Raw genomic sequence first — 57,671 nt, 5'->3', positions numbered from 1 at the left:
ATAATATCACGATGATAATTCGGCACACCAATTATGCTCATTAGTAACTTAGATAGTTCAGCGACTTAAATATCGCAATTTCCTAAATATCATGTCGACTTTGATATCATAGTCAGTTATGAGTCGTATTTACGTGATTGTTTTATGTGGTTATGTTCTCGCTATCTAAGCCGTTTTAAAACCAACTAAAATAACTTTTCACTTACTGAGAGAATTAATTTTTTATAACGAGTTTAATTTGGATCTATTAATAATAAGTCGAAAAAAAAAGGCTGGTTGTACCCAGGTACAACCAGCCAGGGACGAAAGCACGACTATATCCAATTACAAACACCGCCAAATGACAGCGTTGTCATTTAACGGTAAGAGAAACATAACCGATTCAAATATGAATTGCAAGCAATTTATACTATTTTGTGAATATTCAAGAATTTGTAGTCTTACGCTGCAACTTGATGAATACGATATTTGGGGAAGCAGGCAATAAATACTGAACCAACACTTAGCTCACTCTGAATGTCCAGGTGACCACCGTGATTTTCAATAATATGCTTAACAATCGATAAGCCAAGTCCCGTTCCACCGATTTGTCGAGAGCGATTAACGTTCGCTCTATAGAATCTTTCTGTGAGTCTGGAAAGATGCTCCGGCGCGATCCCTTCGCCATTGTCAGCAACAGAAAGGCAAGCACTGCCGGCGGGGTCTAACTGCCAACATACTTTTATTGTTGAGCCTTGAGGAGAATACTTAACCGCGTTACTCAACAGGTTTTGGCACAGGCTATAAAATTCACTTTCAACAACTTTAATTTTTAAAGCTCTGTCGATATTAATCTCAATCTTATGGGTTCCCTTCGCTCGAGTCTTTTCAAAATCAATAACCAATCGATTTAACATATCAGGTACATCTAAAACTTCTCCGGACTCCCTGATATGGCCTTTTTCTTCCAATTTAGAAAGGGTCAGCAAATCATCGAGTATTTTTTGCATCCGATTGGCCTGCTGAGAGGCGTTACCAAGCTGCTCTCGAAGTTGTTGCGGTATTTGATTGTCTGATTCAGCCAATTCAAGATAACCGGCAATTACGGTCAAAGGTGTCCGCAATTCATGAGACGCATTGGCAATAAAAGCCTTACGAAGCTTTTGTACAGCAACTCTCTGGCTTATGTCTCTCGCAGTCAAAAGCTTCTGTTGGTCACCAAAATCAACACAGGTTAATACCAGTGTTTTTAATTGATCGACCGGAGACTCAATTTCCATTTGCTGAGGAGATAGTTTGCCCTCTAGAAGAAATACTAACTGAGGTATCCGGATTAAGTTATCTAACCGTTGACCCAAGTCTTTTTTTCTATCGATACCCAGTAGACTTCTTGCTGTATCATTAACCCACTCAATTTCAAGATGGGAGTTAAGAACAATAGTCGCTTCCGGCAAAGCAGAAATCGTCGCGGCAAAACGTCGTGCCATTTCACTCAAGCGACGCTTACGTTCTTTATCTCTTTTTTGAGTTCGATGAATATGTTGAACAATAAGCTGCCAAATACCGCTAGAATCAGGAGCAGCGTTAGTTTTTGCTCCACATCGAATCCAACGCTCAAAAGTCCTTATTTGCACTAGCGTCCAGACAATATAAATTCCCGTTGGCAATACCAGCGCAACTAACCAATACCCGGTAGAAATCCCGAGTAATATTGCTGTAACGAGCGCCGCTAATATGCGCGAGAACTCGACAGTCCATGCATTATTCATCAAATAATTCTCTTAACTAAGCAGCCTTGTTATGGGTGAACATGTACCCCATACCACGTACAGTTTTTATTAACTTGTCTTTATGATGAGGCTTGAGGATTTTTCTCAGCCTTAAGATGTGTACATCAACAGTGCGCTCTTCGATGTAAACTGCCTGACCCCAGACAAAATCCAACAACTGAGTTCGCGAATATACTCGATTTTTGTGTTCTATGAAAAACTGTAATAAATTAAATTCAGTTTGGCCGATATGGACATTTTCACCTTCAATGGTAAGTTGGTTTGTCGCTAAATTCAGCTCCATGCCATCAGCATTTAACTTATCTTCCTCATCTGCTTGAGATGTTCGGCGTAGTAACGCTTTGATTCTAGCAATAAACTCTTTGATACCAACAGGCTTGGTTAAATAATCATCTGCACCACAATCAAGCCCTTTTACTTTGTCTTTTTCTTCGACTCTCGCTGTCAACATAATAACGGGTAAATCAGCGAGAATTTCATCCTTACGCAAACGGCGAATAAACTCTACACCACTCTCTCCAGGCATCATCCAGTCAACAACAATCAAATCAGGGCGTTTGCGAGCCAACATTTCTCGCGCCTTTTCTGCACAATCAGCTTCCTCAACCATATAGTCCTCTCGTTCAAGTGCGTAACGCAACATTTCACGAATTGGCTGCTCATCTTCAACTAATAAGATTTTCTTTGCCATAAAATACTCTCAACTCACAAGATTCGTTCATCTTATCGAAATCTAATGATTAGCCCTCGTTAACATCAAAAGACTACTCATTAGGCGGATTCACGTATTTTGTTAACAAATAATGACAATATTATGACATTGGAGCGCAATTTCCTAACACCTGTCATTTTTCATCAATGCTATCTCTATAAAAATCTGCCTTTATTACAATATAGAGATATTGATCATATCTACAATATTTAGCACATTTCTCTCTATTATCGATGAAATAAGATGTCTTTTTTCGCTAAAAAGCGTTTTTCTAACAGTTCATAGCTCAGGCTTGCGACCAGAATACTAATGAAGAAAATAAGCCCCAGATTGACCATGCCAGGTATAGATTGGAGCTCATGTTTAAGAAAATACATAATCGGAAAATGGTAAACGTATAGTCCGTAAGAAATTGAACCGAGATAAACTAGAACTTTATGTTCTAATATTTGTGGTAATACCTCTCGATTCTTAATTTTAACTAGTAAACAAGCAAACAGAATCGAAAATAGGCTAAATCCCCAGATATATTTATATGAGTCGCTCATAAAGGGCTTAAAACCTAAGGCTGTCACTTTAATACCTTCTCCCATCAAATACTCACTACCAATTCCAATCATGAAGGTCACCACAGCCAATGCGATAATCCAGCGCCACTCAATTTGTTGAATATAAACTGCAAACAGCCCGCCAATAGCAAAGGCATCAAAATTAGAGAAAGTAAAGGTATAGGCTGTCATGTCATATTTATTAAATATGTCGGGCCATTGTACAGCGACCACAGCCGCAATGCCCCTGATAACAGGCCCTAACGCGATGATCGCTAATAGCACTGTCTTCACTTTCTCTTTCGGGACAACCATCAGCAGCAATGGCCAGATAAGATAAAATTGCTCCTCTACCGCCAAAGACCAGAAATGAGTGAGCGTTTGAGTCTGTTCATAGGCGCTTGATATGGTGAAAAAGTTATAGGTATAGGTAGCCGCATAAACAAGTTGTTCAAGCGTTCTGCCTAGTCGATCGTTCAGGTCATAATCAAAAATATTAATCGCAACATAAGCCACTATCGAAATAAGCGCTAGATACGAAAAATATAGCGGGAATATTCTCAGCGCCCTTCTACCATAAAAATTAATGTAGTACCGCCTGGTTGATAGATTACTTTTCATTTCAAGTAATATGGGCGTCAACAAAAAGCCGGACAAGACAAAAAACGCGTGCACGCCCATATATCCAAATTCAAACACACCATAGTGAAAGAGGAAGACAGCGAAAAAAGCAAAAAAACGATAGGAGGTTAACCCAGGATTCATACTAACTCTTTATTTTAATTTTTTATCGGGTCAAATATATCTGAAATGACAGCAATAATTAATGATTAATAAAAACAGAAATCCATATCTGAGTCGCTAAAACTAATCTCCCAATTAGCAACGTCTTTCATCGCATCCTGCAATTCTGGTCGATTATTATAAATAATAAAACGATCACCATAAGGTCTGATGAAGAAAGCGCGTTTAAGTAGTGCTTTTTCAACTAATGGCTCAATGCCTTGAAATAAAACAACATCCACTTTTTTCTGCTTGGCCTTTTTGATCAATTGATGTACAAATGCATCGAGATTATCTTCTCGTGTATGCAGTTCAACAATGACCAGAGCTTCCCTATCTTTCCATGGTGTTTTCTTTACCACGGCGAAGCCGCTAAGTTCTCCATTCTTATCAAAAGATTGAAATGCTTCGTACTGGTACTTTCCTGGAAATGAGAAAAAGCGCCAATTTAGATATTCTTTATTCTTTCTGACCCAGTTCTTGCTTTCATTAGTAGTCAACTCGCAAAGCTTTTCATGTGAATCATTAAACTGGGTGAACGGAGCAAGCTCCAAAGAAGGAGAGACAATTGAACAAATCAAATCATTCATTTTGGAATAAACGAGCGCTAAGTAATTACGCAAGCGAATTGCGGGTGTCATCGGCGCATCTTTAGAAAATAGCCCCTTGATAGTGAGCGGCTTCAAATAAAAATTCGTTTTCCCTAAATCAATCCAACCCTGGCGCTTAAACATTTTGTATGCTTCGTCAGATACACCGAGGCTAATCACCACATCATAATCATTAATCAACTTTCCCATCAAGGCTACACCAAGTCCTTTCATTTTCCACTCAGGACGAACTCGTAAGTCAGTTGCATAAGCCGCCTTAACAACTTTGTCACCCACTTTCAAATCAACTTTCATCGCGCTTTGATGACCGACAACTTGATCATCAACGTAGCAATAAATTCGTTGATTATTTTGGTTTTGTTGATACATCCATTGATTAAAACAATCCTTTTCCTGAAGCGATTTTTCACCAAACTCAGCTTTCCTGAAATCGCTTAATGCGTCAGGATGTTTAACAGGAACATCATGATAAAAAGAGTCCTTGAAGTTCTGATAGAACCTATCAATAATCATTCGCTGCTTATTCATCTTTTATTATCTGCTCTTAACCCATTTTGCTTTTGACTAAAAACTACACCATTTAACACAATTAGTGAAATGTACTTTTTAAGTGTTTTTCAACAGTTGATTATCTTCTAAGAAGTTAATAAATCACGGCGTTTATCAGTATCAAATATTTCGATATTTAACCCTCCCCCCAGATAAGTAAAAGCGATTTGCTCATCGTCAAACGCTTCACCTGGTTCAGGTTGTGTGTTGATTATTGCACCAAGATCAGACAACTCATTTAGCGCTTTATCAACCTTATCGACCTTCATCCCTAAGTGATGAAGGCCTTCTCCTTTTTTCAAAAAAGGAATTAACGGAGAGTCTTTACTGCTGGGCTCTATCAACTTGATATCGATTGAACCTGGCTTTTGATAGAACTGAACCACCACTTTTTGGCGAGTGTTGGTAACTTTTCTGGTTTTTGCAGAATAACCAAGAAACCGACTTAAATGTTCACCTGTCTTATCAATATTGCGCACTGCAATGCATACGTGGTCTATATCCATCAGCCAACTCTCCTTAGTGATTGAATACTTACTTAAGCTTAGCTTATATACTCAAATCAACATCTTCTATCAATACAGCTTTTTTGTGTAAGTAATCAGTGGTTCTTCGCTTTGACACTATGTCATGATAAACAAATTTAGCTTGCTCTGGTGTACAGCCGATTTTTTCAGCAAGCTCTGCTTCGCTTTTGCCATTATTCAGGCACCAAACAGCAATATCCATTTTTTGATACGGCAGCGCGAAATAGAACTCATCTTGGCCTTGTTCAAGACTATAAGTGTCTGTGGTTGGTGTAGAGTTACAAATAGGATCTGGCAGACCGAGATGCTTAGCCATTGCATAAACCTGCGACTTATACAAATGCGCAATAGGTTTAATATCTGCAGAACCATCACCATTCTTAACAAAAAAGCCTTGATCGTATTCCAATCGATTAGGCGTTCCGATAACAGCATAATTCAATCGATCAGCATGGAAATACTCTAATGTTTTACGAATTCTCTGTTTATGGTTAGTTGCTGCAACTACAGTTAGATAAGCTTTAAGTGGCAAGACTTCTTCAAATCTTTCTCCGTCAGGGTTTTCAACAACTATCTTGTAGTGGTTAATCTGCCCATCAAGGCCGCCGGCAATAACAATTTTATTTTTCCATTCATCGGTATATTCTGGGAACACTTGTCGAATCGCGTCGTCCCGCCATTGATAGCAGCCAATCGCATCTAATGTTGGTGCGATGTTGTCTACGGTATATTCAATACCTAAGTGCTCAGCGAGTAAGGCGCCCAGGTTTTCACTATTTGCTGAGGAGTCTTGCTCTGGCATTAACAAACCAAATACTTTTTTCACACCCAATGCCTTTACAGCCAAAGCTGCACAGACAGAGCTATCAATCCCGCCCGACATTGCGATAACAAAACCACGACGATGCAGATCACGACTTAAAATGTGACGCATTTGTTGAGTTATTTTTTCTACTTCCTGATCAAAATCGATTGCCAAAACCGGGTCTAGCCCATAGCTGTTAGTTGTCATTTTGTTATCTCCGTTCAACTTTTTAATAAATATCTTTTTATTTTCCCACTTGCCGTTTTAGGTAACTGTTCAGCCCATTGAATTTCTCGCGGAATTTTATGGGTCGGCAAATATTCATTACAATGTTTCTTTAATGCCAATAAGTTTTCTCTGGATTCTTCACCAACAATAAAAGCGCGTAGTTTTTGACCCAGAATTTCATCTTCAATGCCGATAACAGCACTTTCTTGTACGAACCCAAGCTTATTGATAACTTCTTCAAGCTCCAGCGGGTTAATCCGGTGAGCACCAACCTTTATCATGTCGCTATTGCGCCCAACCAGATACAAATATCCTTCATCATCTAGATAGCCCAGATCGCCGGTTTTCAACCAGCCATTTAGTAACACCTGCTCACTGGCTTCGGCATTGTTCCAGTAGCCTTGCATAATACTTGGACCTTTTACGTAAACCTCTCCTTTTTGGCCGTTGGGTAACGCCTGTGCATTTTCATCACGAATTTCCAAATCCACATGAGTAAGCGAAATACCGGCAGAACCAAGCTTTTCATCAAGCTTATGAGGTGGTAACCAACTAATTCTTGCACAAGCTTCCGTTTGCCCATACATCACATACAATTTCGTATCCGGCTGGCTGGACTGTAATAATTTCTGAGTCAGCTCTTTTCCCATCGGCCCACCGGCCTGTGTCATATAGCGTAATGGTGGTGGATCTTGTGGCCAATCTGACCGCGCCAGGAACAAGCTAAAAGTTGAAGGAACACCAGAAAAACCAGTGGCTTTATATTCCCTCATGGTATTAACAATTTCCTGAGGAAATGCCATCGACCCCGCCAGAATAACCTTGCCGCCAACACTAAAGTGAGTATGCAATACTGAATTACCATAACAATAATGAAACGGTAATACGTTCAACACACTATCTTCACGAGTTAACTCAAGATATTCGATGATGTCCTTAACATTACACATCAAATTGCCATGGCTGAGTAATACACCTTTCGGATTCCCAGTAGTTCCAGAGGTGTAAATGATTTGAGCCAGTGTATCTTCGGTGGCAGAGTACCAATTATTGTCGGCTTCGCATTCCAACGCAGTCGACCAATTAGCAACACCATTAATATCGCATTGATTGAGCGTAATCATATTAATGGATAATTGGTTTAACTGCTCAGTATTCGCATGGTTTAACTTATCGATGAGCAGACACTTGGCTTCACATTGTTGAATTAACTTTTCAATTTCGTGAAACTTTGCTTGAGGATTTAGAGAAACAACAATTCCACCAACCTTCCAGATTGCATAAAAAGCTGTCACATAATCCACCGAGTTATCGATCACCAGCGCAACTCGATCACCCGGTTCAATACCAATCTGCTTGAAATAGCTACCGACCTTATCTACCCGCCGCTTCAGATCGCCATAACTGACTTGCTCAGCATTGCTTTGCAATGCAATTGAGTCAGCCTGACTTTCGCTAATTGATAGAAACTGGCCGGGTAAGGTACTTTGATACATAGTGATGAATGTCCGAATAATTGATTGCGAGGTTTTACACAAACCTCCTATATCAACAACTAAGCTTGCTTTTTCTCGATAAATGCGAGCAAATTATTGATAGAATCAAGATTTGTCGGGATCATTTCATTAGGTTCAACTTTAATCGACAATTCTTCATCGAGAAAATAAATTAACTCCAAAATACCCATTGAATCTAGAATACCGGTATCAAGAAAAGAGTCTGCATTATTTAATTTACTCTGATCGTCAGTAAACAGGTAATTTTCAAGAATAAAATCTCTTAATAGTTGTTCATTATTGGTTGCTACATTTGTCATTGGTTTAACTTCCTTGAGCTACTTTATCGTTTAGTAAAAATTAGTTTATATAAATTGATCAATTATAACCTGTGTGGACAGAATACCAACCAGCGCCTGTGACTCAGGTATCGACAGTGCTTTGCCGGAATCTGCCTTTTTCATTAAAAACTTTACTTTGGAGCCATCAAAAAGACCATTTTTTTCAATTTCTGACACAGACAAATGATGACGTAGTTCTTCTCCCAAATAATCACCGGTCATCGCTTTCATATCGGGGGCGCGATAGGGCTGCTTATGTCTATCAATGATTTCTGCGGGTAAATACTTGGCCATGGCCTTTTTTAACAAGTTCTTTTCGTTTAAGCCCTTCATTTTATACTTCGGTGGAATCTTATTCGCAAACTCAATAACGCGGTGATCTAAAAATGGAAATCGACCTTCAACAGAGTTTTTAGCCAACATACGATCTCCCTGCGACGTGAGCAGGTATCCAGCCATTAATGATTTAGACTCAATATACTGAGCTCGATTAAACGGGTGCATTTGCTTAAGTGCTTCTGGCAATGAGCGCAACATAACGTCCTTCGACTTGCCACTTAGTTCAGCAGACAGCTCTTGAGAGTAAAAGCGTTTTGCCTTTGCTGTTGTCGTCCATCGAGGTAAATGCGAAAAACAGATATCATCGGGTTGTTCTAACGCCTCACCGAAAAAGCGTTTTAAATAAGTACCTTGGCCACTATCAGGCAAAGTCAAATAAGGATATAGCTTTTTAAGGAGCAAAGGTCTGAAAGATGAGTTTGCATTAACCGCCCAGAATTGGCGCACCTTTGCTTCTTTGAAAATATCATAGCCACCCAAGACTTCATCGGCACCTTCTCCAGTTAAAACCACTTTAAAGTCGTTTTGCCTGACTAACGAAGATAACATCCCCATCGGCACCGGTGCGGTTCTCAAAATCGGCGTTTCAGTCTGGTATATGGTTTGTTTAAAGTTTTGTGCGATATCTTCTGTTTTTACCATCAAATGACTGTGATCAGCCTGCAAATGCTGGATTAGCGAAGATTGATAAGATTTTTCATCAAACCCAGCTTCGCTAAAATTGAGCGAAAAGGTTCTGAGAGGCACGCCGCCATAGTGATGAATCATCGCAACTAAGACAGATGAGTCAAGTCCACCGGAAAGATAAGCGCCTACAGGAACATCTGCACGCAGTCGAATTTTGGTGGCATCTATTAAGAGATCATGAAGCTCCTCAGCCTGCTGTGATTCTGAGGACTGTAGGTAATCATCTTGGGAAAATTGCCAATCCCAGTATTTATGCGAATTGAGTTGACCATTTTCGATCACAAGCATTTGACCAGGTGAAACCTCAAATACGTTTTCAAATATAGTATTAGGACTCACCGGCGCCCAAAAAGTAAAAATCTGGTCTAATGTTTCTTTGCAAAGCGTTAAACCATTTGCTAATGCAGGCTTTAATGCTTTGATTTCACTAGCGAAAATCAGTTGTCCATTTTCATTCGTATAATAAAGAGGACAAATTCCAACACGGTCTCTGACCAAGACAAAACGCTTTTGACGACTGTCCCATAACGCTATGGCGAATTGACCATTAAGATACTGTACGAAATCAAGCCCATATTCCTGATACAAGTGGATGATAACTTCAGTATCAGATTGGGTGATAAATTGATGACCCTTTTTAATTAAATCATCACGTAACTCGATGTAATTAAAGATTTCACCATTAAATACCAGGGAAATATCACGCGAAGGGCTAAACATCGGTTGTTGGCCCGATGAAAGATCAATGATACTAAGTCTACGATGCGAAAACCCGACAATCTCATCGCAATAAATGCCGCTTTCATCCGGCCCGCGATGGATGATTTGGTCCGCCATTTCACCCAGAATGGACTTAGCTATCGAATTTGTAGAGTTGGGAGATGTTCTTATAATCCCTGCGATACCGCACATTACTTATAAATCCTTAACAATACAAAACAACTAACCAGTAACCGACCTACCCTAAAATGACTTCCCAATAAATTAGAAATCAGTTACTGCATAAAATTACAAAGACTACTTACCAACCGCCTAGTAAATCAAAGCCCGCAATTTTACCTCGAAATATCCCAATTCAGCAATGCTAAATTGATTAATACAATATTAGGTTCAAGATCTAAAAATTCTAATTTTAACTAAATCTAAAAAATTGAGGGGTCTTCCACAAGACCCATTTATTCATCAGCATTTACTAATTCTTTACACTATTCAACCCGCTTTACTCATTTACCTCATATCGCTATTCATTTAGAATTCAAACTGCAAATTCATAGGGATAACGTCGATAAACTGATAGTAAGTCGCTTATGAGCTTTGTGGATCTCAAAGATCTGAATCTAAGAGAATACCAGGCCATTTCAATATCAGGATTAAGCCGTAACTGTTTACATACTTTTATTGTTCACTGCCTCCGCAATAATTTTGATATAATTGTTAGCGTTATAAAAATTAAATTCAGCTACGAATAAAAAAAACTTGGCGAATAGATATGATAATTCTAGGGTTAAATTTTCACTTTCACGACTCTACAGCCTGTCTTGTAAAAGACGGCGAGCTTATTGTCGCAATAGAAGAAGAACGATTAATTCGCCAGAAACATACGGCTGAATTTCCAGTGCGGGCTATCAAAAAATGTCTTGAAATCGCCAAACTGTCAGTCAATGATATTGATCACATTTCAATTTCCGCCGATTTCAGCCGCCATAATTTTAAAAAATTAAGTTACCTGCTTAAAATTCCGAAAAGCGCCCCCATTTTTGCCAAGCAAGAGTTTCTACGACCATTTAACAGGGCTCGCACCTTTAATCGTTGGTACAAATCAACTTTCAAATCGTCGAAACCACAGGTCCACCACGTTGATCATCATTTATCCCATATCGCCGGCAGCTTTTATGTTTCGCCTTATAAAGAGGCGGCGCTACTTTCACTCGATGGCTCTGGAGAATGGTCAACATCGTGGACCGGCGTCGGCCGAGACAGAGAACTCACACCTTTTTCAGAAAACTTTTTTCCACACTCAGTCGGCTCTTTTTATGAGGCAGTAACAGAGTTTTGCGGTTTTAGACCTAACTACGATGAAGGAAAAACCATGGGGCTAGCTCCATTTGGTAATCCAGAAAAATTTTACGACACCGTAAAGCAAATCATCCAGCTAGATGAAGATGGCAAAATAAGTCTGGATTTGAGCTACTTCAAGTTTCAAAATACCGGCAGTAAACGCTGCTCTGAAAAGTTCTACCAGGTTTTTGGCCAACCCAGAGAAAGAAGTCCGTCAGCTAAATTCGAACAACATCATTACGATACAGCCGCAGCCTTCCAACGGGTTCTGGAGGATGTAGCGATCAAAATAGCCAATAATTTATATCAAAAGACCAAAACCGACTACCTGGTCATCGCCGGTGGCGTTTCACTCAATAGCGTAATGAATGGCAGAATTGTCAGAGAAACTCCCTTTAAAGATGTTTTTGTGATGCCTGCAGCCGGCGATAACGGAACAGCCATCGGCTCAGCCTATTACGTTTACAACAAAGTGCTCAATCAACCGAGAAACTATGTTCATAGCAACCCATTTATCGGCACAGAGTATAGTGACGATGAAATAGAAGTCTTGTTAAAAAAATATAAATTGAGTTACACCAAAAGTAACGACATCTGCGAGGACACCGCAAAACTCCTTGCTGACGGTAATATTATTGGCTGGTTTCAAGGAAAAATGGAAATCGGTCCCAGAGCGCTCGGTGCAAGATCGATACTGGCAAACCCGGTTTATGGTGACATGAAAGCCAAAATCAACGCGGAAGTAAAGTACCGCGAACCCTACAGACCATTTGCCCCATCTGTCATTAACGAACGAAAAAATGAATTTTTTGATTTAACCGTCGATGCACCATTTATGCTTAAGGTTTGTAATGTGTTGGAGGATAAAAAAGAAGTTATTCCTGCGGTGACACATGTCGATGGCACCGCCAGAGTGCAAACTGTCCATAAAGAAACCAACCCCAGATATTATTCTTTAATCGAAAAGTTAGGAGCGATCACGGGTGTGCCGATTGTGCTTAATACCAGTTTTAATATCATGGGTGAACCAGTTGTAGAAAATCCAAATGATGCAATCAAGTGCTTCTTTACAACTGGCCTGGATACCTTGGTAATCGGCAGTTTCATCATTAAAAAACAAAACTGATAAATACAGACGATGATGGAATCCCAACCGGTAAACACAGTAAAGTTGCGCTGGCAATTTTACTCGAAACAACTTCCAAATCCGATTATTGATTTATGGAACAACAACATCTGCAATGCTCAAAATGCCGTTGCAAGTAGTTATTTCTGTTTTAACAATAATACACAAATGTTGATGCAATCAACGACACCGACCTACGCTGTCGCGTTTATTGATGATGCAACCGTTCAATCTGATATTGAGCAAATCGAGCAAATTGAATCGCAAGAAGCCACGCCTCAACCCACACTAAGCGATGATAGTCTGGTCGCAGTCATCCCATTTCGAAAATCCCAGCGCTCACTTTTTGGAATGACATTCAATCTACTTGAAAACATGCACCATAAACATCTGGACGTATGGTATCCGTTTATCGCAGAAAGGTTTAACGCTGATGACATTTTTGTCGACTTTTTTAGCGCTTTGCGATCTGAAGTAAAAAACTGGGATTATTTTTTCGCTGAAAAAGTCATGTTGAGAAATAAGACTAATCTTCTTTGTATTGATGACACCTATCAACGGTTCGCCGCCTATTTTTGCCTAAAGACCGTTAATGATATTTCTCAGCTGGTCTCAAAAAAACTACTCAAAAATATTAATCGTCTGGAAAGAAGACTATGCAAAGAACTCGACGGTAAATCCCTGCAGTTGAAAATATTTAACCAACCCGATGCGATTAACGAGGCGCTGGGAATATTTATGCAGCTTGAATCTTCCGGCTGGAAAGGAAATGTTGGTTCGGCCATTGGTCAATCTTCACAATTAACGCAATTTTATCAGGCCAACTGGAATGAGTTTTCAAAAAATGACAGCGCCGAAATTATCCTACTAATGAGCGATGAAGAACCCGTTGGCGCCTCTATCGCATTCAGACAGGCTAACAAACGCTATTTGCACAAAGTCGCCTACGATGATAAACACGCAAGTAATGGTGCTGGTGCGATTTTAATCAGGCATATTCTGGAAGACTCTATTCGAAATCCTGATATCACAGAAATCTGCTTTAATACCAACCCGAACTGGCTTGATAGGTGGCATCCTGAAAAACATTCTCTATTCGCCATTCGCGAATTTAATGGATCACTAAAAGGCAATTTGCTAAAGCGCTATTTTCAAGTTATCCGCCTGTTAAAATTAATCAAGCGGCGATTAGTTAAGCTGAAATCAACTAAGAAAAAATAGGCGCTGGCGCAAAGTTTTAATTTACCCGAATCTAAACTAACAGGCTTAATGGGCGCTAAGCCAATCGGTAACCTGTTTAAAAAGTTTTTGTCGCTCTTCTAACAGAATGTAGGTATGGTCGCTGGAGCGATTAACAATAACATCAATGTTATCGGTTTTTACGTGCTTTCCGATACTATCTTTGAGTTGATTTTGATAATTATATAAATGATTATCACCGCCCGTATAAATATAAAGCAACTTAGCATTTCTGTTATAAAGGCTATTCAGATCAGCGATAAAGTCTTCTTTCGGCGGCAAGTCCCATACATAATCCGCATCATCCTCAACAGCTTGGGCAGGGTTAATTGGGAGCAATCTTCGAATAAGTTTTTTAATAATTCTAAAAAACAGTTTGATGGTACGAATAGGGCTGGAAAATACTTCTAGTACTCTATTCAGATAAAAGCGTAGTGTTCTATAACTATATCCGTCGAGAAAGACAGCCCCATCAATCCGTGGAAATTCTTTGATCGCTTTATGCGCGAGATCGGCGCCCGTACACAGCCCTAGCACCACAATTTCATGATTGGAAAACTTATTTGACAAATAATCGACCGCCGCTTCGATATCTTTCAAAAAGCGTTCGTTTGCATTGCTGTCGCTATTTTGGGGTAGCCGACTATCTCCTATACCGGACAAATCAAATCGAAACGAAGAAATCTGATGTTTTGCTAAATAATTAGCAAGCTCGGCGTTCATTCTGAATGGGCCAGCCTTATTGACTAACCCAGCATTTAACATCAGCACCATCTTGGGTGATTTATCTTTCGAAGCTCCCTCAGCCGTTTGCAAAATTCCAACAAGATTTCGCTCCGGCCCAAACTCAACAACTTTTAACGTCACTATTTATTTGCCTCGAGTACAAATTTTCCAATGTTACTGCCAGGATGAACCATTTTTTCAATGCCTGTCGTGTCTTCCCAATTAACAATCGACGTACAACTTTGCAGATTGACAGCGATAGACTGATTTTGCTTGCACTGCACAATAAAATCTTCAACTTTCTGGTCATTAGCAGAACAGAAAATAGAAATTGAATTCGCCTTAATAGAGCTTATATTTGATAAGTGAATATCATCAATTTGCTGTCTCAATTGAGTTGAAAAAGGCAGTCCCACAACTTGCTCAGGGAACCTTTCTTTCTCGAGATAAGTTTCCAGAAAACGATTACTATCAGAAATGACTTCGGCATGAATAGTCATTAGCGACTCAGTATACTCACGACCACTGATGATTGGATCCCAAAAAATTAACTTATCGTATTGAACATCTTGTGCTGACAATGCGGCTAAAGTAGCCCCCATCCTCATCCCAAATACCGAACAAACATCGATACCAGACAATTCTTTTAATTCTGCTTGTGCGATCTTAATATCGTGAAGGGCTTGCTCTATATCAAATTGATGACTGTCGCCGGATGAGTCTCCTGTTCCCTTATAACAAAAGCGAAGTACATGGTGACCCTGCAGCGCTAATTCGTCCGCTAACATCCGCATTCCACTATAGTTTTTATAATATTCGTGACCAAGTGGCATGCAGATCAAAAATGCCCGTTCATTTGCCTGATAATTCAGTGGGGAGTGATAAACTCCGTAAAGTGGTGATTCGGATTCCCCAAACATGAAAGCGCTCAAATGTTACCCCTTCTACTCAAGCCTACCAGGAAACTTCAAGTATAAAATGTAGGTTTACCACAAGTATTAACTACAGGTACTAACTGCCGCTAATAACAACTATTGGATATTAACTCTTAATAATCCGTTGATGTTTAACTTTTAAATAACTTACTGAAAAAACCAACCAATCCATTTGATTTCGTAGCCTGTTGTTCAGGTAAATAATGAGCGTCACTTTCGCTTTCGGAGAAACCACATTCTCGAGCGACTTGCTCTAAATTATTCAAAATCAGTGAACTTGGATTCAACTGTACATTGGTCTGCTTTTTTATCAATGCAATAACTCGAATAGAAAGTAATGAATGACCGCCAATTTCATAAAAATTATCTTCAACGCAAATGTTATCAACTTCAATATTGAGCACGTCGCCCCAAATTTTCGCCAAACTACGCTCAGCGTGATCTCTAGGAGATAACTTGACTGTCTTTTGAGAAATACTTCCAAATGCAGAAGGTAAACCTTTTTTATCAATTTTTCCATTCGGCGTTAACGGCATTTCATCTAATTCGATAAAGTGCTGCGGGACCATATATTCTGGCAGAAGCTTTTTGAGCCATTTTCGCAACCAGGTTGGTAACACCTGTTTATCTTGCGCCGCAACGAAATAAGCAACAATTCTATGATCGTCAGGCCGTGGAGAATCAATCATAACAGCAACAGAAACAAGATCAGAATGTGCTTCCATGATCTTTTCAATTTCTCCTAATTCAATGCGATATCCTCGCACCTTAACCTGATTATCTCGTCGATTACAGTATATCAGTCCGCCATCTGACGTAAGCCTGACGATATCGCCGGTTTTATAAAGCTTTCCGCTTATTTCTTTTATCGGGCTTTGAACAAAATTCTTTATGGTTAATTCCTGTTGATGCAAATACCCCTTAGACAGCCCGCTACCACCGATGTACAGCTCGCCGGCTACGCCGACGGGAACCATTCGTCGCTCGCTATCTAATATTGCAAATTGTGTGTTATGAATGGGAGTACCAATTGAAATGCTTTCATTCCCAGTGATTTTTTCGCAACTTGACCAGACGGTTGTTTCAGTAGGCCCGTACATATTCCATAGCGCTGCAACTTTTTCATTTAATTGGCTCGCTAATGATGCGGAAATCTGTTCACCACCGGTTAGCGCTTTCATCTGGGGATCGCCACTCCAACCACTCGCTAAAAGCATTTTCCATGTCGCCGGAGTCGCTTGTAATATTGTTATCCGTTCTTGTGCCAAAACCTCTGTTAATTTAGCACCATCAGCACCGATATCCCGAGTGGCTAATACCACCGTCGCACCATTAATAAGCGGTAAAAAAACTTCCAGCACGGAAATATCAAACGACATGGTAGTCACAGCCAATAATCGGTCAGTCGATTCTATCCCCGGACGGACAGTCATACTTTTCAGTAAATTGATTACCGAGCGGTGGGTGATCTCAACACCTTTAGGATTACCTGTAGAACCAGAGGTGTATATAACATAGGCGGTTGAGTCCAGCGTTGTATTAATAGCAGGCGTTTGAGTTGAGCTTTCATTAATGACTGCGTTGTCTTGCTCAAGATTTAGCAAGTGAACATCATCACCAATATTGCACAAATCAGCGGTCGAATTTTGCACCATGACATGTTTCGCCCTGGAGTTGTGCAACATATAGCTAACCCGCTCTCTCGGCAACCTTGGATCGACAGGAACATAACCGGCACCAACGGTCAAAATCGCCAATATGCTGATCAGATAATCTGGCGAGCGTTCCAAACAAACACAAACAAGAGAACCCGGCTCAATACCTTTACTGATTAGATAATTGGCCATTTGCGCAATACTTTTCTGTAACTGCGCATAATTAATTGACTGTTCCTGAAATCGAATGGCAGTGCTGGCGCTATGTTCATTCGAGACTTGTTGAACAAGTTGGTGAACACCACAATAACTCTCCAAATCTAATTCATCGGTATTGATAAGGGGCTGTAATAGTAAATTATCGGCGCTAGAAATAAATTTGATGTCACCGCATTTAACTTCACTCAATTCGATGAGGTGCGCAATGTAATAACTTAAATAGTCGCACATACGTTCAACACTAGAATGGTCAAACGAATTTTTATCGAACTCGAACGCGCCTTTTAGCTTTTCACCATCATCAAGGAAGGAGACCATCAAATCGAGGTTGGCTCCGCCATTATGGCATTTCAGTGGAACTGTCTTGCAATCGCCGAAGCGAATTTGTGAGGTATCTTGGTTAAGCGCGACGCCAGTTTGAAAAATAGGATTAGCGTTCAACTCTCGATGTGGGTTTAATGCCTCAACAATATGTTCAAAAGGAACACTGCTTCTCTGATTAGCGAAGAGCAAGCTTTCATTAATTTTTTGCAGAAGTGAATGAATTGTCTGATCAGCATTAACCTCTGTTAATATCGGTAATACATTTTCAAAACAGCCGATCGTGTTCTTATAGTCATCCATCCCGGACTTATTGGAAAAAGGCGTTCCGATGGCAAAATCAGTTTGTCCTGAAAAACGATTCAAGACCAATGAAAATGCGCCCATTAGTAACGTAAGCATGGAAAAGTCTTGCTGCTTAGCGTACTGACTTAGTCGTTTATAGATTGATGGCTCAACTTCAAAGTCAAAATAAGCGCCTTTACGCTCAGCTAAGGAATTTTGATTTAAGTTAGACGCAAGACTTAACCCTTCAGAAAAACCACTTAGATATTGCTTCCAGTCTTCCAGTTTTTCTAACATACGCTTCCTGGCACTCTCATCCTTCTGAAACTTTGCAAATTCAATATACTGATTATTAGTAATATTGCTGTAATTTAGTGACTCATCGTTGGTCGCTTTGTTACAGTCGGTCATCATTTCAAATAGTCGAAGTGCCCCCGAATAGTCAACAATGATATTGTGAAAACAAAAAAACAGGACATGTTTAGACGATGAAACTTTCAATACCTGGCATTTAAAATAGGGGCCGCTTAACAAATCAAAAGGCAACTGGCTTTCGCCATTAACTAAAGTGGAAATATCTTCATCGGTAAGTGATTTATCTGAGTGGTCATGATAGGAAATTTTGAGTGGACTTTCAGCAATAATCACCTGCTCAATTCCATTTTCCGTTTCTTCAAATCGAGTTCTTAGTATGCTTTCCTGCGCAACGATGTCATAAACAGTTTGCTCAAATTGAGAAAAACAAAATTCACCGTCGAGCATAAAAGCAAACGGTAAGTTGAAATTTCCTGATGACGGAAAGAGTCGACCTAAAAACCAAAACTGCTCTTGACTGTATGATGCGGGAAATCTTTGTTGGGTTAAGTTAGTTGATATATCCATTTACCACTTATCACTTATCATTTAACTATTTTTTTCGAAGGCTAGAGTATAACATTATATTAAATGCAAAAAACACTAGCGCAGATCATGCTTATTACTAGCGTCATGGATGAAAACCCAAGATATAAAAATTCCTTTGTCTCAGTTGTGCCGCACGCTGAATAAATTTGATAAACTACCCAGTCTTTTTATCAATCACCACGGATGAACTGGGCTGTGTCAAATAATATTACGACAGATTTACAAGACAAAATAAAAGAAGCTATCTCGCAAGACTTACAACTTGAAGAGATGCCCGCCATAGGCGCACGCCTGATTTATAGCGATGATCGAAAAATATACAGAATATCTGTTGAGGGTGAGGATCAATTCTATATTCTCAAGCTCAGAGATCTATCAGCGGTAAAAGAAGGTGATTTGGATGAGGAGAATATTTCAGGTGAGCATGAAAAACTGGTGAATGCCTGGAAAAACGCCAAACATTTGCCAGTCAATTATTCTATGTCAAAGCCGGTGGCTATCTGGCTTGATCACAAAGCGATTTTAATGAGCGGATGTGTCGGAGATAATCTGAACAATTTTTTTAACCAACACATACTCAAATGGACATTTAACAATAGCCAGCTGAAACAAAGGCTGTCTATTTCAGGCGATTGGTTGGGTCAATATCATCAGCTAGCAGGCAAGCCGCAAGCAACCGCCGATCTGGCCAATCATAGACTCTCCCACGTAAAACGAATGCTAGCAATTGTTGAAGAAAATTCAAATACAGGTTTGTCATCAGCCGAACTACAAGATGTCTGTGACAAGATCTCGCTCAGGTTTAGTCAATCTACTGAAGATTTGTCCGGCCATATTCATGGAAATTTTGCTTACCGCAATATTCTTTGTAATGACGACGTTATCAACCTGGTGGACTTTGAAGACGCTCGTCACGATCTACTGGCCTATGACACCGGACAGTTTATTGCGGAAATCTGGTTTAAGTCTTATCTTCCCTGGATTAGGCATACGACTCACTCTCTCACCAACAGCTTTATCAAAAACTATCAAAAGCACGTTAGTCTCAACCAAAATACAATTGATGCATTCACCGCTTATCATATTTTAGTGCATCTGTATGAACACAGCACCAGAAACCCGCGAGGATTTGCAGCGGTGAAATTGATTAAATTTCGAATGAATTATTTGAAAAAAATACTCAAGCGGTGGACATCAAATCCCGACCAGTTCCTGGTCTAATAGCCTCATTAGATAACCTGAATTCGGGATAAGAACTCAGGTTAGATCAAGTGCAAGCTAATCTCGTGTATCTAACAAACGTCCTAGCCGAAGCTTGAATTTACTGTCGCTGAAAGATGTGGATCCAATTGGCTTCACTTACAAATACCAGCTCACCATTTGGTCCGATAGTGACACCTTCGTACTGTGGTGCACCGGTGAGGGAAAGTTCATCTAATACCTCTCCAGTTGTTCGATTGACCTGAATGACCTTAGCACTTTCCTGACTGACTATAAGCAGATGGCCAGTGCGCGGATCGTAGACCATACCGGCACAATCGGTAATCACTCCCGAAAATGCAGCTTCAGCATCAAAGGGCTCAACCACAACCAGATCATCGTCGTATCGCATCAAATCGTCTGGGTCTGGACTTGGTACATCAAAATAGACAACTCGCATGTGCGCCTGGCTATCTGAACGAGTACCTTCCTGACAAGCGTATACTCTTGCTGGAATATTGCCGCTCGCCGGTCTCGTCGCAACGCCTTCGAAGCCTTTGTTACTCCTCGGGCTGCCCAGTAGTCGATAGCCCGGCGTTACATCATAACTGCCATTAACGTTGGTGGTATTACTATCAATTACTGCTTTGTGTGCGTAATTGGCTTCGGTCACTATCATTACCTGATTTCCGGCCAGATGCGCCAAACCTTCAGTATCACTATTAATATTACCGCTCTTGGTAATTTCTCCCAGATAAAGAAAATCAGTGTTAAACCGATAAATCCTGGCAGCATTGTTTTGTACAACCAGGTATTGCTGAATTCCCGCATGCCAGGTGATCCCTGATGCATTATTGCTAATCTGGCCAACCTGAAACGCGTCGTTGGTTTGGCTGTAATCTGAAACCATTACATTTTCGCTACCGCCAAGACCATCATCAACAACGGCAGTGAAAGAACCCCCAATTTCCATCGTCCGTGACACGGTAAAGGTGCAGCTCGGTGTAAATCCGCAGTCAGCGCCGGTCCAGGCAGAAAGTTGATGGCCAACATCCGAAGTTGCGATTAATTTTAGTTGGGTACCAGCATCAAATTCTAATTCACATACTGACCCGCAATTAATACTCTCGTCTTCAGAAACAATGGTTCCATTTCCAGTTTTTGTGACTGTTACCGTGTAGGAAGCAAGCGCCTCAGCAAAAAAAGCTGTGGCGTTTTTATCTGAGTCCATGGTAAGACTGCATGTTTCATCCTGACCTGCGCAGTCACCTTCCCAGTTCTGAAAAATAAACCCACTGTCAGGTGTTGCGGTCAACACTATCTGCTGTTCCGCCGAATAATCATTGGTGCAATCAGAACCACAATTAATACCATCGATGTTAGAGGCAATACTACCTGGACCATTGACAGTAGTGGTTAAAGTGTAGGTCGCTACGACAAAAACAGCGGTCGCATTTTTATCTGAGTCGATAGTGAGCGAGCAACTAGCCCCCTGCCCCGCACAATCTCCCTGCCAGGCTTGAAACTCGAATCCTGACGCGGGTGTAGCAGTCAAAGTTAATTGCTGACCATCACTATAATCCTCAGTGCAGTCAGAACCGCAATCAATTCCTGCAACGCTTGAGGTAATTGTCCCAGAGCCAGTCGCTGTGGTAGTAAGGGTATAAGTAGTGTTGGGATTAGGGCTGGGTGAAATGCTTGCGGTTTCATTATCTTCACCACCACAACCAACAATCAGAATTCCAAAACATGCTAATAGAGAAATATTTTTTACAAAACAAAAAGCGGACTTAAGTATGTTTAACATTCGTTCAACTCACGTAATGGTACAGATGCTGGACCCAATTTTTCGCTCCTGCGAACACTTTTATTACCTCTCTTAGAAATCACAACCGTTCCTGAAAACATACCGAAACCTCAACAAAGTTAAAAACCTTGCCGGTTTCAAAGGTATATTCCCAAAAATAAATAGCTTATTCAGTCAGATAATAAGTAGTGGAAATTTGGCTCAACTCCTAGTTTCCCTGGATCAGACTCCATAGTAATTTATAAATTAGTTATCTTGTTGAAAGTTAAGCCTGAATATCAGGCGATAGCAATATGCATATTCCTATCAACAGCAATATCATAACCTATTTATAGTTGCAGAGCGCCTGAAAATCAACTCAAAATTTTTGATGGGGGCAGGGCATAACCCAATAATTATTTTAATAAGAAACGAAAAAAGCCAGATAGTTCCCTTATCTGGCGTCCAGTGTAAACGAGACTAATTGAGGAGTTTATGTATTCGATTAAGGGCGTTGGAAAATATGAATCCAGTTTGATTCACTCACAAAAGCCAGTTCGCCATTAGGTCCGATAGTGACACCTTCGTACTGAGGTGCACCAACAAGGTCCAGCTGATCAATCACTTCACCTGTTGCAGGGTTAACCTGAATGGCCTTAGAACTCTCCTGACTAACGATATACAAATGGCCTGTTCTGGGGTCATAAGTCATGCCAGCACAATCGGTAATAACACCGGCGAAAGCCGTTTCAGCGTCAAATGGTTCAACGACTGTTAAATCATCGTTATAGGACATTAATGTAGTTGGGTCAGTTTCAGGTACATCAAAGTAAACAACTTTCATGTGTGCAGAGCTATTAGAAGCGGTTCCTTCCTGACAAGCGTAAACACGCGCAGGTGTATCACCATCAGCCGGTCTTACAGCAACCCCTTCAAGACCCTTGTTGCTTGCAGGGCTAGGTAGTAATCGGAAACCCGGTGTTACGTTGTAATTACCATTAATATTTGTAGTGTTTTCATCAATAACAGCTTTGTGCGCATAATTAGCTTCAGTCACCACCATCACGCGGTTACCACCAACAAATGCCAAACCTTCGGTGTCACTATTGATATTACCACTTTTGGTGATAACGCCCATGTAGTTAAAGTCTTCATTGAACCGATAAATTTCCGCAGCGCCATTTCGCACAACCAGGTATTGTTGGATGTCTTCCTGCCAGGTAATGCCCGATGCATTATTGCTGACTTCACCAATCTGGAATGCATCGCCTGTAGGGGCATACTCAGAAATCTTGATATCTGCGCCGTTGTTTCCACCGTCATCGACTTCAGTGAATAATGCAACAACTTCAGTATTTTCAGTCACACTAAAAGTACAACTAGGCGTTGTTCCACAACCGGCACCAGTCCACTCTTTAAATTCATAACCAGCATGTGCTGTCGCAATTAATTTAACCGAGGTGTTTTCTTCGTAGTTTTCAGAACAATTAGAACCACAATCAATATTGCTGTCTTCTGAAACCACTCGGCCGTTGCCAGTCAAAGTAACACTCACTTCATACATAGTCGGCTCAGCGACAAAGACTGCAGTGGTATTTTTATCTGAGTTAATGGTTAAATTACAACTTGCGTCCTGGCCGGCACAATCGCCCTGCCAACTATCAAACGAATAACCTTCGTCAGCAGTAGCAGTTAAGGTAATCGATTCATTTTCTTCGTATTCGTTGTTACAGTCTGCACCACAATTGATGCCACCGTCAGTGGAAACAACCTGACCGTCACCGGACTTATTGACTGTCACCTGGTAAACCGTTGGCTCTACTACTACAGCTTCAAATCTAGCTTGTGTATTTTTAGCTGAATTCATCGTTAACTGACAACGCTCAGCCTGACCACCACAATCACCTTCCCAGCGATCAAATCGGAAACCAGCGTCAGGCGCAGCAGTTAGAGTAATTTGTTGATTTTGCGGATAATCGTTCTGACAATCGTTACCACAGTCAATTCCACCGTCCTCTGAAGTCACTCGACCACTACCAGACAAACTCACTGTCGCTCTCACCATGGTTGGCTCTATGACAATGACTTCAAACTTAGCCATTGCACTTTTATCAGTATTCATTGTTAATTGGCAACGCTCAGCCTGACCGCTACAGTCACCTTCCCAACTTTCGAATCGATAGCCGCTGCTTGCCGCTGCAGTCAAGGTAACTTGCTGATTTTGCTCATATTCGTTATTACAATCTGTTCCACAATTGATACCACTGTCTTCAGAGGTCACAGAACCTTCACCTGACAAGCTCACCGTTGCCTGGAACATTGTCGGCTCGACGACTTCTTCAACAAATACTGCAGTCGCGCTTTTGTTACCGTTCATAATAAGTTCGCAACTTGAACTGCCCGAACAGTCTCCCTGCCAGCCCTGAAATACGTAACCAGAAGCGGCATCAGCAGTTAGAATTACTTGTTGACCGTCAGCATAGCTATTGCTGCAATCGTCACCACAATCGATACCTTCAACATTCGATGAAACGCTTCCAGAACCATTAACGCTAATACTTAAGGTATGATCGACGGGTTGAATAACAACCGGGGGAGTTACGGTCTTTTCGCCAGAATCTCCACTACCACCACAACCAGAGATAAACAGGCCTAATCCTGCAAGAATCAAGACTTGATTGAGTGATGAAAACGCGGCTTTTAAAATGTTTGGCATTAGTTTTACTCTCAAAATAGGGACGGTACACTGGATAAAATTAACGTCCCATTTATCGGTAAGACTAAACTTTTCTAAACCCAAATAAAGGACATTTCATGATGAGAATGTAGACCTGTGAACCAAGTCTCACTTGAGTTGGGCATGAAGCACTAACAGGTCTTTAAATATCTCAACATGTTATTTTTATTATTCAATCTCAATTGCTTTTGATGTTCAAATCAGGAAAAAAAGAAAGGCAGGAAACACCAACCAACAAAAAAATCACCAATTTCAAGAGTTATCGAAAAACCAGACTTAAAGCCGATGCAAGATAAAACTGCAAAGCCAAGTTATGACTAATTGAAAAAGCCTGTCGACAAGCTCGATTTTTTGCTGATTTCAGTGGCATAAGATGGTATCTTACGCATACTCGAAAGGAACTGAAAACAAAAATCAATTAATTATATAACTGGTTGATTTTTATTATAATTTTATGCTTTTATCATATATCATTATGTTGTATAGAAATCTCAAAAAACTATCTTTTTTAATTTCAGCAATAGTCATATCATGGAGTAGTCCGAATTTCGCTCAATCAGTGGGATTTTCTGGACTGAATGACTACTCAAACATCAGCGAGCCATTTCAACTCACTGAGATCCCCTCTAATGCTTCAGGCATTACCTGGAACGAAAAGTTACAAGAGTTCCTGGTTGTAAGGAATAATGCAGCAACCATTTATCGTTACACGCCTGAATGGGACTTTATTGGTAGCATCACTAAATCCGGTAACATGAGCAATGACACCGAAGGGTTGTCGACTCTTGATAACGAAGATTTACTGGTGGTGACAGAACATGGCTTTGCCCATCGATTTGAACTCACAGAAAAGACCAGTAAGCTCAATGCCAATTATGATTCCGCACAAGCCTATCAGATTACCGAGTTGCCTAAGGTTAATAATAAGGGATTTGAAGCAATCGGATTTCGGCCTGGCAATTCACGCAGACCTGCACGTATTTATGTTGGACAGGAAGGCAGTAAAGATAACGAAAAAGCAAAAATGCGAATTTTTTACTTCAATATTCCGCTCAGTAATCTTTACGCTAACCGCCCCAAAAGTTTTAAAGACGGCTCCCTTACTGTCATAGAACCTTTTAAAGCCGAAGAGATGTTCAAACCAACTATAACTGACATTTCTGGTATGACTTTTGATGAGAGTGGCGAGCACTTACTGATTATTAGTCAGGAAAGTAGTAAGATCATTCAGGTTAATCCCGACAGCGGTGAAATTATCTGCGAATTAGCATTAGCAGGTGCACCCGCCTACGAAGGATTAACCTTTGGACCCGAAGGAGAGTTAGTCGCTGTGAGTGAAGGAAACTGGCTTCAGGTAATTAAAAAAAATCTAAAAAAGAACACAGCCGTTCATAAGGAAAATTAATGAAAGACCAGAGTATTATCCTTTTTTCATCTGATGATTGGGGATGGAAGACCAGCAAGTATCAGCTTTCAACACGATTTGCGAAAAACAACAAAGTCCTCTTTGTTTCATCGATAGGCTTTAGAGCGCCAAAAGCAACCGCCGGTGATATGAAGCGAATCTGGAACAAATTGGCCAGCTTTTTCAAAGGCGTCAAAAAGGTTGAAGAAAACCTTTATGTATTAACGCCCATTGTCATTCCTTTCGCACGCTTTCCATTTAAAAATGGCATTAATAAATTACTGTTGAAAATGCAGCTGGGCTGGGCCAAATTTAAACTCAAGTTCGATACGCCCTATGTTTTTGCTTTTTCTGAAAACTGGCTTGAATATGTCAGAAACATCAAGCGTAAAAAACTCATTTATTACTGTGTTGATGAGCAAGCAGGATTTGAAGGTCTGGATGCTGAAAGATTTATTTCCATGGATCGACAAATGAATCAACTTGCCGATGTCATTTTTTGCTCAGCAAGATCCCTTTATGAGAAAAATAAACAGAACAACAGCAATACGCATTACATGCCCCATGGCGTGAATTACAAACTGTTTGCATCAACGCTGGATCAAAGCGTACAAATCGCTGATGACATGGCAACAATGAGCAAACCTGTATTCCTGTTCTTTGGTCATATCTCTTATGATTGGGTAGACAAAGATCTGGTTAAATTTCTAGCCAAAGAAAGACCTGAATATTCTTGGGTTTATGTCGGTCGATATTCAATGGATGCTGATGAGTTTGCCGGTTATAACAACGTTCATGTTATGGGTGAGCGGGATTTCGAACAGCTACCAAGTTATTGTAAAGGCGCTGATGTCGGTACAATACCTTTTGTCTACTCTGATTTGACCAACAACTGTAATCCGTTGAAACTACCTGAATACTTTTCAGCCGGTTTACCCGTTGTTTCAACCAATATCCCAGAGGTGCAAAAAAGCTATGGCGAAGAAACTTTTGTAGCCAGCAATAATCAGGAATTTCTAGAAGCTTGTGATCAGGCATTAGCCGAAAATGATGATTCCAAAAGGCAGCAGCGTTCTGACAGTATGCAAGAACAAAGTTGGGAACATCGCGTCAACAATATTTACGAAATTATTTTAGCTCACCGATAGAGACAAATCGCAAAATAAAATAAGCGTTTAAAGGAATGATCTATGTGCGGAATCGCAGGTATCCACAATTATAAAACTCGTGCGCCGGTTAACCAAAGTGATATCACCGCCATGTGTTCGGTTATTACCTATCGTGGACCGGACGGATATGGAGAGTACGTCAACGAACATACAGGGCTGGGGCATAGACGATTAACCATCATCGATACTAATGAACGCTCCAACCAACCCATGCATAGTGAAGACAGTAAAGTGTCTATTTGCTACAACGGTGAAGTCTATAACTACGTTGAGCTAAAAGCTTCATTGTTAGAGGCAGATGTTAGCTTTCGCACCAAGTCCGATACTGAAGTATTACTTAACGCTTATATCCACCAGGGAATCGAGAGCGTTGAGAAATTTAACGGCATGTTTGCGTTTGCGATCAGTGACACAACAAATGATCTTTTTTATTTAGCGCGGGATAGAATGGGTATAAAACCCCTTTACTACACCGAAACTAAAGATGGGCTGGCATTCGCCTCTGAAATTAAATCGCTACTTCAATTAGATGATGTTAAAGCGCAGGTTAACGAAACTTTAATTGATAGTTATATGACTGTTGGCTACTGTCCCACCAATGAAACCATGTTTAAGGGTATTCACAAGGTTCCGCCCGGCCACTACATTAAAGTTGAAAAAGGCACTCTGTCTTTGCACCAATATTGGGATATGACTTTTGATAAGTCTGAAGACAAAGGTGAAGATTATTACGTCAAAGAAACTCAGAAATTATTTGAAGACTCAGTCAGACTGCAACTTCGCAGTGACGTACCGCTGGGCGTGTTTCTAAGCGGCGGCATCGATTCATCCGCCGTTGTCGCCATGATGCGCAAGCTCGACGTTAAAGACATTAAAACCTTTTCTGTTGCCTGGGATTACGGCAAAGATTTCGATGAAACCGAATATGCACGTAAAGTGGCCAAGCAATTCGACACTGACCATACCGAATATTTTATGTCGGCAGAAGATTTTCGGGATTTCTTGCCCGGCTATATCCGCCATATGGACGAACCTGTTACCGAAGCAGCAGCGATATCGCTCTATTACCTAGCGAAAAAGACAAAAGAAAAAGTGACTGTCGTATTATCAGGTGAAGGCTCAGATGAAGTTTTTGGCGGCTACCCAATTTATAAATATATGCAGGTCGTCGAAAACTATAAAAAAGTACCAGGCGTACTGCGAAAGGGATTGATAAACCCAGTCCTTAGAAGCCTTGGCGTTAAATGGAAAAAATATGCCGATCTGAGTGAAAAGTCCATAGAAAATAGTTATTCCGGCGTTTCCTTTTATGAGGAAAGCTTGAAACAATCTTTGTACACCGATCAATTTGCTAAAACTTGTGAAAAGCACTCTAACTTTTCTAACCTGCTGCCTTACTATCAAAACACTCAAGACCAGGATCTACAATCTAAAATGCAATACCTGGACTTAAAAACCTGGCTGGTTGATGACTTGTTAATCAAGGCTGACAGAATGAGTATGGCGGCCTCACTTGAGCTAAGAGTTCCATTCCTTGACCACCGCTTCCTGGAGTTCGCGGCAACCATGCCGAGCAAATACAGGCTCAAAAATATGGAAAATAAATACATTATCAAAAAAGCGATGGAACCTTACCTCGATAAAGAGATTCTCTATCGGAAAAAACTCGGCTTCCCCACGCCGCTTGCAGTAATGTTTCAGGGTGAACTCTATGATTATGTCGCCGGAATTATTGATAGCGAAAAAGCTCATGCACGCGGTTATTTTAAGCCCGAAATAATCAAACAACTACTGACAGAACACAAAGATAAAACACGCGATCACCATCGAGTCTTGTGGCAATTATTAGTTTTGGAGTTGTGGCACCGAGAATTTATCGATTAACCGACTTTCAACCCCACCATTCTCGCTTTATTATCAAATAGTGTTCAATATCTAGCGTCGGTGATTACCGGCGCTTCGCCAAATTATTAATCTGCAATACATTCGCCAGGCCGCTTACCTTTAAGTAACCCGAGTTCTGGGTAAGAATAACCAAAATCTTATCATGTCATAAAGTCGTTACTATTTGATGTTCTAATTCTCACCAATCGATCAGTTGAAAAGTATTTAATCGTTATTCGATTATCTCTCCCATATGGACATATACAATTGTAACCCTTTATACGTTGATCTCGACGGCACCTTTACCAAGTCAGATCTATTATTTGAAAACCTGGTGGTTGCGCTAAAGTCCAATCCTTTCATTATATTTTTATGTATTCCCTGGCTTTTAAAAGGGAGATCTTACCTCAAACATAAGCTCTCAGAACACGCAGATATTAAAACTGAATTACTTCCACTAAACGCCGAGTTTTTTTCTTTTTTATGCGAAGAGAGAAGAAAAAATAGAAAAATTATTTTGGCCACAGCCAGCAATGAAAAATATGCAGAGAGCGTCTGCCGTAACTTTGATCTTTTTGATTCATATATCAGCAGTGACAAAGAAAACAATTTGAAAGGCCAAACCAAACTCGACAAGATAAAGTCTTTGTCGAGTAAATATTCTTACGCAGGTAATTCAAGCGAAGACTTCATATTGTTTGAGCAAGCAGAAGAGAGCTATTTGGTCAATCCGACACCAAGAGCGAAAAAAATGCTCGCCAGGGCAAAAATTTCTCAGCTATTTGATGTTAGAAATTTCGACCTGAAAACCTGGCTCAAACAACTAAGAATTCACCAGTGGTTAAAAAACTTGCTGATCTTAGTTCTCCTGTTAGTTTCAGGTAACTTTCTGAACATTGATCTATTACTCCTGTCTTCGCTGGGTTTCATCAGCTTTAGCTGTCTGGCATCGGCGACTTATATTGTCAATGACTTGCTGGATTTAGAAGCAGACAGAAGTCACCCGCGGAAAAAATTCAGGCCGTTAGCCGCCGGTGAAATTAGTATTGCCAACGCGAAAATCATTGCTTTGGCTTTGTTTACTTTCGCATTTCTTGTTGGTATTTCTTTTAGCATCAGTTTTACCCTAGTCTTAATCGCTTATTTAGCACTAACGCTCCTCTATTCATTTAAGATAAAACAATATGTCGGCCTGGATGTTGTTGCACTAACGACACTCTATACCATCAGAATTATCGCCGGTGCCGCAATTCTAAATGTAACCGTTTCTTTTTGGCTATTCGCTTTCTCGATGTTTGTGTTTTTAAGTTTAGCGCTAGTGAAACGCTGCGCTGAACTTAAGTCGCATGAAGAACAAGAAAAAATTCGGTTAAAAGGCAGAGATTATAATATTTATGACTACCCCGTATTGATGAGTCTGGGGATGTCCTCCGCCATGTTGTCGGTCTTAATGTTTTGTTTTTATGTGAACAACAATGTCCTGACAAACCAATATCAAGAGCCGACTTTGCTTTGGATGGTGGTACCGGCTTTAGGTTATTGGATGATGCGAATGTGGATCAAAACCAATCGAGGTGAAATGCACGACGATCCTATCGTATTTTCGCTAAAAGATAGAGGTAGCATTGCGACCATTGTATTTATCGGCGTTATCGCAGTCGCAGCACAAGTATTATGAGTCTTTTTAATTTCTCTTTGATATTAGTTAGCGTATCTCTTTCTGTCGTTGCACAAATACTACTAAAAGACGGCATGTCGAATAGCCATGTTCAAAATGCTCTACAGTCAGGCGCTATTTCTGCAATCACCGCAGTTTTTTCCAATCTGTCTGTTATCGGAGGTTTAGCAACCTACGTCTCCAGCGCCGGCGTCTGGTTGTTGGTGCTATCTAAAATAGAAGTCAGTAAAGCCTACCCTTTTGTAGGTTTAGGGTTTATCGGCACCATGTTTTTTGCTTATTGGTTTTTGAATGAGCCATTAACCCTTTCTAAAATGTTCGGAACACTCCTCGTCATTATCGGTATTTTGCTGATTTCATTAAGTTGACCACTACCAATGAATAAAAACCCGGCTTTCAATTTTAAGCTTGAGTGGGTGTTTTTCCTGCTTTCGTTTGTATTAATACTACTCATTAGTTTTTTGATTGGTTTTGCACCTATTACTGGCGATCAAATATGGGGAGCGACAGCCACACTTGGCTCTCCGCTGGATAGTATTATTTTTACTTTAAGATTTGATCTTCATCCTCCACTTTACTATCTGTTACTCGATCTATGGGCAACGATAAGTCAAACAGACTTCTGGCTGCGAGCTAGCTCGATGTTTTTACATTCGCTTATCGTATTATCCACTTATACGATTGCGAAGAAAAAATTTTCAGTGTCAACAGCTATCTACGCCAGCCTTTTTGTCTTTGCATTGCCGTTGCTACTGAGTTATTCCACTCAACTCAGAATGTACTCACTCATCGCATTAATTTCTTTGTGGCAGTATCATCATGTTGATAACTATTCAAATGGAAATGACAATCGAGTTTGGCCGATATTAGGATTGGGAATATTGCTAGCTAATACTCACGCCATTGGAATTCTTTTCGTTTTTTTTCATTTTATCTATGGCGCTTGCCGCTTAACCGCCAGTAATAATAAAAAGTTAATTAGATGGTGCGCCGGCCATTTTGTTGTTGTTGCTTTCGCTCTACCAGCGGTCGCCAACTCTCTGTTTAAATCTGCAGGACACGCAGTCGCTCCCAGTTTTAACGATGTACTACAGACGGCTAATAGATTATTTTTAGATTTACCCGATCAATTAATTTACATTTCTGTATTCATATTCCTGGCGTTAGTGGTCAGCCTGTCAATTTCAAAAAAGACTCGACTGCTTGTGCTATGTTACCTGCTCTTGCCTTTAGTCATGTTTGCCGCAATCTCTTTTTTAATAAAACCGCTCTGGCTAACAAGAAACTTCGCTTTTGCACTACCAATACTGGCGATCACTTTGAGCATCAAGCTATCTGAAATGAACCTGCCGTCGAAACTCAAGCTCGCTATTCCAATTCTATTTATTATCGTTAACCTGTCTCTGTGGATAGAAAATTCAGCGCAAACGAATAGCCAAAATAATTTTGCTAAAGTAACCCATTACTTTCGCCAGGAAACCAGCCAGGCCACCGGAAAAATATGTATTGTTTCAGTCAACCAACTTAATACTTTTTGGTCGTTACTCCGCTATCTGGATAAACCTGACTGGGGTCACTCGTTAAAAATACAACCGCCCACAAATGAGCGATGGCAATCGACAATTAATAAAATTCCAAAGGATTTTGCCAGATTATTAAAACTAATCGATAGTAGAAATTATTTTGAAAACGAACAAATTGTAATTTCTTCAGGGCCAAGTGATCGTTGCGACAAAGATGATATCGACGCAGTGTACTTAATTGCAGAAAATCAAAACATCGAAGAGTTTCGCTCGGAATTTTCACTACAAGATCGTATGGGTGTATATCGCATTTTCAAGAAAAACTAAGTTATCGTAATCTGACTTAACGAAAGCACCACCCAACTTTTATTTAAGTTCCGAATGTTTTTGTTGGGTTACGCTGCAAAAAAACGCAGCTAACCCAACCCACATTACAGCAGCAGCTAGCTTATTCAGGCGCTTCAGTATAAGCGATACCACTTTCTCCATCTGCATAAATCGCTTTTACTCCGTAGCCTTCACAATTTCCAGAGTGATTGTAGACTAACTTGTCTTTGTCCAAAGTTTTTAACACAGTATTTCCCGATGTGACACAAACCACTTTCCATCCAGTCACCGCATCTCTGCGCGAACCACTAAGATGCTCCCAGGCGACCCGGTTAGTTTCTCCCTTATCTTTCACCCTGACAACTAACGGCGGTATATTGGGGTTAGTATAGCCCCAGAAATATTCAGACATCGATTCGCCTTCTGCCACAGCACCTCGATTACCGTCAATGTGCACAGTACCACCGCCGACTTTATAGGCGGCGGGGTTATCATAGCTGCGCATTTTTGCGGCAATGATATCTTCACCACCAATCGGCCAGCGGCGGGCAGTTGTCAGCTCATCATACTTGTCATCACCATAAAAAGTATCAGACCGCCCACGAAAATAAAGTAACGAAATCGGAAGATACTCAGGCGCAGTTCCTACATCGTTCTCACCTTCAACATTTTTAAGCACCACGCCATCTTTCAGCTCAATGTCATTACCATCAAATGCATCGCGCTCATTATCACTATCAAATGACTCAGCCTGTCCAAAGAAAGAGTTGGACACATGGGTTTCCTTATCGGCCTGCAAAAGCAAATTACCGCAGAAGCCTCTCTGTGGCGTGCAAGTTCCGGTTGAATCATAAGAAACAATGTGGTCCCAGATATGAACCGGGCCCGCTTTCTGATCCATTAATGACAACGACAATTCATTATTGACGGCCAACAAACCTTCGGTTTTTAAATTGGCTGCCCGTTGTTCACAACCCGTCGCCGGATAAGCCTCAAGGCCTGCATAGTGAGTGTAGTGTGGCGCTGCAATCGCAAGTGAGTCAAAAATCGTATTGTCCTGACTGAGGTGGGCTCTATCACAATAATTACTAAAACCACCAAAAGGTTGTGCGCCGCGATGCTCATCTAATCTCACAAAAGAACGACGTGTAATAGAACCGGTTGTGCTGCGAGTCATGATGCCGTATCGATTGTGCCCCCAGTCATAGCTGTTTTGAAATACCGGCGTGCCACCATTAATGCGCATTCCCGCTTTCGAACATTGGCCGGCGGTTGATTCATCATAATTACTACAGGCTCTTCCTGAAGTTCCCGCGCCGGCCGCGCCGATAAAATCGAGTAACAACCGATTAATTTCCGGTGGGTCGTCTTCAACAGTTACCGCCGACCGCTGTACATTTTCAATTGCAAAACCAACCACTGCCGCATAACTAACATCGGAGAACTGAAATGCATTTCGCTGTTTGGGCAAGTTTTCATTGGCAGTTCCCGAAATGGTAACGCCTCCCGGACTACGTGCAATAACGGTACTATATTGGAGCGCTGTTCCTGAGGTTGGTGACGTCGCTCTAAAGGCATTCTCGGACGAGTCATCTTTCGTTATCGAAACCGGGTAGACACCGTCGGGAAACACAATTGTATCGCCGCCCGTCATCGCTTGACCGGCTACACCAATATAGGGAGAGATTCCATCTTCTCCAGCAACACGCAAGCGGCTGGTTCCTGAACGATCAACATGAACGACCATTGAGCCATAAGCCGTTTCAGTATAGCTACTGCACTTTATGCGAATGTGAAAACCTCGGCCATAAGCAAGTTCGCCAGTATCCCAGGAAATGGCGCCAGTTTCTGAATCAACCTTTACGTCATCATGGCCCATATCTTTGCGGCAAATCGAAAACTCGCCATTAATTTGGGGCTGAAACTGAAATACCTTACCGTGTTCAATTTCGTGCATTCCCATATCAGCAATAGTGAGTTCGGTGGCGATAACAGCGAAAGTTGCGGTAACGACTTTATCTCCATTCAAAAACAAAGAACAAGGTTCCTGCCCACTGCAATCATCTCCCGCCCAGCCGCTAAATATATAACCATCTTGTGGTGTCGCCGTTAGTACTACATTGGTATTCCGGGCATAAGCCTGGTCACAGTCGTTGCCACAATCGATACCTTCCGGTTGAGAGGTGACCATCCCTCCCTCATTTTTAGAGACAGTTAAGGTCGACTTAGGAATAAATATCGCGGTGACCAGACGATTCTGACTCATAGAGAGCTGACAAGTATCTGTTCCATTACAATCACCGCTCCAACCATCAAAAGTATGTGTGGCCTCTGCCGTTGCAGTTAGTGTCACATCGGTATTTTCGGTATAGTTTTCGGCGCAATCGGTGCCACACTCAATCCCAACGGGTTGAGAGCTGACCATACCGCCACCATCATTCACCACATTTAAACTGTATTCCCCTAGCTGAGTTTCTTCGCTGAAAACAGCTGTCACTGCCTGGTTCTGACTCATCGTCACCTGACACCTTGATGTTCCAGAGCATGCACCGGACCACCCTGAAAAAATAAAGCCTTCAGCAGGAACCGCGGTTAAGTCAACTGCCGTGCCATCGTTGTAGTTTTTACTACAATCACTACCACAATCGATACCTGAAACGTCTGAAGAAACACTGCCACTACCGTTAACACTCACTGTTAATGTGTATTGTGTTATCCCGCCGCCACCGGAACCGCCACCACAAGCAACTAGCAATAAAAAAGTTACACCAAGGCAGTTACTAAATTTATAACCGCAGATGAACCGGGCATTCAATATCATCAAAATATTCCTTTAAGTCATCACTCTTAATTGAGTTGAGCTGAGTAGGCTCTAGTATCAGCAAGGCTCGTGACTTTCATGTTACAAATTTATGAAATGACGATATTTGTTGGTGAAACAGCTTGTTATCAATTAAACCTGTGAATGAATTCACTTATCGGTGCAGGATGTTTTGACCTGAATTAATCATGCCTCTTCATCACGCCACTTTGAGCGTATTCAAAGAATTAGTTCAGTTCAGGTTCAGTTGAGCGATGACGAATGCCATCATAAGAAAAGCCTTACCGGATTCATTCCAGCAAGGCTTTTTGGGAGTTACTTGGTTAATATCGAAATTGATCGACTTGAAATTAATTACTCAGCGGTCTCGGTATAAGCTATACCACTTTCACCGTCAGCATAAACTGCAATAACGGCGTAACCAGAACAGCTTCCTGTATGATTGTAGGTCAGTTCTTCTTTAGCCAGAGTCGCCAATACCGAATTGCCTGAAGTTGCGCAAACCACTTTCCAGCCGGTAACTGCATCGCGACGAGAACCACTCAAATGCTCCCACGCGACACGCTTGCTCGCGCCTTTGTCTTTCACTCGAACAACCAGTGGTGGAATATGCTGATTAATATATCCCCAGAAATACTCAGACATTGATTCACCTTCAGCCACAGCACCTCGGTTACCGTCAATATGAACTGTGCCACCACCCACTTTAAGTGCGTTGGGGTTATCATAACTGCGCATTTTTGCTGCAATGATGTCTTCCCCCCCGATGGGCCAACGGCGCACGTTGGTTAACTGATCGTAGTTGGTGTCACCGTAAAAGGTATCTGAACGACCTCTGAAATATAGCAAAGACTCAGGTAAATATTCTGGCATATCACCAACATCGGCATCGCCTTCAACGTCTTTTTTGGCGACTGTCGCTGCATCCAAAACAACATCGTTAGTATCAAAAGCCGCTCTGGTGTTACTTGAGTCAAACGATACTGCCTGGCCAAAAAATGAATTAAACACGTGCGTCTCTTTGTCTGCCTGAAGTAACAAGTTTCCACAATAACCGGTTTGTGGAGTACATGTACCTTTCGAGTCATAGGAAACAATATAATCCCACACGTGGACTGGACCGGCTTTTTGATCCATTAATGACAAAGATAAATCATTATTAACGGCCAACAAACCTTCTGTCTTCAAAGTTGCATCATCATTTTCACAACCCGTTGCCGGATAAGCTTCCAGTCCAGCATAATTCTTGTAGTGTGGTGCTGCGATGGCCAATGAATCAAATACCGTATTATCCTGGCTCAAATGAGCAGAGTCACAATAATTGCTAAATCCGCCATAGGGCTGGTCGCCTTTATGTTCGTCTAAACGAACAAACGAACGACGAGTGATAGAGCCTGAAGTTCGGTTTGTCATAATCCCGTACCGGTTGTGCCCCCAATCGTAACTATTCTGAAATAGCGGGTTCCCATCGTTAAGTCGCATGCCGGCATTAGAACATTCTCCAGAGGCAGCTTCAGAGAAATTGCTGCAAGAACGTAAGTTAGTACCTGCGCCCGCAGCTCCAACAAATTCGATTAAAACCTTGTTGACGCTCCCCTGACTCGTTACTGAAGAGCGCTGCACGTTTTCAATCTGAAATCCAACCATCGCCACATTGCTAATGTCGCCGAACTCAAATGCATTCTTTTGCTTACCAATATTTCCATTGGCTGTACCCGAAATAACCACTTGCCCTGGATTACGCGCAATCAGCGTACTTAATTGTGTAGCTGTTCCTGGAGTTGGTGCATTTCGTTTAAATGCATTTTCATAGGTTGCATCCCCACTCACAGACACAGGGTAAACTCCATCAGGGAACACAATGGTATCGCCACCGGTCATTGCACGGCCAGCAACTCGGATGTATTCAGAAACACCATCTTCCCCGGCCACACGTAAACGACTGGTACCTGAATAATCCACATGCACTACCATCGCCGCATAAACACTTTCGGTATAGCTACTACACTTAATTCGAATATGGAAACCTCGACCAAAGGTCAACCCGCTGGTATCCCATGAAATTGCGCCTGTTTCTGAGTCAACCTTAACGTCATCATGCCCCATATCTTTACGGCAAATTGAAAACTCACCATTAATTTGAGGTTGGTATTGAAACACAGTGCCGTGGTCAACTTCGTGCATTCCCATATCAGCAATGGAAAGCGCGCCGGCAGAAGTTGCAAATGTCGCTGTGACCGCTTTGTCTGCATTCATAGTCAATGCACAAGTCGATTGACCCGTACAATCATCGCCGCCCCAGCCGCTGAAGGTGTATCCCTGATCCGGTGTTGCAGTCAATGTCACGCTAGTATTCGTTGCGTAAACCTCAGTACAGTCGTTGCCGCAATCGATCCCTGCAGGCTGAGAGGTCACAGAACCACCTGAGCTTTTAGTGATGGTTAATGTGTATTCTGTTGGCGTATCTTCGGTAAAAGTTGCTGTTGCAGCGCGATTTTCGCTCATTGAAAGCTGACAAGTTGAAGTGCCGCTACAATCACCACTCCAACCAGTGAAGGTATAACCGCTATCCGCAGTAGCAGTCAAAGTCACATCAGTGTTTTCCATATAGTTTTGTGAGCAGTCACTTCCGCAGTCGATCCCTGCCGGATCCGAAGTCACGGCTCCACCACCGTTATTAGTCACCACTAATGTAAATTCGCCGGGTTGCGCATCTTCAGTAAATGTTGCTGTGACCTGTTGATTTTGGGTCATTGAAACCTGACAAGTTGAGGTACCGCTACACGCGCCGCTCCAACCACTGAATGAGAAACCGCTATTCGCAACAGCAGTTAAGGTTACATCGGTATTTTCAGCATAGCTTTCAGTACAGTCACTGCCACAATCGATGCCAGTTGGTTGTGAAGTTACCGTTCCACCACCACTGTTATTGACGGTAAGGGTGTAATCAACAGGTTGAGTATCTTGAGTAAAGGTTGCAGTAACGGCTTGATTTTGACTCATGGTGACCTGACAGGTTGAAGTGCCAGTACAAGCACCAGACCAGCCAGAAAATGAATAACCTGCAGCAGGGGTCGCGGTCAGGGCCACCATAATGCCGCTGTTGTATGCTTGTGAGCAATCACTACCGCAATCAATACCAGAATCATCAGAAGCGACGCTACCACTGCCGCTGACTGTCACGGTCAGAGTGTACTGAGTGGTTCCACCACCGCCACCATCATCTCCGCCACCGCCTCCGCCGCCACAGGCGATCAAAAACAGCGACAAAAAAGCCGCACCTATATAATTACTGATATTTAAACCACCTGCAGACTGGACATTTAACATAATCAAGATATTCCTTTGGGTCACCGCTAATAATTGAGCTGACATTGCTATCGGTTAGACTAGCGATTTCTATACTCCTAAATTGTGATTTGGGTGCTTTTTCCTACTAAAAATAGACCTTATTGACCCAACATGTGAATTAATTCACAACTTAGCTAACAATTCTGCCCTAGATATTTCGCGAAGAGATTCGCAATAAATTTAACACTGACTTATTAAACTGACAGTTCATCTTGGTGGGAATGACTGAATCCTCTGTTTTTGATGAACCGGTTTTGGACCTTAAGTTTAGGAAAAAAGGTCATTTTAAACAAGCCACTCTATAATATACAGTTAATTGATTTACTCGCTTTATATTTAAATTGCCTTATTAGAGAGGCTTCTCAATATAGGCAATCCCACTTTCGCCTCCTTCATAAACTGCTTTCACCGCGTAATCCTGGCATTGGGTCGATTTTGACTGATAAACAAGCTGATCAGCCTGCAATTGTGTCAAAACTTGCTCCTTTCCAGTTAAACATACGACTTTCCATTGTTTTACCAACGCCTGCCTTTTAGTAACAAACGGTTCCCAGCTAACGCGGTGATACTTTCCTTTGTTTTTTACTCTGACCGCTAATGGCGGGATTTTTTTATCAATATACGACCAAAAATAAGCCGACATAGAGTCGCCTTTCGCCACGGCTCCACGATTTCCTTTTATATGGACTTCGCCTCCACCCACTTTAAACGCCTTGGGATTGTCATAGCTGCGCATTTGAGCCGCAATAATATCCTCGCCACCAATAGGCCAGCGACGGACATTGGTGACCTGATCATAGCCTTCATCGCCATAAAAAGTGTCTGAGCGGCCGCGATAGTACATCAGTGGCTGCGGCAAATATCTCGGCACCTCACCTCTGCTCGCTACACCCGGAATGTCCCACAGTGTCACACTATCATCCAAAACCACATCTTTATTATCGAATGCCGTCGACTTATTCTCGATACCGCCAAAGCTTCTTGCCTTGCCGAAAAAAGAATTGGAAACTTTAGTGAGCTTATCGGCTTGCAATAACCAGTTTCCACAAAAGTTTCTCTGTGGTGTACAAGTCCCCTGAGAGTCGTAAGAAACAATATGCGACCATTGATGAACCGGTCCTTCCTTTTGATCCATCAATGATAAAGACAATTTATTGTTAACTGCCAACAATCCTTCTGTCTTCAGCTTGGCATTGAGACGCTCACAGCCAGTTGCAGGATAGGCTTCAAGCCCGGCATAGTGCTTATAGTGAGGTGCGCCAATCGCCAATGAGTCAAATACTGTGTTGTCCTGACTTAAATGGGCTTCATCGCAATAGTTGCTAAAGCCGCCATAAGGTTGGTCGCCTTTGTGTTCATCAAGTCTGACAAATGAGCGTCGAGTAATTGAGCCAGATGTACTACGGGTCATAATACCGTATCGATTGTGGCCCCAATCGTATGAGTTTTGAATTAGCGGAGTACCACCGTTCACTCGTAAACCGGCGTTGGAACATTTTCCCGTTTGCGACTTTTCAAAATCAGAACAAGGTTGCATCCAGGTGCCGGCTCCGGCCACACCAACAAAATCAATTAGCAATCGATTTCCTGGCGCAATGGTTGTAAACCCGGAGCGCTGAACATTTTCTATCACAAAACCGACAATCGCCACAAAATGGGTTTCAGAAAACTGGAACGCATTTTTTTGTTTTGGCCATTTGCCATATGGTGCCCCGGAAACAATTGCGCCACCAGGATGTTGCGCTATTAACGTCGAAAACTGCTCTTCAGTTCCCTTCTTTGGCGCGCTTCTTTTAAAAGCGTTTTGATATTTTTTTTGAACTGATACAGGGTAAACACCATCAGGAAATACGATGGTATCACCACTTTTCATTTCCTTGCCTGCAACACCGATGTATGGAGAAACCCCATTCTTTCCCGCGACTCTTAACTTGCTTTTACCCGACTTGTCGACGTGAACAACCATTGACGCATAGGTAGATCCGGCATTGTTGCTGCATTTTATTCGAATATGGAAACCTCTACCGAAAGCCAGCTTTGAAGTATCCCAGCTGATTTTGCCGGTTTCTGAATCAACAAAAACATCATCATGTCCTAGATCTTTGCGGCAAATCGAGACCTTGCCTGTTATTTTGGGTTGAAAACGAAATACCTCACCGTGCTTAACCGAATGAAGCCCCATATCTTCTATTTTTAAAAATTTATCTTTCCCAAGTAAGTGAGTATGGGCGAGCTTGGTTGCTTCGGCATTCACCGATGTCGATTGGTCATTATTAATTTTTGTCGATGCAAAAGAGAGCTGATTAAAACCACCAACCGCTCCAATAATGAAAAAAATGATGTGAAAATTTAAACGATTTTTCATAAGTTCCGCTAATCTAAAATTCCTTGTCACGAGCAGTCGCAATACTAACAGGCTTGAATTAGAGAAGCGAGATGATCAAAAAGTAATTATTAACCTCTTTTATTTTTCTTTGGAAAAATAGATAATAGCGCCACTCAAATCAAATTGACTCAGCCGTATCAATTAAGTTCCAAATGAGCTCCGTTTAAGCGCTTACAGCGGACAAAATTAGCTTTTGATACGGACAAAATGACTTATGGTAAAACGTATATATTACATGGATGTTATGAGAAGTATTCTCATGCTATTAGGCATAGTGCTTCATGCTTCAAATGTATTTGCACCCACCGCTAACTGGGCAATTAGTGACACTGAAACATCCAGCTTTTTTGACTATCTGAGGCTTTCGATTTCAAGCTTTCGGATGCCGACCTTTTTCATCATTTCTGGATTTTTTTGCTATTTGACACTTATCCGTTACGGCGCTAAAAAGTTTGCGCGCGTTCGACTCGAAAGAATTTTGATCCCTGTTATATCAATTGCATTGACGTTTAATATTCTAGAACATCTGGTTCTTAGTGACTATCAAGGTGTCAATGATTCGCTTTCACCACTATTAACAACCGATTACTGGCTTTCAGAACAGTGGGTCGGTCACCTGTGGTTTTTAATCAATCTAATTCTCTACTTTTTCGTTGCCATTATCGTTTTTATTATCGCCAGAAAACCATTATCTCTTTTAGTTGATAAAATTCACTTATTAATCAAAGCATCACCTTACTATTGGTGTATTTTGTTATTGCCACTGGTTACATACCTCACAGATTTTGCCAGTTACAATATTCCTGAAGCAATCAACCCACCGTTTAAACTGGTCAGTAGTTACGTATTATTTCACTACATATCCTTTTTTGTATTTGGTCTGTACTTGGCGACCTCTGATAAATTGATAAAAGAATTTACCAAATTCAGAGCATTCCCTTTTATCGCGCTGACAGCTTCTCTTGTCTATTTAAACATTGTTGGCGAAGATACAAGTGGTTTCATTTCAAAGTCTATTGCCCGCTATCTAGACGCGTTACAATCCTGGAGCCTCGCTAACATCTGTTTTATTTTATTCAGCACTTTCTTTAACAAAGACTCAAAATTATTTCGCTATTTATCCGATGCTTCTTATTCCATTTACCTGTTCCATCATTTACTCGTTATCGCCTTTGGTATCTTATTAATTCCGCTCAATTTACCTATTGGTGTAAAATTTATTATCCTAATTTCTTCTGTTGGACTGGTTGCGCTGAGCCTCCACCACTTTGGCGTATTGAGACTTTCAGTCGCAAGATATTTATTTAATGGAAAAAAGCTTACATAAACCTTAAAATAAGCAATCATTTTAAGACTCTTCGAATAAATACCACTGTTCGAACAAAAAAATAAAAAGCTGACTGTAATCTATGGACTGGTTTAGACATATCAATCGATATCTGGTTTTCCCTCTTTATTATTGGAAGAATGGTGACAAAAGACTAGAACGCCTTGAAGAACTAGAAATTAATCAATTTCTTTCTGTTGATGCTATGGAGAAATTGCAGTTATCCAGGCTTCAAAGAATTATTAAGATCGCTTTTAACGAAACAGATTATTATCGTCAGATTATGTCGGAAAGAAAAATTACGCCCGATGATATTCAAACTTTGCAGGATGTCCAGCAACTTCCTATTCTGACTAAAAAAGACATCCAGGATAACCTGGATGCGATGATTTCAAAAAAATATACCAAATCAGAGCTTTTCAAGGATATGTCAGGCGGTTCAACGGGCACTCCAACGGTTTATTATAAAAATATTGAACGGCATAATCTAAGAAGAGCTGATCAGATCAGGCATGATCGCTGGTCGGGTTGGGACATTGGCAAACGAAAAGCACTAATTTGGGGGGCACAGCGAGACTTAAAAGCCGTTCAGTCATTTCGAGAGCATATTATTGCCCGCTACATTGAAAGGACCTGGGAGTTAGACGCTTTTGAAATGTCACCAGACAAAATGCTCCAATTTACCGGGCAACTCGAAAAAATTAAACCATCGATGGTGCTAGGTTACGCCAATGCACTTGTTGCCTACGCCGAGTATCTTAACGAGCATAATGCCAATCATAAAATTCGGTTGGATGGGATCATATCTTCAGCAGAATCTCTCACTGAAGAAAAAAGAGCCATTATCGAAAAAGCATTTCGATGTAAAGTTTTGAACCGATATGGTTCAAGAGAAGTTGGATTAATCGCCAGCGAGTGTAAACATCAAGAAGGCTTGCATATCAATGCAGACAATATCCTGCTGGAAATTACCAATGGCGAAAAACAAGTTGCCAATGGTCAACTAGGAGAAATAGCAGTCACTGATTATTGGAATTTCGGTATGCCTTTAATCAGGTATCAACTCGGCGATATGGGTATTAAGAGTGATAGTAAGTGTAGTTGTGGACGCAGCTTACCGTTACTAGCTTCGGTTGAAGGCCGCGTCAGTGATTTTTTTGTCGCCCAAAATGGAACCAAAGTGCACGGCGAGTATTTTACTCATCTTTTCTACGATATCCCCGAAGTCAAACAGTTTCAAATGATTCAAGAAACACTTGAGGAAGTGACCGTTAACATCGTGCCAACCCAAATTAACGATAAGCTTGATTCTGTCGTTAAAATGGTCGAGGAAAAAACCAAAGAAATGTTGGGGAAAGAGACTAAACTAACCTTCAAGTATCTTGAATCAATACCTTCAACCAGCTCGGGTAAGTTCTTGTTTACCATCTCGAAAGTTTCTTAGTAGATCTGTTATGAACATTACATTAATCAGTAACCTTTATCCCAATAAATTAGAGCCTACCAAAGGGGTATTTATTAAGCAGCTTGCTGAACGCCTTAACGAATCTCACCAGGTTACTGTGATTTCTCCGGTGCCATGGAGACCGGCTTTTTTAACCAATGCTGACAATAGTGTTCCTGCGGAAGATAAAATTAACAATATCAAAATTTACTATCCCCGCTATTTAGTGATCCCAAAAATCCTCAGATCTTTGACCGCTACTTTTTTTAATTGGGGAATAAAGTCAACCTTAAGCAAACTAAAAGCGCAAGGTTTGGCAGATATTGTCTCAGCGCACTGGGTTTACCCTGATGGTGTCGGAAGCTTACTTGCTGCTAAAAAGCTTAATTTACCGGTGACGCTTCATGCTTTAGGTTGTGATATCAATGAATACACAAAATACTTTTTACGTCGACGTCAAATTGTCTCTGCGATGAATAAGGCCAACGCAAATGTCGTGAAAAGTAACGAATTAAAATCAAAATTGGTCGCACTCGGCGTAAATGAAAATAAAATTTCAGTTATCTTGAACGGTGTCGATAAAAATAAATTTCAAAATATTGATCAAACCAAGGCTCGTGAAAAGTTAGACCTGGATCCATCAGAAAAATACGTGATATTTATTGGTAATTTTCAAATTGAGAAAGGCCTCAATCATCTACTCGACGCAGTTCATCAAATAAAAGATCGGCCTTTTAAATTATTGGTTGTTGGTGATGGTCGTTTGAAAACACAAGTAGAAGCGCAAATAAAAGAATTATCAATCTCTGATAAAGTTCAACTAGTCGGTCGAGTGAGTCATGAAATGATCCCTGTTTATATGTCAGCGGCTAACCTCTTGTGCTTACCCAGTCTTCGTGAAGGCTGCCCTAACGTGGTCATCGAGTCATTAACTTGCGGTACGCCGGTTGTTGCTTCAAAAGTTGGTGCGGTTCCAGACATGATTACAAACGAAACCCATGGAAAAATGGTCGAGCCAGCCAATAGTCAGGCACTAGCTGAAGCGATTGATCAATGCCTCGATCTAAAAAATAGTTCAACGCTCAATTTTGAGTGGTACTCCTGGGAAGAAAATGCGGAAAAAATCAGTCAGGTATTTAACGCTTCAATCTAAATAGGTGTTTCTAATAAGTATCCAGGTAGCCTTCATTTGTCATCTCGACCGCAGCGGTGAGATCTCCCAAAGATTTTGCAATACTCAACTTTTTAAGATTAGTCAATTTTAAAGCGCCATTTCTGGTTGAAGAATAATTAAGACTGATAGTTTTCCCATGTCGGAAGGAGATCTCTCCGCGCTGGTCGAGATGACAGTCGGTCTCAAAGCCAGTTTATCTCAAAGCCAAGTTAACCTGAACTTGGGTTAACTGAATTTTTGGATAACTTAACTATCGGATTAACTTCTTCAAAACCCTCATCGTTTCTCTCAAGCGCTGTTTATAAACCTGCTTTCGAATATTTCCAGCAATCCCTGAACATCTTGCAATAGAGTGGACCAACATTCGAATTTTTTCGACAGTAAAAAATAGTTCGAAATATTGCTTTATCATTTTGTCTGGTGAACCAGCTTCCAGATAACCTTGCGAAAAGTTTTCTTTAGCAGCCTCGATTAACGACTTACGTTTAAAAATTCTTCGGTTAAACGAATTAAGTGCATTAATAAAGTTAAAATAATCATAACAACCTAAGTCGAAACCGCTATCGGCAAAATCGAAAACGGTTATTCCCTCTTCGTCCTTCAAAACATTCCATGGTGCGAAATCATTATGTTTTGCAACAACCTTAAAATCATCTTCGGAAAATTGCTCAATGATCGAGCGAGTCTTTGATTCGATCATTGACAATTGCTGGCTATTAAGCGCCATTTTGGAAAACTCATTAATGCGACCAATTTGATATTGAACTTTTCCTTCAATTTCTTCAATAGAAAAGCGGGCCTTTTCAGGGTGAATATTTAATTCCTGGTAAGATTTCAACCATTGCCCCGTTAAGTAGAAAGACTTTAACAAAGCCTCGTTGTTTTTCATGGGAAACTTTCGCATCGCAGAAATCAGTAGGGTATCCTGCCTTCTACCGATCATTTCCTGCATAAAGAAGGCACCTTCCTGTCGATATAACCTCATGGGTTTGACTGTTTTCAGTACGTCATTATGCTCGAAAAGATTATAGGCTTCTTCAGTTTTTTCAAACTCGAAATTAATTCGTTCTACAAAGCGAGTGTTACCAGACTCAGGGATCCACGCGAGCTTGAGATAATAGTTAAGAACTTCTTCTTGTCGCTTAAAAATAACTTTAAAAACATAAGTCGTAAAGTATCCCGGTAAATAAGTGATATCGACAAATTCACAGCTGTCGTCAAGACAGTCACGCTTAAATCGCGGGATAAGCAGAATAAGACGGCGTCTGTTTTCACCGTCTATATCTTTCTTTTGTTGAATAATAGTTTCAATATTGGACATTTAAATCACCCAACGTAACTTCTTTGGTAATGCACTACGAATACTCTTAAGCTCAGAATCAGTTAATGCGCCGGTTTTTCTAAAAACCAGCAAGTAGCTTACCGCAAAAACAACGCCACAGGCGGCAAGCATTGGAAAATGGGATAAATCTGTGTTCAGTATTGGAATAAGTGGAACTGCGGCAACAAGCGACGCCGCAAATAATTTTCCGAGAGAACGCCAGGGAAAGACATCGGCAATTGAAATATCGATCAACTTGGTAATTATCCAGAGGTGAGAACCTCGCACAATAAAAGTCACAATAACTGTAGCCAATGGTGCTCCGATAATCCCTATCCAACTCACCAGACCGATAGTAAGTGCAATATTGAGCGCAACCGCCATTAGCGATACTTTCATCAAAACTTTAGTTTGCCCCACAGCTCTGGCAATTGCGTCATAGCTAGTGATTCTGGTGAGCAAAACGATAGTATAAACCTGGAAGATAATCACGCTTTCAATATATTTTTCGGTAAACAGAAATGGAATAAGATGCCCGGCAGTAATAACAAAGAAAACGAAAGCCGGATAAATAAAGGTAGCCATCATTCGTATACCGCTATGCCATAACCGAACAACTTCGGCAATATTATTTTTCTTGTACTCCTCAACAAACCTTGGCATTAAAATATTACCCAGAGAGTTGGCAATAACATTTAACATGGGAATTTCCATCGCGCCCCGCGTGTAAATAGCTAGCTGGGCAGGATTGAAAAAACCACTAACGATTATTTTGTCGATGACAATTCCAAGTTCGTTAATTGCGCCAGCAAAGCCAATTGGCGCTGAGTATTGAAACTGCTCTTTCATTGAGTAAGGCTCTTCTTCGGGTTCATCTTTCAACTTAAAATAAACCCAAAATACAACCAGAAATATCGCGGCAAATTGCGCAGCAAAAAACCAGAATAGCGTTAACAATACCTCGAATAAATTCCATCCTAACAATACCGGTATCAGCACCGCTAACAGAAAGCCAAAATTGAAGCTAGCGTTAACCATCACAAACTTCGGAACATTGTTTGTTGTGATCATAAATGGTTCATACAATTTAATCGGTATTTGAAGCAATATAAACACTGCCATTAACCAACCATAATCAACGAGTTCAAGGTTATTAAAATTAGTCGCGATAAATTCTGATAAAAAATAAACACCAATGCTCACGACAACAGCAATTGAGCAAAGTAGCAAAATGGTGTTTTTCATCATCTTTTTCTTTTCGCCGGTTCTGGGCAAAAAATAGTAAATGCTGGAAGGGATCCCGAAAACTGATAGGTAGATTGCCATATTGGCAACTAGCATAACTTGCAGGTAGGTACCATAATCGTGTGGAGAGAAATACCGGGTCAGGAATAACGCCAATATAAATACGCTAACGTGTTTTAGCGATTTGCTAAAGCTGGTTAAAACAACCTGAGTTTTTAACTTCAAAATAACTTTCTCATTGGTGTTAGCGCTTGACGAGCTTTAAAACTTAGCACGTACTTTATTCTTTAATTTACTCAGCAGTTGCGGTGCACCGGCAACATGCCACATAAAATCATATTTATCTTCTAGAGTATTGGCAGGAAGACCAACACGCTTAATGCTGTACATATCAACATTTAGTCGATTAACCCCTCTAATTGTTGAAACAGCGGAGCTAATTCCTGCGGATGATAAAACCTGTTTGTGAAAGTCGTTAAAGTCTTCCACATGCCCCCTAGGATAACTGAAGTGATCTATTTTAATATCAAGTTTATTTTCTAACTGTCTAATAGATTCCAAAATTTCAAATTCAGCCAATGAGTTATCACACATCGCTAACGGATAGTGGTTGAAACTGTGAGCCCCTAAAGTAATCAAGGGTTCGTTTTTCAAGGTTTCCAGATCGTCCCAACTAAGATGTTTATCTTTATCACTAGGTAAACATTTTTTATTGGTCTCTTCTTCGATAAGACGATTGAATTCTTCAGGTGGATATTCCGCCTGTAAATAGCGAGTGAAACGAAACGCAGACCTAAATGTTCGTTTCGGTGTTGAAATATCATACTCTTTGGAATTGAGCTTAACAAAAACGCGTTTACTATCCAGTGAAAAAAAGTAATTCAATATGGATTGAAACCACAAGCTTTTATTGGTACCAATCACCGAAGAGTTAATGTAGCAAGTTGCCGGCACATCATACTTTTTTAAAATAGGTAGTAGATTAGTGAGGTTATCTTCAAAACCATCGTCAAATGTTAGTACCACACTGTCTTGTTTAATTTCACCTTTGGCAAACTGTTGAACAGCTTCGTCAATCGAAATGATTTTATAGCCGTGTTCCAACAATAACGCTATTGCATTGGAAAGATCAGAAACACAAGTATGACCAGCGATTCGACTGTGATTTGCCGGATTAGCAAAATCTTCATCAGAGATTACGCGATGACCGTAAATAACTGTAATACCCGGCCCGCGCAGCTTTCTTTGAAGCCAACGAATTGAGCGCAGCAACCCAAAACCAATAATAAATTTTTTTAATAATACTTTCACTATTCACCCCTAGATTTATTTTTGTTTTCCCTTTGATGTATTACTTTATTATTTTTTCTTATTTAAACTACTTTCCCAATTTAGCGATTTAACGGATGCGGTATTTGATAATCTCGATACTCGTTCGGGTTGCCACTTTTTCCTTCCTCAGCGGCTTTAACGATATTGTAAGCTTCGCGGGACGTCACATAGTGCAGCCGATATTTTTTACCGTCGTTGTAATGTTTTTCCAGGTAACTGAACATTTCATCAGTTTGCTGACTTACCACTGACTTGTGGTCCTGAGCACCATGACAAAATACTTTCACAAACACCCACTCAGGTCTTCCTTGAACATGGATACCTTGCCTAATCCAGGCTTTAATTCTTTTTGGATCATTGTGGGTAGGAAATTGGTTTATATCACCATCTTCAATTGTTGGATGCCATTTATGACGCCAATCGCTCCAATTGATCGTTAAAGGCCCCTGAAAAACCATAAATTCGTCTTTTCTTTCCAGCGCGCCAACCGATGATTCACGCCCTTCAAAATGACATTTCGGTTTATCTAGATTAGTACAGTAGTAAATATCATTAACTCTAGGTGGTTGCGCCTCATTAAACAATGCAGGAAAAGTAAAGTCACCGTAGCAACCCAGAGACTTTAACAACGCAACTTCGTTATCGACGCCACAAAAGTTTTCTCCTCTGGCGTTAGCCAGACTCCAATCCCCATGAATAAATCCGAAGCAGGCTTTTTCACCTTCCCGGTAAGGCTTCATCATTTCATACTTGTGGAAAATATCCATCGCATCACTAATTTTTCGAACCAACGATTCTTCAGTATCGTGACTATGATGCCAGTGCAGCTCAAATTCTCCATAACCATCTTTTACCAGCGGTGCGAGCGCTTCTAGTTCATGTTCATGCATTAAGTCCATGGCATAAAAAAAAGTATGCTTAGGATGGTGGCCGTCGCTGTCGGTGTGTTTCCCGGCAATTGAAGGGTATCGATTTTGCCAGGCGTCTAATCGATCAGCATGGCCGTTCAGTTCAAAATGGTCAACAAATTGAAACATGATATCGATTGTCTTATCGGTATTATTCGATTTCTTCAATGCTTTTTTCAGATAAGAACGAAACCAGACATCTATTTTTTTTCGTTTTACATACCAAAAAGCGCCTATCCCTGCTAGCAAAGCCCCTAACAAAAATAATACTAAAAAAAGTTCTAACATGTTTTTCCTTAAAATAGAAAACGCCGTCTAACGCTTTCTTCAATAATTTCAATCGTATTTCTAATTCGTTTCAGGTTGACCTAAACCATCAGTTTGCTTAACTTTTTGACGGTTACCTGGCAATAAGTTTCTAACCGAAGCACAAAGGCCGATATAAAAATAGGTCCAAACCGAATAGCCCTGATTTCCTAACAATATGTAAACCAGCCAGCCGACAAATATAACAATTACAGAGATGACCAGGGTTTTCGTTTCCTGATCAATCGGTTCAGTTTCTCCGTCGGAAATGTCGTCTTGCTTATCTGTGTCTCCCATTTTACCGGGCACCGCTTCATCGGGCGGCTCCTCCCCCCACACCGGCCTCACAGTTTTCTTTTTCTGCTGCCCCTCCTCTCCGGCACTTAAAAAGGGTCTAAACTCTTTAAACGATAAAACCAGAATCCAGATAAACGCGTAAATCCCCACAGGACCCAGCTCCGCCATAATCTGAACATAGGAATTATGGGGCATCAATCCATGGTATTCCATCCACTGCCCTTTGCCGACGCCGGTCACTGGATACCAGCTCAACATATCAAAACCATATCCCCATGCTCGGGTTCTTCCCTGAAAAGAAGAGTCAGAACCAGCATTTAATACGGTCCCTAATCTATCCTGGATAGGGCCTGGTACAAAAGTCAATCCAACCAGCAACAGGGCGCCAATAATACCACCAACCAGGGATTTTTTAATAACATTTCCTTTTCCTCTTAACACCACAGTTAAGACCACCATCATGCCTAAAATCAGCATTACAGTTCGGGAAGAGGCTTTACCAATGACATAAATCATTAATCCAATACAGGCGATAGCGGCAATCGACATCAACATGCTCTTTCTGATCAAGACCAACGCGAACAAAAATGGCATTGTGGTTACCATCAACTGGGCAAACTCATTCGAGTTTTCATAGTAACCAATCCCTTGCCATCGCCCTGACCTTGGATCGATATAAGGCGTGGTTTCGGGAAAATTAGTCACGCTTTCAATAGCTTCATACCCCATATAAGCGATACAAAGGGACATGGCCGAAAATAATACGTAGTAATGTTTTTTCTCAGTGAGTAGGCGTGATGCAAAAAAGTAGAATGCTAACGAGCTAATAAATTGCCAGGTTTCACCAATCAAATCACCAGGCTCTAAAAGAATTAGCCCAAAAAAAGAAACGCCCAGCATAACGAGTAAAAGTTTGTCTTGTTTCCAATCGCTTTGAATCAGTTTATCTTTATGAACAAAGCAACCGATAACCATTCCCAGAAAAAGTAAAGTAAACGGCTTAATTGAAGCGATGCCTGGAAAACGATCCTGAAATCGAATAAGTACACTAACAACCAGTCCAACAAAACCCCAAACAGGTCTTACTATGCTGAGAATAAATGTGAAAAAATAAAATGCGTAAGCGAAACCCATAGCTTTGTCGTATTAACCACTTAATATTGATCGTCTCTTGTCATCCAATTTCACTCAAAATTTGCTATCAAGAAACTATTTTACTGTTAAAATCTGGAATTGTTTTTCCGTTCAAGTTTTTTGTTCGATTTTTCTATTCAAGTCTATTAGTTAAACTTTTCTTTCCGCCAATTCATAGTATGCTGACTGATAGTTATCAACCATTGTGTCTAGCGTAAATGACTCCAGAACAAGCTTGCGGGCCTTATTAGAAAAATCCATTAATAAATCCTGATTACCCTGCAGTGACGCAATTTTCTCTATCAATGCTTGATCATTATCGCTTTCAAATAAAAAGCCATTAATTCCGTCCATTACCATCTCAGGGTTACCACCCACGTTAGAAGCAATTACCGGCACCCCACAAGACAATGACTCTAAAATAGTATTAGACAGACCTTCGCGAAAAGATGGTAAAACAAAAACGTCATAACTGTTAATTATTGCCGGAATGTCACTTCTCTTTCCCAAAAACTTAACAGAGTCAGCGACACCAAGCTCTTGGCAAAGCTGTTCGAGTTTTGTTTGTTGATCGCCATAACCAGCTAACACAAGGTAAGATTGGCGTGCACTCGGCAATCCGGCAAAAGCACGAATCAGGCAAGGATAATTTTTAACTTCTACTAAGCGCCCGACGCTTCCAACAACAAAATCGTCTGGGCCAATATTCAATGAGTTTCGAATTTCATTTCTTGAGGTGCTATCTGGAGAAAACTTCTTTTCATCAACACCATTCAGGATAGCTTTAAAATTATCTCCCCGATAATCAAATTTACTCTTTATTTCGTCGATCAGTACTTTCGATACTGACAAATTCAAATCCATCAATTTGAATAATAAATTCTGCGCAATAATCTGGGTTTTGCTACTAAAATAAAGCGTTCCGTGTTCGCCGTTAATAATCGTCGCAATTCCGGCTAACTTGGCGCCAATATATCCAGGAAGCATAGTCGCCCAACCATGGGTATGAACAATGTCATACTTTTTACCTTTGCAAAGCGCATAAACTTTTTTAATAGCGGTTAAAATACTTTCTGATTGATTACCGTCAAAATGTACCCTGCTTTCCGAGTCAATCACTTTAGCTGCAAGGGTGCCTTTATCTCGCAGGCATAAAACATCAACATCCAGATGATTTTTATCCGCTTGATTAACAAGATTAACGACACCATTTTCCAGTCCACCGACATTCAACGATTGGACAATATGTAATACTTTTAACACCAATACATTCCTTTCATATTGAAACATTCAGTGATTGATAGCATAGGCACTACTTCCATATTTGCAAATGTTTTTTAGAAACAAAAAACAAGAAGCCTAGTACAGTGAAATACATTAGCACCATAAACGAATAAGCAATCTTTATGGGTTTATGCTTTAGTAGTTGCTGTTTCTTTAAAGCAACTAAAAGCGTTCCATAAACGACTATTTGCAGCACACTGACTAACACAAAGAAAGCGGAATCTTTCGCTGCTAAAATACTGGCAAAAAACATGAGTAACAGACATAAAGGGCTAATCAACCTTAATATCTTATGAGAGATAAACTGCAGCCAAATTCTATTTTTCAATGGGTTAAGCAACATAGGTCTCAGTTGCAGCAATTGCCAGTTGCCTGCAAGTGTACGAGTTTTCCGAATTTTCTCTCGACCAATATCTGACGATGGAATGTCATAGGCAATCGCTTCAGGCTCAAACAATACTTTTTTGTTTTTCAGAATCAAATTCATGGGAATGAGCACATCATCCAGTAAAGTTTCCGCTGGAATGTCCTGATAAAGTTCTCGGCGCATCGCATAGATCGCACCAGTCACTCCAGGAACCGAATCAACCAGGGATTCATGATGCCGAATAAATTTCTCATAACGCCAATAAGCATCCATTCCGCTGCCAAAATCGTTTCCATCACTATCTCGTAAAACCAGTTCACCGCTCACGGCACCGACCGAATCATCCGAAAAGTGCCGAGCAAGCTTTTGGAGACTATCGGATTCCAATGTTTGTCTTATATCTGTCAGTAGTAGTAAATCTGCGTTAGATAATTTAATTGCCTGATTTAAACAAGCAGATTTTGACGATTTGAACTCGTTATCAACAACTCTGATCTTTTCCTGACCTTCAACTCCATCAGTGTCATTTTCAACTTCAGTAAGCTTGTTGATAACATCAACCGTTCCATCGGTTGAATTATCGGAAATAAATAGAGTTCTAATTTTATCGGCCGGATAGTCAAGGTTTTGAATGCTCGCTATTTTCTCCGCAACGTAGCTTTCAGCATTTCTGACAACAATAATGACTTCAACCGTCGGATATTCTTTGATGGGACTATGGGACACCGGCGACTTAAATTTAGATAGCAATAAAATTAATGCCGGATACCCGGCAAAAATATAAAACATCATGAAGGCACAAAGCCAAAAGATTAACTCGCTCATACGCTCGTATTTGTTTCACCTAATAATTTGCTACGGATGTTGTCATAAATCTTATTACCTAAAACTTTTTTTGCGACAGCAAAAGAATAATATTTTGCTGTCTGCTTCAAAACAGGTATTGAGTATTTATTCTTATAATCATTAACTAGTGAATTGCTAGTGTTGGCAAGAATAGGAAATCGAGGAACTGTAAATCCATGGTTAGCCTGGCATATTCCTGGCGAAGAATCGGCGATACATCGATATCCAAGTTGCTCTGCGATAGAAACGACTCGTTTGTCATAACGACCCCCAGGCGGCGCAAATACCACCACTGCCTCTCCGAGTTTGTCTTCAATCATCTTCTTTGAACTATCAAGCTCGCTTTCAATCAGCTCACTGGATAAATCGGAAAAATATGGATGAGTATGACCATGAGACTGAATCGTCATCCCAGCTTCTAGCATTTCACGCAACTGCTGCCAGGTCATATAATCAGGTTGGCCGATAAAAGCACTATTAACATAAAATTCGGCTTTTAATCCTTGCTCTTTTAAAATTGGAAATGCGACAGAGTAGTTAGATAAATGACCATCATCAAAAGTAATGCAATGCTGGCTAATATATCCTTTGTCCGCAATTTGCGTTGCAATTGGCAAGCTATCACCAATTAAGCGAACCTGCTCGCGGAAGTTGCTTTCTGTTACTGCATAAAAGGGATCCGCACCGGAAATCTGCGTTTCATTTCCCACTGCGTGATACATGTAAATTGAACTCATAATAATTCCTGGTAAACAGACAACAATAACCGCTTTAATAAAAGCGGTTATTGGTACAACATACTGCCTGCTTTTGAAAAGAACCTCTGACAAAATTCCTTTTTAAATAAACTAAGACCATCTCTCAATCAATAGAATTGGTTAACGTGGAGTAAAGTTATAACGTACTCCGATAACTATCGACGATGAGTCTCTTTTCTCTTCCGGTAAACCAGCTAATTGCAAATAGCTAAGTCTTCTCGATATTTCAGCATAGTAAGACAATGCTCTTGTCTGATTGTGATTGTATCTAAGTCTCAAGTTTTCTACCGAGTTTGCGGATGTATTAACACCAGTGATAGAAAAATCACTCTTGGCTAAACTGTACCCAATTTCAATATTCGACTCTAACGGCGTATTGAAATAACGAGACATAGAAACAGAATATTGAGCAGTTAATCCCTGACGCTTTTCTTCATCAGTGGAATCTACACCAATGAGTTCACGGTCGAAGAGAGAGAAGCTCAAACTATCTGTGTTATCTTCAATAGCATAGCCAAAATTGATCTCCCGCACTTTCGAAGCAGATTGAAATTCATTAGTTGGATTAATAACATCAACTGTTTCAGTGGCGATATCGGTTCCTAACAATGAATCAAATCCTTTTCTCCCGCTAAAGCTAATAAAGTGAGTTCGATTAATTTGTCGTCCAAGTGAAGCGGTAATCAATTCATCTTCACTTTTTTGCCCGAGCTGATTAGTCAGCTCCGACCGTCCAAAATCTAATTGATATTGAGTCATCCCGACCACTCTTCGATAGCTAATAAAGGTGTCGATTTGATCGTAGTCGACCGCGCCTTCCGCCATACTCGCTGAATAGTCTACTTTGACATCATTCCGGACAATCGATAAAAATGTGTTTGCATTGATGACACGCTCCCAACTGACAGAAATCTCATCATCCTGTCGGGAACCGTTAGTGGTAAACCCTGCTCCTTCGATTTCGTCATTATCTAAATCAGTTTTAGAAACTTCAATATTTAATTTATCCCCACTAGTGACATTAAAAAAATATGACGGCCTCAAAGTGGCTACGTTGATGTTTCTAGTATTATCAACATTCTCTACAGCAAATCTGTTTCTGGGAACAATGGTGTAACTTTCTAAAAACAACAATCTGAAATTGCTGGTTGGCGGTCGATAAAAAACTCTCGCATCGAATTCTTTATTGGTTTGATCAGCTAAAGAATCCACCGAGTAGTTTTCATCGGAGTAAGCACCGGATAAATTAATATCCCAAGACTTTGTATTCTCTGTTGATAAGGTAAATCCTAACTCCAGTGACAGTCGATCCCCTTCTTCGGAGTTCAGGGCTTGTGAAATATTATCGCTATACTCAGTTTCAGTACTAACAGAAACAGCATACTCCAGCGAATGCACTGAGTAGATCTGCCCTAAAATAGCGAATGCGGCGACAGTTTTAATTTTTGATAGGTATTTATTATTTTTCATTAAAATTGATTGAGCACAATTCCAGCAAATTTTTCTCTACCAATAGCCAATGCCGCTTTGCGGATTTCTTCTTCGGAGCACTGTCCATACTTAACCACTAATATGACCTTATCACAAAGCTCAGTTAATATTTGAGTATCAGCCGAGTAAGCAATACTCGGCGCATCAATAATCGGGTATCGATCAGGATAACGGGATACTAAATGGTGCATAAAACTTTTCATTCGTTCGGAAGTAAAATACTCCGCCGAATTTTCTCTAACCAACCCGCTAGGCACAAATCTTAAACGCGGAATTCTTGTTTCGTAGAGAATTTCATCTTCTTTCCAATCTTCAGATTCCAGATAATCGATAAGCCCTTTTTCTGCATTAACTTCTAATAAACTATTTAGGGTTGGATGATGTATATTGGCATCTATCAACATAGCAGTTTTCGCTTCGTCAAAAGCAAAAGTCGTTGCTAAATTAGCAGCAACTAAACTACTGCCTCCGCCGGGAAGTACAGATGTTACTAAGGTAACAAAATTTTCTGTTTCGGATGTAGCCAACAAACGAGTTCTTAAATTTCGATATTTGTTGAGTAAGATAGTGTCCGGCATATTCGAAAAAATAAGCCTTTTTGACAAGTAATCATTTTGCTCAAAAACGGCTTCTTGCGACATTCTCGAGATTTCCTTCCGAGAAGAAACCAAATCTTGCGCTTCTTTTTTTCTGGGAACAGAAAACTCACCACCAGGCGCAAGAATTTCTTCCCTTTTCTCCTCGTCCAGAGCATCGCCTTTATCTTTCTTCGACTTTAAATATGCAGATTCGATAATACTCATAATTTAACCATTCATTCTCAACCAAATTGCGTAACCATATACACTCCAAACAACCAAAACTATCATCACCATAATGGAGGAACTTATATAATTACTTCTTCTTTCTCTTGGAGTATTAACATAATACACAGATGCCAACACAGGAAGCATTAGTGAATCTGTCACGACATGCTCATCACGCACTTTATTATCAATGAGAGAAAGTCCGTAAACTAAAACAAGGGGAGCGCCAAAACTAAGAACCAAGCCTGCCAATATTATGTGGGCAAAACGAATTCCTTTCGGAACAACTGGTAAAGTCGCATTTTCCTGAACTTTGATTGATAACCCCTGATTTTCAAGGTCAATATTCATCGAAATTTTTGCGCTTTCTCTTCGCCGAGACAAATCTTGGTAAAGCTCTTGATTAACCGTATAGTCACGAGTTAATTCTGCTAACTCAGCATCAACCGCGTTAATCTTTGACATGGTTTCAGCTTCTTTATCATACATTTTCTGAATTTGG

The 57,671-nt window shown here is 40.7% G+C and carries 40 protein-coding genes (1 of these 40 only partly in view); 12 read left to right on the top strand and 28 right to left on the bottom strand.

What is annotated here, in order from left to right; genetic code table 11:
• Positions 1–440: 440 nt before the first annotated feature.
• The 9 genes from phoR to asnB (FLL46_RS05070) all read right to left on the bottom strand — a co-directional run bounded on the left by phoR (position 441) and on the right by asnB (FLL46_RS05070) (position 10,307).
• Positions 441–1,748 carry a phosphate regulon sensor histidine kinase PhoR gene (gene phoR, locus FLL46_RS05110; RefSeq protein ID WP_142892402.1) on the bottom strand — a complete coding sequence of 436 codons (1,308 nt, stop codon included), beginning with the start codon at positions 1,746–1,748 and terminating at the stop codon, positions 441–443.
• 16 nt (positions 1,749–1,764) lie between these two features.
• Positions 1,765–2,460 carry a phosphate regulon transcriptional regulator PhoB gene (gene phoB, locus FLL46_RS05105; protein ID WP_142892401.1) on the bottom strand — a complete coding sequence of 232 codons (696 nt, stop codon included), beginning with the start codon at positions 2,458–2,460 and terminating at the stop codon, positions 1,765–1,767.
• 248 nt (positions 2,461–2,708) lie between these two features.
• Positions 2,709–3,794 (bottom strand): acyltransferase family protein, encoded by a 1,086-nt coding sequence (locus FLL46_RS05100; RefSeq protein ID WP_142892400.1) that lies wholly within the window; start codon positions 3,792–3,794, stop codon positions 2,709–2,711.
• Positions 3,795–3,859: 65 nt separating this feature from the next.
• A complete protein-coding gene (locus FLL46_RS05095; protein WP_142892399.1) occupies positions 3,860–4,951 on the bottom strand; it encodes a GNAT family N-acetyltransferase in 1,092 nt (363 codons plus the stop codon).
• Between the two features lie 107 nt (positions 4,952–5,058).
• Positions 5,059–5,478 carry a VOC family protein gene (locus FLL46_RS05090; RefSeq protein WP_142892398.1) on the bottom strand — a complete coding sequence of 140 codons (420 nt, stop codon included), beginning with the start codon at positions 5,476–5,478 and terminating at the stop codon, positions 5,059–5,061.
• Positions 5,479–5,521: 43 nt separating this feature from the next.
• Positions 5,522–6,511: an NAD(+) synthase gene (nadE, locus tag FLL46_RS05085; protein WP_142892397.1), complete on the bottom strand. Its 990-nt coding sequence runs from the start codon at positions 6,509–6,511 to the stop codon at positions 5,522–5,524.
• A 14-nt stretch (positions 6,512–6,525) separates the two neighbouring features.
• Entirely contained in the window at positions 6,526–8,028 is a 1,503-nt protein-coding gene (locus FLL46_RS05080) for a class I adenylate-forming enzyme family protein (RefSeq protein WP_142892396.1), read from the bottom strand.
• A 59-nt stretch (positions 8,029–8,087) separates the two neighbouring features.
• Positions 8,088–8,348 (bottom strand): acyl carrier protein, encoded by a 261-nt coding sequence (locus tag FLL46_RS05075; RefSeq protein ID WP_142892395.1) that lies wholly within the window; start codon positions 8,346–8,348, stop codon positions 8,088–8,090.
• A 45-nt stretch (positions 8,349–8,393) separates the two neighbouring features.
• Positions 8,394–10,307 carry an asparagine synthase (glutamine-hydrolyzing) gene (gene asnB / locus FLL46_RS05070; protein ID WP_142892394.1) on the bottom strand — a complete coding sequence of 638 codons (1,914 nt, stop codon included), beginning with the start codon at positions 10,305–10,307 and terminating at the stop codon, positions 8,394–8,396.
• A gap of 577 nt (positions 10,308–10,884) precedes the next feature.
• On the opposite strand from asnB (FLL46_RS05070), the gene FLL46_RS05065 reads away from it, so the two are divergent.
• Positions 10,885–12,579, top strand: coding sequence for a carbamoyltransferase family protein (locus FLL46_RS05065; RefSeq protein WP_142892393.1), 1,695 nt, complete (start codon positions 10,885–10,887; stop codon positions 12,577–12,579).
• A gap of 12 nt (positions 12,580–12,591) precedes the next feature.
• Complete coding sequence (locus tag FLL46_RS05060) at positions 12,592–13,800, top strand: GNAT family N-acetyltransferase (protein ID WP_142892392.1); 1,209 nt, start codon at positions 12,592–12,594, stop codon at positions 13,798–13,800.
• 45 nt (positions 13,801–13,845) lie between these two features.
• Here FLL46_RS05060 and FLL46_RS05055 read toward each other — a convergent pair whose 3' ends face one another.
• The 3 genes from FLL46_RS05055 to FLL46_RS05045 all read right to left on the bottom strand — a co-directional run bounded on the left by FLL46_RS05055 (position 13,846) and on the right by FLL46_RS05045 (position 18,841).
• Positions 13,846–14,685 carry a serine aminopeptidase domain-containing protein gene (locus FLL46_RS05055; RefSeq protein WP_142892391.1) on the bottom strand — a complete coding sequence of 280 codons (840 nt, stop codon included), beginning with the start codon at positions 14,683–14,685 and terminating at the stop codon, positions 13,846–13,848.
• Positions 14,685–15,476, bottom strand: coding sequence for a serine aminopeptidase domain-containing protein (locus tag FLL46_RS05050; RefSeq protein WP_142892390.1), 792 nt, complete (start codon positions 15,474–15,476; stop codon positions 14,685–14,687). The genes FLL46_RS05055 and FLL46_RS05050 overlap by 1 nt, the downstream gene beginning before the upstream one ends.
• A 134-nt stretch (positions 15,477–15,610) precedes the next feature.
• The gene (locus tag FLL46_RS05045) at positions 15,611–18,841 is read right to left on the bottom strand and encodes a non-ribosomal peptide synthetase (RefSeq protein ID WP_142892389.1); all 3,231 of its coding nucleotides are present in this window, start codon (positions 18,839–18,841) and stop codon (positions 15,611–15,613) included.
• Positions 18,842–19,057: 216 nt separating this feature from the next.
• On the opposite strand from FLL46_RS05045, the gene FLL46_RS05040 reads away from it, so the two are divergent.
• Positions 19,058–20,083 (top strand): protein kinase family protein, encoded by a 1,026-nt coding sequence (locus FLL46_RS05040; protein ID WP_142892388.1) that lies wholly within the window; start codon positions 19,058–19,060, stop codon positions 20,081–20,083.
• A 100-nt stretch (positions 20,084–20,183) separates the two neighbouring features.
• On the opposite strand, the gene FLL46_RS05035 is transcribed toward FLL46_RS05040, so the two are convergent.
• Positions 20,184–21,869, bottom strand: coding sequence for an InlB B-repeat-containing protein (locus FLL46_RS05035; protein ID WP_142892387.1), 1,686 nt, complete (start codon positions 21,867–21,869; stop codon positions 20,184–20,186).
• A gap of 484 nt (positions 21,870–22,353) precedes the next feature.
• Positions 22,354–24,564 (bottom strand): InlB B-repeat-containing protein, encoded by a 2,211-nt coding sequence (locus FLL46_RS05030; protein WP_142892386.1) that lies wholly within the window; start codon positions 24,562–24,564, stop codon positions 22,354–22,356.
• A gap of 580 nt (positions 24,565–25,144) precedes the next feature.
• Between FLL46_RS05030 and FLL46_RS05025 the strand changes: the two genes are divergently transcribed.
• The 6 genes from FLL46_RS05025 (at position 25,145) to FLL46_RS05000 (ending at position 32,571) form a co-directional block, all read left to right on the top strand.
• Entirely contained in the window at positions 25,145–25,990 is an 846-nt protein-coding gene (locus FLL46_RS05025; RefSeq protein WP_168204056.1) for an SdiA-regulated domain-containing protein, read from the top strand.
• Positions 25,990–27,138 carry a glycosyltransferase gene (locus FLL46_RS05020; RefSeq protein WP_142892384.1) on the top strand — a complete coding sequence of 383 codons (1,149 nt, stop codon included), beginning with the start codon at positions 25,990–25,992 and terminating at the stop codon, positions 27,136–27,138. Before FLL46_RS05025 ends, FLL46_RS05020 begins: the two co-directional genes overlap by 1 nt.
• A gap of 42 nt (positions 27,139–27,180) precedes the next feature.
• Entirely contained in the window at positions 27,181–29,043 is a 1,863-nt protein-coding gene (asnB, locus tag FLL46_RS05015) for an asparagine synthase (glutamine-hydrolyzing) (RefSeq protein WP_142892383.1), read from the top strand.
• 253 nt (positions 29,044–29,296) lie between these two features.
• On the top strand, positions 29,297–30,721 hold the full coding sequence (locus tag FLL46_RS05010) for a UbiA family prenyltransferase (RefSeq protein ID WP_142892382.1): 1,425 nt from the start codon (positions 29,297–29,299) through the stop codon (positions 30,719–30,721).
• A complete protein-coding gene (locus FLL46_RS05005; RefSeq protein ID WP_142892381.1) occupies positions 30,718–31,089 on the top strand; it encodes an EamA family transporter in 372 nt (123 codons plus the stop codon). Before FLL46_RS05010 ends, FLL46_RS05005 begins: the two co-directional genes overlap by 4 nt.
• A gap of 9 nt (positions 31,090–31,098) precedes the next feature.
• Positions 31,099–32,571: a glycosyltransferase family 39 protein gene (locus tag FLL46_RS05000; RefSeq protein WP_142892380.1), complete on the top strand. Its 1,473-nt coding sequence runs from the start codon at positions 31,099–31,101 to the stop codon at positions 32,569–32,571.
• A gap of 121 nt (positions 32,572–32,692) precedes the next feature.
• On the opposite strand, the gene FLL46_RS04995 is transcribed toward FLL46_RS05000, so the two are convergent.
• The 3 genes from FLL46_RS04995 to FLL46_RS04985 all read right to left on the bottom strand — a co-directional run bounded on the left by FLL46_RS04995 (position 32,693) and on the right by FLL46_RS04985 (position 41,108).
• On the bottom strand, positions 32,693–35,392 hold the full coding sequence (locus tag FLL46_RS04995) for an InlB B-repeat-containing protein (protein WP_142892379.1): 2,700 nt from the start codon (positions 35,390–35,392) through the stop codon (positions 32,693–32,695).
• A gap of 354 nt (positions 35,393–35,746) precedes the next feature.
• Positions 35,747–38,722: an InlB B-repeat-containing protein gene (locus FLL46_RS04990; protein WP_168204055.1), complete on the bottom strand. Its 2,976-nt coding sequence runs from the start codon at positions 38,720–38,722 to the stop codon at positions 35,747–35,749.
• Between the two features lie 370 nt (positions 38,723–39,092).
• A complete protein-coding gene (locus tag FLL46_RS04985) occupies positions 39,093–41,108 on the bottom strand; it encodes a hypothetical protein (RefSeq protein ID WP_142892377.1) in 2,016 nt (671 codons plus the stop codon).
• A 235-nt stretch (positions 41,109–41,343) separates the two neighbouring features.
• Between FLL46_RS04985 and FLL46_RS04980 the strand changes: the two genes are divergently transcribed.
• The 3 genes from FLL46_RS04980 (at position 41,344) to FLL46_RS04970 (ending at position 45,053) form a co-directional block, all read left to right on the top strand.
• Complete coding sequence (locus tag FLL46_RS04980) at positions 41,344–42,456, top strand: acyltransferase family protein (RefSeq protein ID WP_142892376.1); 1,113 nt, start codon at positions 41,344–41,346, stop codon at positions 42,454–42,456.
• An 82-nt stretch (positions 42,457–42,538) separates the two neighbouring features.
• Complete coding sequence (locus tag FLL46_RS04975; RefSeq protein ID WP_142892375.1) at positions 42,539–43,900, top strand: phenylacetate--CoA ligase family protein; 1,362 nt, start codon at positions 42,539–42,541, stop codon at positions 43,898–43,900.
• 10 nt (positions 43,901–43,910) lie between these two features.
• Complete coding sequence (locus FLL46_RS04970; RefSeq protein WP_142892374.1) at positions 43,911–45,053, top strand: glycosyltransferase; 1,143 nt, start codon at positions 43,911–43,913, stop codon at positions 45,051–45,053.
• Positions 45,054–45,324: 271 nt separating this feature from the next.
• Here FLL46_RS04970 and FLL46_RS04965 read toward each other — a convergent pair whose 3' ends face one another.
• The 11 genes from FLL46_RS04965 to FLL46_RS04915 all read right to left on the bottom strand — a co-directional run.
• On the bottom strand, positions 45,325–46,395 hold the full coding sequence (locus FLL46_RS04965) for a hypothetical protein (protein ID WP_142892373.1): 1,071 nt from the start codon (positions 46,393–46,395) through the stop codon (positions 45,325–45,327).
• Entirely contained in the window at positions 46,396–47,865 is a 1,470-nt protein-coding gene (locus tag FLL46_RS04960) for an oligosaccharide flippase family protein (protein ID WP_168204054.1), read from the bottom strand. It lies immediately after the preceding gene.
• 36 nt (positions 47,866–47,901) lie between these two features.
• Positions 47,902–48,951: a polysaccharide deacetylase family protein gene (locus FLL46_RS04955; RefSeq protein ID WP_168204053.1), complete on the bottom strand. Its 1,050-nt coding sequence runs from the start codon at positions 48,949–48,951 to the stop codon at positions 47,902–47,904.
• 80 nt (positions 48,952–49,031) lie between these two features.
• A complete protein-coding gene (locus tag FLL46_RS04950) occupies positions 49,032–50,168 on the bottom strand; it encodes a hypothetical protein (protein WP_142892370.1) in 1,137 nt (378 codons plus the stop codon).
• 60 nt (positions 50,169–50,228) lie between these two features.
• Positions 50,229–51,617 carry an O-antigen ligase family protein gene (locus FLL46_RS04945; protein WP_142892369.1) on the bottom strand — a complete coding sequence of 463 codons (1,389 nt, stop codon included), beginning with the start codon at positions 51,615–51,617 and terminating at the stop codon, positions 50,229–50,231.
• A gap of 150 nt (positions 51,618–51,767) precedes the next feature.
• Entirely contained in the window at positions 51,768–52,880 is a 1,113-nt protein-coding gene (locus FLL46_RS04940; RefSeq protein WP_168204052.1) for a glycosyltransferase, read from the bottom strand.
• Between the two features lie 49 nt (positions 52,881–52,929).
• Positions 52,930–54,093, bottom strand: coding sequence for a glycosyltransferase family 2 protein (locus FLL46_RS04935; RefSeq protein WP_142892367.1), 1,164 nt, complete (start codon positions 54,091–54,093; stop codon positions 52,930–52,932).
• Positions 54,090–54,851 (bottom strand): polysaccharide deacetylase family protein, encoded by a 762-nt coding sequence (locus tag FLL46_RS04930; protein WP_142892366.1) that lies wholly within the window; start codon positions 54,849–54,851, stop codon positions 54,090–54,092. Before FLL46_RS04930 ends, FLL46_RS04935 begins: the two co-directional genes overlap by 4 nt.
• A 141-nt stretch (positions 54,852–54,992) precedes the next feature.
• Complete coding sequence (locus tag FLL46_RS04925; protein ID WP_142892365.1) at positions 54,993–56,342, bottom strand: hypothetical protein; 1,350 nt, start codon at positions 56,340–56,342, stop codon at positions 54,993–54,995.
• The gene (locus FLL46_RS04920; RefSeq protein ID WP_142892364.1) at positions 56,342–57,166 is read right to left on the bottom strand and encodes a P-loop NTPase family protein; all 825 of its coding nucleotides are present in this window, start codon (positions 57,164–57,166) and stop codon (positions 56,342–56,344) included. The genes FLL46_RS04925 and FLL46_RS04920 overlap by 1 nt, the downstream gene beginning before the upstream one ends.
• Positions 57,167–57,169: 3 nt before the next feature.
• Positions 57,170–57,671 carry the final stretch of an XrtA system polysaccharide chain length determinant gene (locus FLL46_RS04915; RefSeq protein WP_142892363.1) on the bottom strand. The gene runs 1,022 nt beyond the window's last position, so 502 of the gene's 1,524 nt are visible here — the last part of the coding sequence; its start codon lies beyond the right edge, outside the window; it ends in the stop codon at positions 57,170–57,172.

It is taken from the genome of Aliikangiella coralliicola, assembly GCF_007004725.1.
GTDB classification, from domain to species: domain Bacteria; phylum Pseudomonadota; class Gammaproteobacteria; order Enterobacterales; family Kangiellaceae; genus Aliikangiella; species Aliikangiella coralliicola.
The sequence above is the reverse complement of the archived record's forward strand: the minus strand, read 5'-3'. Positions and strand labels throughout refer to the sequence as shown.

What these genes read in the sequence shown, in the direction of transcription:
- phoR (WP_142892402.1), bottom strand. Translation starts at nt 1,748, where the DNA reads ATGAATAATGCATGGACTGTCGAGTTCTCGCGCATATTAGCGGCGCTC.
- phoB (WP_142892401.1), bottom strand. Translation starts at nt 2,460, where the DNA reads ATGGCAAAGAAAATCTTATTAGTTGAAGATGAGCAGCCAATTCGTGAA.
- FLL46_RS05100 (WP_142892400.1), bottom strand. Translation starts at nt 3,794, where the DNA reads ATGAATCCTGGGTTAACCTCCTATCGTTTTTTTGCTTTTTTCGCTGTC.
- FLL46_RS05095 (WP_142892399.1), bottom strand. Translation starts at nt 4,951, where the DNA reads ATGAATAAGCAGCGAATGATTATTGATAGGTTCTATCAGAACTTCAAG.
- FLL46_RS05090 (WP_142892398.1), bottom strand. Translation starts at nt 5,478, where the DNA reads ATGGATATAGACCACGTATGCATTGCAGTGCGCAATATTGATAAGACA.
- nadE (WP_142892397.1), bottom strand. Translation starts at nt 6,511, where the DNA reads ATGACAACTAACAGCTATGGGCTAGACCCGGTTTTGGCAATCGATTTT.
- FLL46_RS05080 (WP_142892396.1), bottom strand. Translation starts at nt 8,028, where the DNA reads ATGTATCAAAGTACCTTACCCGGCCAGTTTCTATCAATTAGCGAAAGT.
- FLL46_RS05075 (WP_142892395.1), bottom strand. Translation starts at nt 8,348, where the DNA reads ATGACAAATGTAGCAACCAATAATGAACAACTATTAAGAGATTTTATT.
- asnB (WP_142892394.1), bottom strand. Translation starts at nt 10,307, where the DNA reads ATGTGCGGTATCGCAGGGATTATAAGAACATCTCCCAACTCTACAAAT.
- FLL46_RS05065 (WP_142892393.1), top strand. Translation starts at nt 10,885, where the DNA reads ATGATAATTCTAGGGTTAAATTTTCACTTTCACGACTCTACAGCCTGT.
- FLL46_RS05060 (WP_142892392.1), top strand. Translation starts at nt 12,592, where the DNA reads ATGATGGAATCCCAACCGGTAAACACAGTAAAGTTGCGCTGGCAATTT.
- FLL46_RS05045 (WP_142892389.1), bottom strand. Translation starts at nt 18,841, where the DNA reads ATGGATATATCAACTAACTTAACCCAACAAAGATTTCCCGCATCATAC.
- FLL46_RS05035 (WP_142892387.1), bottom strand. Translation starts at nt 21,869, where the DNA reads ATGTTAAACATACTTAAGTCCGCTTTTTGTTTTGTAAAAAATATTTCT.
- FLL46_RS05030 (WP_142892386.1), bottom strand. Translation starts at nt 24,564, where the DNA reads ATGCCAAACATTTTAAAAGCCGCGTTTTCATCACTCAATCAAGTCTTG.
- FLL46_RS05020 (WP_142892384.1), top strand. Translation starts at nt 25,990, where the DNA reads ATGAAAGACCAGAGTATTATCCTTTTTTCATCTGATGATTGGGGATGG.
- asnB (WP_142892383.1), top strand. Translation starts at nt 27,181, where the DNA reads ATGTGCGGAATCGCAGGTATCCACAATTATAAAACTCGTGCGCCGGTT.
- FLL46_RS05010 (WP_142892382.1), top strand. Translation starts at nt 29,297, where the DNA reads ATGGACATATACAATTGTAACCCTTTATACGTTGATCTCGACGGCACC.
- FLL46_RS05005 (WP_142892381.1), top strand. Translation starts at nt 30,718, where the DNA reads ATGAGTCTTTTTAATTTCTCTTTGATATTAGTTAGCGTATCTCTTTCT.
- FLL46_RS05000 (WP_142892380.1), top strand. Translation starts at nt 31,099, where the DNA reads ATGAATAAAAACCCGGCTTTCAATTTTAAGCTTGAGTGGGTGTTTTTC.
- FLL46_RS04995 (WP_142892379.1), bottom strand. Translation starts at nt 35,392, where the DNA reads ATGATATTGAATGCCCGGTTCATCTGCGGTTATAAATTTAGTAACTGC.
- FLL46_RS04990 (WP_168204055.1), bottom strand. Translation starts at nt 38,722, where the DNA reads ATGTTAAATGTCCAGTCTGCAGGTGGTTTAAATATCAGTAATTATATA.
- FLL46_RS04985 (WP_142892377.1), bottom strand. Translation starts at nt 41,108, where the DNA reads ATGAAAAATCGTTTAAATTTTCACATCATTTTTTTCATTATTGGAGCG.
- FLL46_RS04980 (WP_142892376.1), top strand. Translation starts at nt 41,344, where the DNA reads ATGGTAAAACGTATATATTACATGGATGTTATGAGAAGTATTCTCATG.
- FLL46_RS04975 (WP_142892375.1), top strand. Translation starts at nt 42,539, where the DNA reads ATGGACTGGTTTAGACATATCAATCGATATCTGGTTTTCCCTCTTTAT.
- FLL46_RS04970 (WP_142892374.1), top strand. Translation starts at nt 43,911, where the DNA reads ATGAACATTACATTAATCAGTAACCTTTATCCCAATAAATTAGAGCCT.
- FLL46_RS04965 (WP_142892373.1), bottom strand. Translation starts at nt 46,395, where the DNA reads ATGTCCAATATTGAAACTATTATTCAACAAAAGAAAGATATAGACGGT.
- FLL46_RS04950 (WP_142892370.1), bottom strand. Translation starts at nt 50,168, where the DNA reads ATGTTAGAACTTTTTTTAGTATTATTTTTGTTAGGGGCTTTGCTAGCA.
- FLL46_RS04945 (WP_142892369.1), bottom strand. Translation starts at nt 51,617, where the DNA reads ATGGGTTTCGCTTACGCATTTTATTTTTTCACATTTATTCTCAGCATA.
- FLL46_RS04935 (WP_142892367.1), bottom strand. Translation starts at nt 54,093, where the DNA reads ATGAGCGAGTTAATCTTTTGGCTTTGTGCCTTCATGATGTTTTATATT.
- FLL46_RS04930 (WP_142892366.1), bottom strand. Translation starts at nt 54,851, where the DNA reads ATGAGTTCAATTTACATGTATCACGCAGTGGGAAATGAAACGCAGATT.
- FLL46_RS04925 (WP_142892365.1), bottom strand. Translation starts at nt 56,342, where the DNA reads ATGAAAAATAATAAATACCTATCAAAAATTAAAACTGTCGCCGCATTC.
- FLL46_RS04920 (WP_142892364.1), bottom strand. Translation starts at nt 57,166, where the DNA reads ATGAGTATTATCGAATCTGCATATTTAAAGTCGAAGAAAGATAAAGGC.